This window comes from Streptomyces diastatochromogenes, from assembly GCF_002242805.1.
Classification (GTDB): Bacteria; Actinomycetota; Actinomycetes; order Streptomycetales; family Streptomycetaceae; genus Streptomyces; species Streptomyces diastatochromogenes.
In genome coordinates this window covers 56058-112693 of the sequence record NZ_MCGQ01000033.1, presented here as the reverse complement: position 1 = coordinate 112693, position 56636 = coordinate 56058, and the positions used below count along the sequence as shown (strand labels likewise).

At 72.8% G+C, this 56636-nt stretch carries 48 protein-coding genes, 1 pseudogene and 1 riboswitch (2 of these 50 cut by a window edge); of the genes and pseudogenes, 24 read left to right on the top strand and 25 right to left on the bottom strand.

All coding sequences use genetic code 11. From position 1 onward, the window contains the following. On the top strand, positions 1–137 hold the end of the coding sequence (locus tag BEK98_RS33015; protein ID WP_094220406.1) for a lipoprotein. 559 nt of this gene lie to the left of the window's left edge; the window shows 137 of its 696 coding nt (coding positions 560–696); its start codon lies beyond the left edge, outside the window; the stop codon is at positions 135–137. Positions 138–158: 21 nt separating this feature from the next. On the opposite strand, the gene BEK98_RS33010 is transcribed toward BEK98_RS33015, so the two are convergent. Further along, positions 159–815, bottom strand: coding sequence for a GNAT family N-acetyltransferase (locus BEK98_RS33010; RefSeq protein ID WP_094220405.1), 657 nt, complete (start codon positions 813–815; stop codon positions 159–161). Between the two features lie 118 nt (positions 816–933). Then, positions 934–2898, bottom strand: coding sequence for a DUF1996 domain-containing protein (locus tag BEK98_RS33005; RefSeq protein ID WP_094220428.1), 1965 nt, complete (start codon positions 2896–2898; stop codon positions 934–936). Between the two features lie 377 nt (positions 2899–3275). Continuing rightward, positions 3276–3447: riboswitch (cyclic di-AMP (ydaO/yuaA leader) on the top strand. 10 nt (positions 3448–3457) lie between these two features. Between BEK98_RS33005 and BEK98_RS51365 the strand changes: the two genes are divergently transcribed. Continuing rightward, positions 3458–5170: a C40 family peptidase gene (locus tag BEK98_RS51365; RefSeq protein WP_425276639.1), complete on the top strand. Its 1713-nt coding sequence runs from the start codon at positions 3458–3460 to the stop codon at positions 5168–5170. A gap of 22 nt (positions 5171–5192) precedes the next feature. Here BEK98_RS51365 and BEK98_RS32995 read toward each other — a convergent pair whose 3' ends face one another. Then, entirely contained in the window at positions 5193–6257 is a 1065-nt protein-coding gene (locus BEK98_RS32995; protein WP_244202092.1) for an NAD-dependent epimerase/dehydratase family protein, read from the bottom strand. A 154-nt stretch (positions 6258–6411) separates the two neighbouring features. On the opposite strand from BEK98_RS32995, the gene BEK98_RS32990 reads away from it, so the two are divergent. Continuing rightward, on the top strand, positions 6412–7776 hold the full coding sequence (locus BEK98_RS32990) for an FAD-dependent oxidoreductase (protein ID WP_094220403.1): 1365 nt from the start codon (positions 6412–6414) through the stop codon (positions 7774–7776). Positions 7777–7895: 119 nt separating this feature from the next. Next, positions 7896–8861 carry a DUF1152 domain-containing protein gene (locus BEK98_RS32985; RefSeq protein WP_094220402.1) on the top strand — a complete coding sequence of 322 codons (966 nt, stop codon included), beginning with the start codon at positions 7896–7898 and terminating at the stop codon, positions 8859–8861. A gap of 15 nt (positions 8862–8876) precedes the next feature. Here BEK98_RS32985 and BEK98_RS32980 read toward each other — a convergent pair whose 3' ends face one another. Next, positions 8877–9896, bottom strand: a complete 1020-nt coding sequence (locus tag BEK98_RS32980; RefSeq protein WP_094220401.1) for a hypothetical protein — start codon at positions 9894–9896, stop codon at positions 8877–8879. Next, the gene (locus tag BEK98_RS32975; RefSeq protein WP_094220400.1) at positions 9893–10270 is read right to left on the bottom strand and encodes a PadR family transcriptional regulator; all 378 of its coding nucleotides are present in this window, start codon (positions 10268–10270) and stop codon (positions 9893–9895) included. Before BEK98_RS32975 ends, BEK98_RS32980 begins: the two co-directional genes overlap by 4 nt. A gap of 367 nt (positions 10271–10637) precedes the next feature. Here BEK98_RS32975 and BEK98_RS32970 point away from each other — a divergent pair, with 367 nt between their 5' ends. Next, entirely contained in the window at positions 10638–11810 is a 1173-nt protein-coding gene (locus tag BEK98_RS32970) for a hypothetical protein (protein WP_094220399.1), read from the top strand. 22 nt (positions 11811–11832) lie between these two features. Beyond that, positions 11833–12120, top strand: coding sequence for a DUF1232 domain-containing protein (locus BEK98_RS32965; protein ID WP_094220398.1), 288 nt, complete (start codon positions 11833–11835; stop codon positions 12118–12120). Positions 12121–12263: 143 nt separating this feature from the next. On the opposite strand, the gene BEK98_RS32960 is transcribed toward BEK98_RS32965, so the two are convergent. Further along, positions 12264–13397, bottom strand: coding sequence for a hypothetical protein (locus BEK98_RS32960; protein ID WP_208643303.1), 1134 nt, complete (start codon positions 13395–13397; stop codon positions 12264–12266). Between the two features lie 214 nt (positions 13398–13611). Between BEK98_RS32960 and BEK98_RS32955 the strand changes: the two genes are divergently transcribed. Both BEK98_RS32955 and BEK98_RS32950 read left to right on the top strand, forming a co-directional pair. Beyond that, on the top strand, positions 13612–16131 hold the full coding sequence (locus BEK98_RS32955; RefSeq protein WP_094220397.1) for a PP2C family protein-serine/threonine phosphatase: 2520 nt from the start codon (positions 13612–13614) through the stop codon (positions 16129–16131). An 83-nt stretch (positions 16132–16214) separates the two neighbouring features. Then, positions 16215–18953 carry a SpoIIE family protein phosphatase gene (locus tag BEK98_RS32950; RefSeq protein WP_094220396.1) on the top strand — a complete coding sequence of 913 codons (2739 nt, stop codon included), beginning with the start codon at positions 16215–16217 and terminating at the stop codon, positions 18951–18953. Between the two features lie 63 nt (positions 18954–19016). Here the strand turns inward: BEK98_RS32950 and BEK98_RS32945 are convergent, their stop codons facing one another. Beyond that, the gene (locus BEK98_RS32945) at positions 19017–20513 is read right to left on the bottom strand and encodes an FG-GAP repeat protein (protein ID WP_094220395.1); all 1497 of its coding nucleotides are present in this window, start codon (positions 20511–20513) and stop codon (positions 19017–19019) included. Between the two features lie 145 nt (positions 20514–20658). Then, positions 20659–22497: a glycoside hydrolase family 15 protein gene (locus tag BEK98_RS32940; RefSeq protein ID WP_094220394.1), complete on the bottom strand. Its 1839-nt coding sequence runs from the start codon at positions 22495–22497 to the stop codon at positions 20659–20661. 216 nt (positions 22498–22713) lie between these two features. Here BEK98_RS32940 and BEK98_RS32935 point away from each other — a divergent pair, with 216 nt between their 5' ends. Both BEK98_RS32935 and BEK98_RS32930 read left to right on the top strand, forming a co-directional pair. Beyond that, entirely contained in the window at positions 22714–22920 is a 207-nt protein-coding gene (locus BEK98_RS32935; protein ID WP_094220393.1) for a hypothetical protein, read from the top strand. Between the two features lie 227 nt (positions 22921–23147). Then, a complete protein-coding gene (locus BEK98_RS32930) occupies positions 23148–23513 on the top strand; it encodes a hypothetical protein (RefSeq protein WP_094220427.1) in 366 nt (121 codons plus the stop codon). 6 nt (positions 23514–23519) lie between these two features. Here BEK98_RS32930 and BEK98_RS32925 read toward each other — a convergent pair whose 3' ends face one another. After that, positions 23520–24440, bottom strand: coding sequence for a calcium-binding protein (locus BEK98_RS32925; protein WP_094220392.1), 921 nt, complete (start codon positions 24438–24440; stop codon positions 23520–23522). Positions 24441–24571: 131 nt separating this feature from the next. Between BEK98_RS32925 and BEK98_RS32920 the strand changes: the two genes are divergently transcribed. The 4 genes from BEK98_RS32920 (at position 24572) to BEK98_RS32900 (ending at position 29262) form a co-directional block, all read left to right on the top strand. Beyond that, positions 24572–24817 (top strand): hypothetical protein, encoded by a 246-nt coding sequence (locus BEK98_RS32920; protein WP_094220391.1) that lies wholly within the window; start codon positions 24572–24574, stop codon positions 24815–24817. A 275-nt stretch (positions 24818–25092) separates the two neighbouring features. Next, positions 25093–25896, top strand: coding sequence for a hypothetical protein (locus tag BEK98_RS32915; protein WP_094220390.1), 804 nt, complete (start codon positions 25093–25095; stop codon positions 25894–25896). Positions 25897–26821: 925 nt separating this feature from the next. Continuing rightward, entirely contained in the window at positions 26822–28291 is a 1470-nt protein-coding gene (locus BEK98_RS32905; RefSeq protein WP_094220389.1) for an APC family permease, read from the top strand. 11 nt (positions 28292–28302) lie between these two features. Continuing rightward, positions 28303–29262: a hypothetical protein gene (locus BEK98_RS32900; RefSeq protein WP_094220388.1), complete on the top strand. Its 960-nt coding sequence runs from the start codon at positions 28303–28305 to the stop codon at positions 29260–29262. On the opposite strand, the gene BEK98_RS32895 is transcribed toward BEK98_RS32900, so the two are convergent. The 4 genes from BEK98_RS32895 to efeU all read right to left on the bottom strand — a co-directional run bounded on the left by BEK98_RS32895 (position 29259) and on the right by efeU (position 34808). Beyond that, complete coding sequence (locus BEK98_RS32895) at positions 29259–29798, bottom strand: hypothetical protein (RefSeq protein ID WP_094220387.1); 540 nt, start codon at positions 29796–29798, stop codon at positions 29259–29261. The two genes, BEK98_RS32900 and BEK98_RS32895, sit on opposite strands and share 4 nt — an antisense overlap. A gap of 114 nt (positions 29799–29912) precedes the next feature. Further along, a complete protein-coding gene (gene nicT / locus BEK98_RS32890) occupies positions 29913–31064 on the bottom strand; it encodes a Nickel transporter NicT (protein WP_208643302.1) in 1152 nt (383 codons plus the stop codon). A gap of 151 nt (positions 31065–31215) precedes the next feature. Next, on the bottom strand, positions 31216–32478 hold the full coding sequence (gene efeB, locus BEK98_RS32885; protein WP_094220425.1) for an iron uptake transporter deferrochelatase/peroxidase subunit: 1263 nt from the start codon (positions 32476–32478) through the stop codon (positions 31216–31218). A gap of 38 nt (positions 32479–32516) precedes the next feature. Further along, positions 32517–34808 carry an iron uptake transporter permease EfeU gene (gene efeU, locus BEK98_RS32880; RefSeq protein ID WP_094220386.1) on the bottom strand — a complete coding sequence of 764 codons (2292 nt, stop codon included), beginning with the start codon at positions 34806–34808 and terminating at the stop codon, positions 32517–32519. Between the two features lie 207 nt (positions 34809–35015). Here efeU and BEK98_RS32875 point away from each other — a divergent pair, with 207 nt between their 5' ends. Genes BEK98_RS32875 through BEK98_RS32855 form a run of 5 tightly spaced genes read left to right on the top strand, consistent with a single transcriptional unit; the run spans position 35016 to position 39060 of the window. Continuing rightward, complete coding sequence (locus tag BEK98_RS32875; protein ID WP_094220385.1) at positions 35016–35678, top strand: DedA family protein; 663 nt, start codon at positions 35016–35018, stop codon at positions 35676–35678. Continuing rightward, on the top strand, positions 35675–36277 hold the full coding sequence (locus BEK98_RS32870; RefSeq protein WP_094220384.1) for a phosphatase PAP2 family protein: 603 nt from the start codon (positions 35675–35677) through the stop codon (positions 36275–36277). The genes BEK98_RS32875 and BEK98_RS32870 overlap by 4 nt, the downstream gene beginning before the upstream one ends. Then, a complete protein-coding gene (locus BEK98_RS32865; RefSeq protein WP_094220383.1) occupies positions 36274–37041 on the top strand; it encodes a phosphatase PAP2 family protein in 768 nt (255 codons plus the stop codon). Before BEK98_RS32870 ends, BEK98_RS32865 begins: the two co-directional genes overlap by 4 nt. Then, positions 36995–37660: a response regulator transcription factor gene (locus BEK98_RS32860; protein WP_094220382.1), complete on the top strand. Its 666-nt coding sequence runs from the start codon at positions 36995–36997 to the stop codon at positions 37658–37660. The genes BEK98_RS32865 and BEK98_RS32860 overlap by 47 nt, the downstream gene beginning before the upstream one ends. Then, complete coding sequence (locus BEK98_RS32855; protein WP_094220381.1) at positions 37657–39060, top strand: sensor histidine kinase; 1404 nt, start codon at positions 37657–37659, stop codon at positions 39058–39060. Before BEK98_RS32860 ends, BEK98_RS32855 begins: the two co-directional genes overlap by 4 nt. 92 nt (positions 39061–39152) lie before the next feature. Here the strand turns inward: BEK98_RS32855 and BEK98_RS32850 are convergent. The 4 genes and pseudogenes from BEK98_RS32850 to BEK98_RS32835 all read right to left on the bottom strand — a co-directional run. Further along, positions 39153–39566, bottom strand: a pseudogene (locus BEK98_RS32850) (COG4705 family protein); the annotation flags it as partial. Between the two features lie 55 nt (positions 39567–39621). Continuing rightward, positions 39622–40476, bottom strand: a complete 855-nt coding sequence (gene prcB, locus BEK98_RS32845) for a proteasome subunit beta (RefSeq protein WP_094220380.1) — start codon at positions 40474–40476, stop codon at positions 39622–39624. 75 nt (positions 40477–40551) lie between these two features. Then, complete coding sequence (locus tag BEK98_RS32840; protein ID WP_208643301.1) at positions 40552–41556, bottom strand: lysylphosphatidylglycerol synthase transmembrane domain-containing protein; 1005 nt, start codon at positions 41554–41556, stop codon at positions 40552–40554. A 34-nt stretch (positions 41557–41590) separates the two neighbouring features. Next, positions 41591–43078: a hypothetical protein gene (locus BEK98_RS32835; protein ID WP_094220423.1), complete on the bottom strand. Its 1488-nt coding sequence runs from the start codon at positions 43076–43078 to the stop codon at positions 41591–41593. 167 nt (positions 43079–43245) lie between these two features. Here BEK98_RS32835 and BEK98_RS32830 point away from each other — a divergent pair, with 167 nt between their 5' ends. Continuing rightward, entirely contained in the window at positions 43246–43629 is a 384-nt protein-coding gene (locus BEK98_RS32830; protein ID WP_094220379.1) for a BlaI/MecI/CopY family transcriptional regulator, read from the top strand. Beyond that, positions 43626–44519, top strand: coding sequence for a M56 family metallopeptidase (locus BEK98_RS32825; protein ID WP_094220378.1), 894 nt, complete (start codon positions 43626–43628; stop codon positions 44517–44519). Before BEK98_RS32830 ends, BEK98_RS32825 begins: the two co-directional genes overlap by 4 nt. Before the next feature lie 3 nt (positions 44520–44522). Here BEK98_RS32825 and BEK98_RS32820 read toward each other — a convergent pair whose 3' ends face one another. After that, positions 44523–46865, bottom strand: a complete 2343-nt coding sequence (locus BEK98_RS32820; protein WP_094220377.1) for a glycoside hydrolase family 65 protein — start codon at positions 46863–46865, stop codon at positions 44523–44525. Then, positions 46862–47602, bottom strand: coding sequence for a beta-phosphoglucomutase family hydrolase (locus BEK98_RS32815; protein ID WP_094220376.1), 741 nt, complete (start codon positions 47600–47602; stop codon positions 46862–46864). Before BEK98_RS32815 ends, BEK98_RS32820 begins: the two co-directional genes overlap by 4 nt. 119 nt (positions 47603–47721) lie before the next feature. Here BEK98_RS32815 and BEK98_RS32810 point away from each other — a divergent pair, with 119 nt between their 5' ends. Beyond that, entirely contained in the window at positions 47722–48381 is a 660-nt protein-coding gene (locus BEK98_RS32810) for a nucleoside/nucleotide kinase family protein (RefSeq protein ID WP_094220422.1), read from the top strand. Here the strand turns inward: BEK98_RS32810 and BEK98_RS32805 are convergent. From BEK98_RS32805 to BEK98_RS32785, 6 genes are all read right to left on the bottom strand, one after another. Then, positions 48365–50194, bottom strand: a complete 1830-nt coding sequence (locus tag BEK98_RS32805; protein ID WP_094220375.1) for a hypothetical protein — start codon at positions 50192–50194, stop codon at positions 48365–48367. The two genes, BEK98_RS32810 and BEK98_RS32805, sit on opposite strands and share 17 nt — an antisense overlap. A 7-nt stretch (positions 50195–50201) precedes the next feature. Beyond that, positions 50202–50324, bottom strand: a complete 123-nt coding sequence (locus tag BEK98_RS50975) for a hypothetical protein (RefSeq protein ID WP_279635493.1) — start codon at positions 50322–50324, stop codon at positions 50202–50204. A gap of 2 nt (positions 50325–50326) precedes the next feature. Next, positions 50327–51229 carry a carbohydrate ABC transporter permease gene (locus BEK98_RS32800; RefSeq protein ID WP_094220374.1) on the bottom strand — a complete coding sequence of 301 codons (903 nt, stop codon included), beginning with the start codon at positions 51227–51229 and terminating at the stop codon, positions 50327–50329. Continuing rightward, positions 51226–52140 carry a carbohydrate ABC transporter permease gene (locus BEK98_RS32795; protein ID WP_094220373.1) on the bottom strand — a complete coding sequence of 305 codons (915 nt, stop codon included), beginning with the start codon at positions 52138–52140 and terminating at the stop codon, positions 51226–51228. Before BEK98_RS32795 ends, BEK98_RS32800 begins: the two co-directional genes overlap by 4 nt. A gap of 125 nt (positions 52141–52265) precedes the next feature. Continuing rightward, on the bottom strand, positions 52266–53591 hold the full coding sequence (locus tag BEK98_RS32790) for an extracellular solute-binding protein (protein ID WP_094220372.1): 1326 nt from the start codon (positions 53589–53591) through the stop codon (positions 52266–52268). 273 nt (positions 53592–53864) lie between these two features. Then, entirely contained in the window at positions 53865–54986 is a 1122-nt protein-coding gene (locus tag BEK98_RS32785) for an ROK family protein (protein WP_094220371.1), read from the bottom strand. A 263-nt stretch (positions 54987–55249) separates the two neighbouring features. Between BEK98_RS32785 and BEK98_RS32780 the strand changes: the two genes are divergently transcribed. Beyond that, positions 55250–56152, top strand: coding sequence for an N-acetylglucosamine kinase (locus BEK98_RS32780; protein ID WP_094220370.1), 903 nt, complete (start codon positions 55250–55252; stop codon positions 56150–56152). 219 nt (positions 56153–56371) lie between these two features. After that, positions 56372–56636, top strand: partial view of a phosphatase PAP2 family protein gene (locus BEK98_RS32775; RefSeq protein WP_094220369.1) — the start only. The gene runs 1658 nt beyond the window's last position; only the first 265 of its 1923 coding nucleotides appear in the window; the start codon lies at positions 56372–56374; its stop codon lies beyond the right edge, outside the window.

The window sequence follows — 56636 nt, the reverse complement described above, 5'->3', positions numbered from 1 at the left end:
CGAAGAAGGAGAGCGCGTTCGCGGTCTCCACGCCCGACGGCCCGGTCGTGCTGCACCTCGGCGGGATGGACACCGACGAGCACAACGCGATGCTGCCCGCGTACGAACTCGCCAAGCAGACCCTGCGCGTCCTCTGACAGGCACCTCCGGGCGGGTGCTCAGTCCGTGGTCGCGGCCCGGCCCAGATAGGTGAGCGGGCCGGGGTCCGCGACCGGGATCTCGTGGAAGCCGAGCCGGTCGTAGAACGCGCGGGCGGCCGTGTTGACGGTGACCATACCGAGGTGGACGGCCGGAACGCCCTGCGCGTGCAGGGCGTTCAGCAGCGTGTGCATCAGCCGGCGGCCGTAGCCGCGCCCTTGCCAGGGCGGCAGCAGATCGATGTGCAGGTGGGCCGGGTGGGCGGCGAGTTCGGGCACGAGCATGCGCTCCGGGCGGTGCAGGAGGCCGATCATCTCCTCGCTGAACGTGCGGGCCGGCGCGGTGGGTTCCGGGTAGCGGTCGGCCAGCCGGGGGATCCAGGTCCGCCGGAAGTCCTTGACGAACCGCCCGGTGTCCGCCGTGCCGACGACGTACCCCACCGCCCGGCCTGCGCCGTCGTCCAGGACGAACGCCAGCTCCGGGTCGAAGTGGCAGTAGGGCTCGGCGAAGATCGACGGCATCAGGCGCAGGTCCGGACAGAGGGCGCGGGAGTCGCCGCCGTTGTACGCGGTACGGACGCAGATGTCGGCGACGGCGTCGCGGTCGGTGGGGTGGTAGGGGCGGACGGCGGGGTGGGGGTCCGTTGGTGGCCTGCGGACCTCTTCATGGGGTGGCATGCGGACATCTTGATATGTGTGGGAGCGCTCCCACAAGTAGCGGACGGGCTCCGGACGACGGAACGGCGGCCGCACCGCAGGAGGGTGGGGCCGCCGTTCCGTCGTCCAAGACGTGCGCTCAGTACCGCAGGCGCCTGGCCCGGAGCAGCATGACGACCCCGGACAACGCGAGCAGCGTGCCGATGGCCGCGGGCCACAGGTGCGCTCCGGTCTCGGCGAGGCCGCCCTGGACCGCCTGGGGTTCGGTCTGTGCGGCGGGGGGCTGCGCCTGTGCGGCCGGGGACTGGGCGGCCTGACCGTCGGCAGGGGTCTGGGTGGCCTGGCCGACCTCACCGGCACCCGAGTCGGACGGTCCGGTCGAGGCGGCCTTGTCGGCCTTCGCGGGAGCGGTCTGCTTGCCCTCGCTGTCCTGCTTGGTCCGGCCGTCCTGCTTGGCGGGCTTGTCGTCCTTGGTGGTGTTCGCCGGCGAGGTCGTCGTGTAGGTCCTGGGCTCCTGCGTCGAGTCGGAGGAAGCCGGGGCAGGCTCGGCCGGGGCGCTCGTGGCGGGGTCGGCCGTGGCGCCGCCGGTGCCCGTGCCCGGGGCGTCCGTCGCACCGGTGTCGCCGCTCGGGCTCGGGGCCGTGGTGGCACCGGAGTCGTCACCGCCGCGAGGTCCGCAGGTCCGGCCCGAGTTGATGCAGTCGACCATCTCGCGCATCAGGTCCTCGTCGAAGACGTTGATGAAGTCGCCGTGGTCGGTGACCGGCTTGTGCAGCTGCTCGGGGAAGGAGTCCACCGCGAACAGCGGCACCGTTCGGCCGCCGTCGTCCAGGCTCGGCGCGGCGACGTCGTAGACGATGCGCTGGACCAGCTGCGGGATCGCCTGGAAGCCCTCGGGGCAGGAGCCGTCGGGGCCGGCGAAGGCCACATGGGTGCGGTGGTTGGCGCTGTCGATATTGCGGCCGTCCCAGCAGCTCTGGAAACGGAAGGTGCGCACCACGTCGCTGCCGGACGGACACAGCGGGTACTTGTCCTTGAGCTGCCGGTCCTCGAAACCGGTGCAGCTCCAGGAGGCGTTGGCGTTGGTGGGGCCGTTGACGAAGGCCTTGGCGTCACCGGTGATGATGCGCAGCAGGCGGGGCATCGCGGTGACCTTGCCGCGCGGGTTGCCCACGAACGTCAGCGTCACCTGCTTGGCCGTGACGATCTGGCCCGCGTTGCCCTCGGTGCCGCCGCCCGGGGCGCCCGCGTCCCGTTCCTGCTTGCCGTTCTGCAGTCGCAGCACCGGCCAGTAGTACGTGGACTTGTCGCCCTGGTCCACGCAGCTGGTCTTGGCGTCGGCCAGGTCGTCGTCGCTGGCGAAGGCGTTGTTGGACTGGTTGCCGATGTAGTCGTGGAAGTGGTGGGCGCCGTTGGAGACGCCCGGGGCGACGATCACGTTGTCCGAGTTGAACAGGCCGTTGGCGTTGACACCGCACTCGGAGGTGAAGGTGCCGCGCGAGGCGTCGGCCTGCTGGGGCTGGTTCGGCACGTTGGGCTGTACGGCGGTGATGTCCGCGTAGTCGGAGGCGACGGGGCCGTTGCCGGCCTGGCCTGCGCCGTTCTGGCCCTGACCGGCGCCCTGTTGGGCTCCGTCGGCCGGGGGCGCGCTGCTCTCGCCGGCGTTGCCGGTGTCGCCGCCCGTGTCGTCCTGGGCGGGGCGCAGGGTGCAGGCGGCCAGGGATTCCAGTCCTTCCGGCCGGTCCCCCACCTGGTCGATGGCGACCGCGATCCGTTCGATCGTGGCCGACCGCTGCTCCTTCAGCGGGTTCATGATGGGGCCGTCGGCGGCCGTGGGGTCCTGGCGGACGGACTCGGCCGACGCCTGGAGTTGCTGGTAGGCGGCCGCGATCTGCTGGTCCAGCCGGGCGAGTTCGCGGTCGACGTCCGCGCGGGCCCCGTCCGGCACCGCCGTCAGCCTGCTGCCGACGTCCGGGCAGTCGATCGTGGCCATGCCCGCGGACCTGACCTGTCCGGTCGCGTCGGGGCCGCTGTCCCCGCCCCATGTGCCGTCGGCGGCCGAGGCATAGACGTTCGCCGCGACGAGTCCGCCTCCGCCCAGCATCAGGGCGACCGCGGCGAAGGTCGCGCGTCGTGCACGGGTCGGGCGTCTGCGCGTGTTGCGTCCCACGGAAGTACCTCTGTGTGTGTCGGGCGGCTCGGCATGGAAATCCCCCGCCCCATACGGATCCGAGCGCCCGAGTGTTCAGGCGTCCCGTGAATTCATCAGAATCTCATAGGCACCGGGCTCGCGCCCTGTCGCACCGGGCTTGTGACCCGCCCCCCACACAGGGCTCCCGGAAGGCGGCTCGTCTCGAATAGCAAGACGAACATCACATATATGTATCGGACATTACGCACTTCAACCTTCACACGGGCCACACAAATTGGCTAGGTTGACGCCCAGGCCGCACGGCTATCCCTGGCGAACCGCGCCGGGCCGCGTGGCCTCCGCCGAATCCGGTGCACCCTGGGGTGCGGCCGGAGCCGGGGACCCGACCGACTTCGGGGTGAATCGGCCAACGCCCTTCAGGGCGACGGCCGTCGGGCACGCCTTCCGGAACCGACCGCCCGAACCCGACAGCTGACTCGGTAGGCGGAGGACGGAAGGAGTGCGCCCCTTCATGGCGTCGGACAGCCACGACGAGGTTCGGCAGCGGATCAACTCCCTCTACAACCAGGCCGAGGACGCGACGGGGAACTTCAACGCGACGCGGGCCATGGCCGGGGCGACGCGGTCCCGTGGTGTTCCGCTGGCCAAGCGGCCGAACCGGCGCTCGGATCCGGCCCTCGACGAGGTGGCCCGGCAGTGGTTCGACGCGGCGCGCGCCAAGCTCGGCCCGTCCGTACCCGCGGCCCTGCCGGCGGACCGGATGCCCGACCGACCGACGGCGCCGGCCCGCTCCGTGGACCGGGCGGACGGCGGTCGCCCCGGTGGCGACCGGGAGACACCGGGACGCGGTCTGCCGGAGTTGCCCGCCGGGCCTTCGGGTCGGACGGGTGCCCGTGCGCTGCCGGAGCTGCCGAGTGGTGCCGCCGCCGAGCTGACCGGTCGGTCCCTCCCCGAACTGACCAGCCGGGTCATGACAGTTCAGGCCGACCGCACCGCGCTGGAGCTGCCCGGCCGAGCCGCCGCCGAGCTGCCGGGCCGGGCCATGCTGGAACCGGCGGGCCGGGCCCCGGCGCAGACGGCCGCCCTCCCCGTCGCCGCTCTGCCCGCCACCCCGGCGGCCCCGCCGCAGGAACCCCGGGCACTGCCCGCCACCGCCACCGGGTCCCGGCGGCCCGCCCCGGCGGTGTCCAAGGCGGAGAACCGCCGCAAACTCGCCGCGGCCCGGGACCTGTTGTCCCGCGGCACCGCCCTGCGCGCCGCGCCGCTTCCGGCCACTCCCGCGCCGGACGCCCTGGGTACCGTGGCGGGGCAGGCACCGCAGCCGACCGAGGACCAGTGGCGCGCACCGCAGTGGGCGGCACCCGGCGTGTTCCCGGCGCAGGAGGCAGCCGCATCGCTCGGCGCCGCCGCGCTTCCCACGGGCACCGAGCCCTACAACCCTCCCGCAGCCACAGCCGCCCTGACGGACACGGGCTCCTTTGCCTCACCCCTGACTGCGGCCCTTCCGACCGACACGGGGGCGTTCGCCGCACCGCTCCCGACCGACACCGGAGCCTTCGCCGCACCGCTCCCGACCGACACCGGAGCCTTCGCCGCGCCACTGACCGTCGATACCGGGTCGTTCGCCGCACCTGTCATGGCCTACACCGGCACCTTCACCCCGCCTCCAGCCGCAGCCGCACCCCTCGCGGCCGACACCGGCGCCTTCGCAGCCCCCGGCACCGCCAACACCGGGTCCTTCGCCGCACCCCTCCCGACCGACACCGGGGCCTTCGCCGCGCCCATCGCCGCCGCCCTCACGACCGACACGGGCTCGTACGCGACCGTCACCCCGTCCCCCGCCCCCACCCCGGAGCCGTCCCGCGCCCTGCGTGCCGAGAAGGCCATCGCCTTCGCTCGGGCGCAGATCGGGAAGCCGTGTGTGTGGGGTGCGACCGGGCCGGACTCGTACGACTGCTCCAGCCTCACCCAGGCGGCGTGGAGGGCGGCCGGGGTCACGCTGCCGCGGGCCGCGCACCAGCAGGCGCTCGGCGGGACGCCGGTCACGCTCGCCGGTCTCGAACCCGGTGACCTCGTCCTCTTCTTCGACGACGACCGGCATGTGGGCCTGCACGTCGGCAACGGCATGATGGTCCATGCGCCGGGCCCGGGGTCGTACATCCGCGAGGAGTCGATCTACGGCGCCGGGGAGGCGGCGATCCACCGGGTGATCCGGCCGGCCTGACACGGCCGGCCACGCGCCCGCCTCACCCCTGGTCGCGGCGTCGCGCGCGCCAGCTTTCGTAGTGGTCCAGCAGGGTCTCCGAGACCGGCCGGTAGGTGAGGCCCAGTTCGTCGATGCCGCGGCGGTTGTCGACGCGGAAGCGGATGCCTAGGTGCTTGCCGATGTAGTCCTGGGTGAGGCCGAAGGCGGGGCCCAGGACGCGCACCGGCCAGTGCGGGAGCGCGGTGCGCGGCAGGCGCGGGTCGTAGGGGTGGCGGGTGCGGATGATGCGTGCCATCTGGTGGAACGACGTCATCGTCGCGGCCGCCACGATGTAGCGGCCCTTGGCGCCGGGGTTCTCGGCGGCCGCGATGTGCGCGTCGGCCACGTCCCGTACGTCGGCCGTGGTGAAGCTGAAGTCGGGGGCGCCGTAGCAGAAGTAGCCCTTGAACAGCTCGTCGAGGAGGAAGAGGCTGCCGGACTCGGACGCGGGGGTGAGGGAAGGGCCCAGGATCAGGCCGGGGTTGAGGGACACCATCCGCCAGCGGTCCTGTGTCGCCTCGGCGTCCCAGGCGGCGCGTTCCGCGACGGTCTTGGCGTAGTGGTAGGGGTTGTTCCCGGCCGTGCTGGTGGTGTTGAAGTAGCGCTCGGACAGCACCTGGCCGTCCATGTGCCGGACGTCCGCGTAGTCACCGAAGACCGCGCCCACGGTGGAGGTGAACACCAGGGTCCGGACCTCGGGGGCCCGCTCGATGCTCGCCAGTACGTTGCGGGTGCCGAGCAGCGCCGGGTCCACCACGTCCCGCCGGGCGTCCCTGATCCGCTCCGGCATGAGGAACGGTGAGGCCACGTGGAAGACGACCGGGCAGCCGCGGAACGCCTCGTCGAACGAGCCCTCCGTCAGCAGGTCCGCCTCGAACAGCGTCAGCCGACCTGGGAACGCCTCCTGCATCTCCCACAGCGGCCGCACCTTCGCCGCGTTCGCGGTGCTGCGTACGGTGGTGCGGACCCGATAGCCACGCTCCAGCAGCCGTCGTACGAGATGGCTGCCGACGAAGCCGCTGCCGCCGGTCACCACGACGGTCGTCGCGTCGCCCCGTCCCCCCACGCGCCCTCCCTTCACAAGAGACCCCATAAGGGACCCCTGGATACCTCATAAGATCCACTTATGAGGTCATAGACGGGACCCGTGTACTAACTTAGGGCTGCCTTAGTCTAGGCTTCCCACTCGAGTAACTGATCACGCTCGAAGGGAACTGATCATGCCGCGCCCCCTGCGGGTAGCCATCGTCGGAGCCGGCCCCGCCGGGATCTACGCCGCCGACGCCCTGCTCAAGTCCGAGGTGGCCGCCGAACCCGGCGTCTCCATCGACCTCTTCGAGCGGATGCCCGCCCCGTTCGGCCTGATCCGGTACGGCGTGGCGCCCGACCACCCGCGCATCAAGGGCATCATCACCGCCCTGCACCAGGTGCTCGACAAGCCGCAGATCCGCCTGTTCGGCAACGTCGACTACCCGAACGACATCAGCCTGGACGACCTGCGTTCCTTCTACGACGCGGTGATCTTCTCCACCGGCGCGACGGCCGACCGGGAGCTGCGCATCCCGGGCATCGAGCTGGACGGCTCGTACGGCGCCGCCGACTTCGTGTCCTGGTACGACGGCCACCCGGACGTGCCGCGCACCTGGCCGCTGGAGGCCGAGAAGGTCGCCGTGCTCGGCGTCGGCAACGTGGCGCTCGACGTGGCCCGGATCCTCGCCAAGACGGCGGACGAGCTGCTGCCGACCGAGATACCGCCGAACGTCTACGACGGTCTGAAGGCGAACAAGGCGCTGGAGATCCACGTCTTCGGCCGCCGTGGCCCGGCGCAGGCCAAGTTCAGCCCGATGGAGCTGCGCGAGCTGGACCACTCCCCCACCATCGAGGTCATCGTCGACCCCGAGGACATCGACTACGACGCGGGCTCGATCGAGACCCGGCGCGGCAACAAGCAGGCCGACATGGTCGCCAAGACCCTGGAGAACTGGGCGATCCGGGACGTCGGCGACCGGCCGCACAAGCTGTTCCTGCACTTCTTCGAGTCGCCCTCGGAGGTCCTCGGCGAGGACGGCAACGTGGTCGGCCTGCGCACCGAGCGCACCGCCCTCGACGGCACCGGCAACGTCAAGGGCACCGGCGAGTTCAAGGACTGGGACGTCACCGCGGTCTACCGCGCCGTCGGCTACCTCTCCGACAAGCTGCCCAAGCTGCCGTGGGACATCGAGTCCGGCACGGTTCCGGACCAGGGCGGCCGGGTCATCGAGGAGAGCGGCAACCACCTCCGGTCGACGTACGTCACCGGCTGGATCCGGCGCGGCCCGGTCGGCCTGATCGGCCACACCAAGGGCGACGCCAACGAGACCGTGGCCAACCTGCTGGACGACTACGCGAACGGCCGTCTGCAGACACCGGACTCCCCCGCGCCGGAGGCCGTGGACTCCTTCCTGGCCGAGCGCGAGATCCGCTTCACCACCTGGGACGGCTGGTACAAGCTGGACGCCGCCGAGCGGGCACTGGGCGAGCCGCAGGGCCGCGAGCGCGTGAAGCTCGTCGAGCGCGAGGACATGCTGCGGGAGAGCGGGGCCTGATTCCCGCGAGCGCCCTGGGAGACTTCGGGAACGAGTGCGAGGAGTCCGACGAGTCCCATGACTCGAACGACTCCGGAGACTCCAACGAAGGCTCCCAGGGCCCCTGTTAGGGTCCTGCGGTGTTCTCTCTGCGTGAGCCCCTCTTCTTCACCCGCCTGCGCGAGGCGCGCCGGGTGCTCGTCGCCGGTGCGGGCGGCGGTTTCGACGTCTACGCCGGACTGCCCCTGGCGTTCGCCCTGCGGTCGGCCGGTGCGGAGGTCCATCTGGCCAACCTGTCCTTCTCCGACCTCTACGGCCTGGACCTGGACACCTGGGTGGCGGAGGACGTCGCCGCCGTCCGCCCCGACACCCCGCTGCGCGGCGACTACTTCCCCGAGCGCGCGCTCGCCCGGTGGCTCGGGGAGCAGGGGCTGCCCGACACCGTGTACGCCTTTCCCCGCACGGGTGTCGAACCGCTGCGCGCCGCCTACCGGGCGCTCCTCGACCATCTGGGCGGCGTGGACGCCGTCGTGCTGGTGGACGGCGGTACCGACATCCTCATGCGCGGGGACGAGCACGGGCTCGGCACGCCGGAGGAGGACATGGCGAGCCTGGCCGCCGTCGCCGGTCTCGACGAGGTCCCGCACCGGCTGGTGGCCTGCCTGGGCTTCGGGGTGGACGCCTATCACGGCGTCAACCACTCCCTGTTCCTGGAGAACCTGGCCGCTCTGGACCGCGAGGGCGCCTACCTGGGGGCGTTCTCGCTCCCCCGGGAAAGCCGGGAGGGCGCCCTCTATCTCGACGCGGTGGCGCACGCTCAGCAGTCCCACGAGAGCTACCCCAGCATCGTCCACGGCTCGGTCGCGGCCGCCGTGCGCGGGGACTTCGGCGACGTGCGGTTCACCGAGCGCACCCGGGACAGCGAGCTGTTCGTCAACCCACTGATGGCCATGTACTTCTGTGTGGACCTGCCCGCGCTGGCCCGCGCGAACCTCTACCTCGACCGGCTGGCGGGCACGATGCTGATGCGGCAGATCAGCTCGGTGATCGCCGGGTTCCGTGAGGAGCTGCCGCGTCAGCGGGCGCCCCGGGCGTTCCCGCACTGAGCCGGGGCGCGCCGGTCACGACAGGCCCGGCTCGGCCGCGACCAGGTCCCGGCGGCCCACCACCGCCACCGCCACGGTCAGCAGAGCGAGCGCCCCTGTCTGCGCGAGTCCGCCGCCGAGGTAGGCGGCGGGCACCTCGGGCACGTGCAGCCAAGGGTAGAGGGCCGCGACCCGCACTGTCAGGATCAGCAGACCGAGGGCGGCCAGGGCGAGTGCGCCGCCGGGCGTCGCACCGTCACCGCCCCGGGCCTCCCACAGGAGCCAGCCGAGCGCGCCCACGACGAAGCAGCTCGCGGGCGCCCAGGCCAGGTCCGCGGCGGCGGGCAGCACCACGATGGACACGCCCATCACCACACACGCGGTCATGAAGACCAGCCCGGGTGTACCCGCGGGCAGCCGGGCCGGGGGCGCGTCCCGGTGGTGGGCGGCGCAGAGCGCGAGGGCGGGCAGCCAGGCCAGGAGCCCGAAGGCGGTGGCGAACGTCGGGTCCCCCGCGCCCATCGCGCCCGTGAGCGTGCCGAGCAGCGGCCAGAGGGTGGGCAGCGCGGCGAGCAGCGCGGACGCCCGGGCGAGGCGGCGCCGGTTGTGGAGGAGGGCGAAGTACGCCACCGTCCACAGCAGCGGAAGCGTCCACTGGGCGGCGGTGACCACTCCGTCGAGCAGTCCCTGGTCGGTGAACTGCGACAGGAACAGGTGCTGCCCCGGGCCGCCCCGGCCGATGGCCCAGCCCAGTTCGAGGACCAGGTTGGCGACCGCGGCGGCCGCCTGGACCAGCACGGCGAACAGTGCGAAGAGCCGGACGGTCGAGCCGAGGAGGACGTAGCGGCGCGGCGCCCCGGGCGCTCCCAGCCGGCTGCGCACGGCGAGGGCGGCGATGCTCGCCACCTCGCCCAGGGTGGGCCGGCTCTGGTCCTGTGTGTCGGGGTCGACGTCCCACAGGTACGTCTCGACCATCTCCTCCTCCCGTTCGCGCCGGTAGTAGGCGGGGAGCAGGCGCAGAACGGTGCGGTAGCGGGATTCCAGGAGCGTGGTCATGCGAAGCCTCCCGCGAGTCCGGGTGCCGTGGGGGGTTGGGGAGTGGTGTCAGCCGGGGCGGTGGCCCGGCGGCCCTCGGCGATGCGCCGTTTGGCGGCCCCGGCGCCGGCGGCCATGCGCTCCGCCTCCGCGTCGAGGGCCGCCACTCCGTCCTCGGTGAGCCGGTAGTAGCGCCGCAGGCGGCCCTGCTGCACTTCCTCCCGGTCCAGCACGATCAGCCCGTCGGCGGCCAGCCGGTCGAGTACCCCGTAGAGGGTGCCGACCCTCAACTGCACCTCCCCGTCGGACAGTTCCTCGACCTCGCGCAGGATGCCGTAGCCGTGCCGCGGCTGGTCGGCGAGCGCCGTGAGGACGAAGAACGCCGCTCGGGTCATGTTCCTCGATGCCATGGAAGCAGAATATCTCGGCTGCCGATATATATCGAGCCGAATGGAGAGCGGGTGTGGCCGTCCTGGGCGAGACCTCTTCGGTGTGCCGCGGATGGCGAACGGGGCCTGCCCCTAAGCGGATGGGAGGGCGGGCCCCGTTCGACGGACCATTCTGGGCACCGTGCGACGGTCCGGGGACGGGTGAACAGCGGTCGCGTGATGCGTGCGGCGCGTACCCCGGGTGCGGGGCGCACACCCCGTGCGCGGGGCGCGAGCCCGCAGCGGCGCGCCGCTCCGGGGGCCCCGGCCGACCGGTACCGTCCCCGGGCGGTGATACTGGAAGGCACACCCGCCCCCATCAGCAGATTGGCCCATGTCGAACTCCGCCACCGACCGCGCCACCGTCCCGCAGACCCTCTGGGCGGCCCGCGGCCGCCACACCGGTCCCTCCGCCGAGGACGTCGTCCGCCGCACGTTGCGCCGGCACAAGGAGAGCGGGGACATCGACGACTTCGCCGAACCTCCCGTACCCGAGGACTCCCCCGCACGGATCTTCGAGGCGCGCTGGCGGGCCGGGGGCACGGTGACCGTGCGGGCCCGGCTCACCCTCGTACCGCGTGACGACCGGCCGGAGGAGCAGGAGTGGACGCTCGTCGCGGAGGCGGAGCGCCCCTGGGACGAGGCCTGGCCCTCGCCGGCGACGCTGTTCTGGCCCGAGGCGGGACCGGCGGAGGGCGCCGACGGCGCCTGGGACCACCACCCCACCGTCGCCGGCCCACGCTTCCGGCAGGTGAACGCGCTCCCCGAGGACGACAAGGAGATGCGGCGGCTGCTGCGGGACGCGGCCCGCGAGGCCTGGTGCGTGAACCTCGTCGTGCACGAGGCGATGACCCCGGACGAGCGCGGCCGGCTGCCGCTGGCCCGGCTGCTGCCGCCCGGGCTGCGGCACCGCGTACTGGAACACCGGGCCGCGCCGCAGCAGCTGCGCGCCGTCAACTGGGCGCTGAAGGACCTCGGTGTCCAGGTGCCGCGCGGCGGCGCCGTGCTGCTGCCCCCGGAGCCCGCGCCGGAGGGCTACGACAGCGGCGAGCACAGCGTGCGCACCGTCTTCCTGGACGGCTCCGAGCCCGCCGAACTCGTGGCGGCCGTACGGCACTTCGCCGCCCTGCCGCGGCCCCTGCCCGAGGGCGCTGCGGAGGCGCTGGCTGACCTGCGGGACAACTGGACCCTGCTGACCCTCCAGGAGGAGCTGGAGCGCCAGCGGCGGCTGGTCGCCATGTACGCCGAGGCGCTGGAGGCGATGACGAAGTCCCGGGACCTGTACCGGGACGCCGCCGAGCAGGCCCACCAGGCCCTGGCCTCCTACCGCGACGCGCCCGCCCCGCACGCCCTGCCCCGCCGGCAGGAGCGGGACGGCGCCCGGACACCCTCCGCGCTGCAGCAGTTGACACGGACCTTCGAACGGCTGAAGTTCAGCACGAAGGGTTCACGCCCGGACGCCTCCCCCGGCGACGACGGCACGGACACCCGCACCGACCCGGCGTGAGCCCGGAGGGACAGGAGGCCGCATGGATTCCACGACGACCCTGCTGGTGATCGCCGCCGTCGTAGCGGGGCTCCTGCTCGCCGTGGCCGTCGCCCTGCTGGTACGGCTGGTGCGCGCCCGGCGGACCCTGCGGCGGGCCGGGCTGCCCACGGGACCGCGCTGGGTGTTCTGGGGCGCGGTCCTGTATCTGGTGCTGCCCACCGACCTGCTGCCCGACCCGGTCTACCTGGACGACATCGCCGTCCTGCTCCTCGCCCTGCGCAGCCTCCGCGCCGGCCGCGCCCTGCCACCCGGTCCCTCGGAGTCCTGACCCCCCCTTGCGCGCGGGCCGGTTGCCACACCCTGGAGCGACGCAGCCCACCTTCACCGACGGCCACTGACGTCGCCGTGGTCCTGCGGCCGGCTGTCGCCTGTGCACCCCTACGGCTCGGCCCCACCCTCGACCAGGCGAACCTACCCGAGCCCGTCACCGCAGCCACGACGCTCCGGTTCGACCCCCTCCGCCCGGCGGGCGTTCGCCATCCCGACGGTGGCGAGCAGCACCGCCAGCGCGGCCAGTGCGGCCGCCGCTGCCGCCGTGCCGGCGAGCCACGGCGGGGCCAGGAGCGCGGACTGGAGCCAGGCCGGGTCCGGGAGGCCGAAGCGGCCGCCGTCGAGCACCTGCACCGCGGCGAGCGTGGCCGTGACCAGCAGCGTCACGGTCGCCGCGGCCAGCCGGGCCGGTACGGTCCGGGCCGGCAGCGCGAGGGCCAGGAGGAGGCAGAGCCCCGAGGCGACCAGGGTCGTCCGCAGGGCGGGTTGGGACAGGTCCGACCAGTAGCGCGGCGCGTGGGCCGCGCCGCAGAGGAACACCAGCACGGCGGCGGTGCGGGCGAGCCGCAGCGGCGCCTTGGGGGATCCGCTGTCCGGGCTGCGCGAGTCCGACTGCTGGGGACTCGGGGCGGCCGCCTCCGGTGCCGGAACGACGGAGGCCAGCAGCGTGTCGGCGGGCTCCAGGACCGTCGGCTCGGGCAGCGCCGCCTCGTGCGCGGACTCCTCGGAGGCGAGGCGGGCGATCAGCTCGGCGAGTTCCTCGACGGGGCGGCCGACGGCCACCGCCTCGACCGCCGCACGCACGCAGTGGGGCTCCGCGGAAGTATGGCGCAGCAGTTCCATCAGCCGGGTGACCTCCTCCAGCGGACGGCACTCGGCGGCGGCGCGGATCGCCTCGTCGGCACCGCCGCTGGTGCGGGGCGGCCGGGTCAGGAGGGAGACCAGGCGGGTGACGTCCTCCACGGGCCGGTCGATACCCGCCGCGCGCAGCGCTTCGGCCGTGGTCCGGGCGTGCTCGGGCCTGCGTTCCAGCAGGGTGATGAGCCGGACGACGTCCTCCAGGGGGCGGTCGGCCACGGCCGAGCGGAGCAGACCGTGCAGCGGATCGGCGTAGGGGTCGTCGTCGCGCGGGGGCTCGGGGATCTGCTCCGGAGGCGCCGCAGGCCCGGTTCCGGGGTCGGGGGACGGTGTGGCGACCCCGATGGCGCCCGGTTCGGGCGGCGCGGCGGGTATCGCGGAGTGGTCGTCGGGACCGGGGCACGAAGAGCTGGTCATCTGGGCTCCAGAAGAAGGGTGCGGTCGCACCGGCGCCCCCCGCGTGCGGCGCGCGGAATCCACGCCAGTTCATTACTAGGAGCCCGTACGGGTTCCCGCCACCCGGGCGAGGCAGAGGTGTGAGGCGGCGTCTTCGTCCGCCCAGGTGCATTACGCGACCGACGTGGCGCATTCTTGTGTCATCCACCCGGCGGTACGGGACGAGGTAGGGCCCATGGCTGGGAGCGGAGAGCCGGCGGTCCGGACGCGGGCCCGGCTGACCACGCTGCTGGTCGACGCCTCGACCGGCGCGCTCGGCGCCGCCGGAGCGCGTGTGGCGGGCGTGTACCTGCGCTCCAGCACCCCGGGGCTGCTGCGCCTCGCGGTGCTCGTCGGGCTGCCCGGCCAGCTGTTCCGGCCCTGGTGGCGGCTGCACGTCGGCCGGCCCTTCCCGGTGGCCGACGCCTACCGGCTCGGCGTCCAGGTGGTGCTGCCCAACGCCACGGAGACGGTGCGCCGGTATCCCCAGTTCGCGGCGGGTCTGCCCTTCCCGTTCGGGTCGGTGCACATGCCCGTGCCGGGCGGCACCGAGCCCTTCGGGGTGCTCACCGTGCTGCGCCCCGCCGCGTCGGACACCGTGGACGAGCTGCCGGACCGGGAGCTGCTCGCGCGGCTGGCCGAGGGGCTGGGCGCCGAGCTGCTGGCGCTCGCCGACGGGGACGAGGCGACCATCGCCTGGGACGGGGAACCCCTGTGCGTACGACCGCCCGCCGCCCGGCCCGCACAGGCCCGCGTGGGGCGGTTCACCTGGGATCCGGGGACCTCGGCGGTGCACCCGGACGACCGGCTGTACGCGCTGCTCGGGCTGGACCCGGCCGAGTTCGCGGGGACCGGCCCGGCGCTCGCGGACGCCGTGTCCCCGGCCGAGGCACACCGGATCCTGGCCGCGCTGCGCGCGGCGGGCGCCGGGAAACCGCCGGCCGCGCCCCTGAGCCTGTGGTCGCGGGAAGGGACCCCGCGGCTGCTGGACCTGTCCCCCGCCACGGAAGCCGGCGAGGCCTCCCTGGTCGCCGGAACCGTCTTCGAGCCCGGCCCTGGCGCCTCCGCGGACGGCGCGGCCGACCTGCTGCCGCAGGGGGTGTTCTGCCTGGACCGGCTCGGGCTGCTCGTGTACGTCAACCCGGCCGCGGCACGCATGGCGGGCCAGGAGCGGGCCTGGCTGCTCGGCCGTCCGCTGTGGGAGGCGATGCCGTGGCTGACCGGGCCGCCGTACGACGACCATCTGCGCAGCGTGCTGCTGTCCCATGAAGCGGTGCACGTGCACGTCCGGCGTCCGGCCGCCGGGCGGGCGGCAGCCGGTGAGGGCGACTGGCTCGCCCTCACCGTGCATCCCGGCCCCGACATCCTCACCTGCACGCTCGTCCCGACCAGCCGCGTGGACGCCGCTGCGGAGCCCGCCCTCGACGCCCCGGCCGCGGCCGAGCCGCACACCCCGGAGGACGCGGTGGCCGGCGACCACGCGATGACGCCGCTGTACCGGCCCATCGCCCTGGCCATCGCGCTGACGGACGCCGTGACCGCCCGGCAGGTGTCGGCGGTCGTGATGCAGGAGCTGCTGCCCGCGTTCGGCGGCCGCCGCCTGGCCATCTACCTGCTCCAGGACCGGCACCTGTTCCTGGCCTGGGAGACCGGCTTCCCGCAGGGCTTCCTCGCCCCCTTCGACGGCGTCGGCCTCGACGCGCACCTGCCCGGCGTGGAGACCCTCACCACCGGCCGCCCGATCTTCTTCGAGTCCATGCACCAGCTGGCGACCACCTACCCGGGCATCCCCCTGGACGCGGAGGAGGGCGCCCGCGCCTTCCTGCCGCTGATCGCCTCCGGCCGGCCGGTCGGCTCGTGCATCCTCGGCTTCGACCGGTCGCGCAGCTTCAGCACGGAGGAGCAGACGGTCCTCACCGCGCTCGCCGGGCTGATCGCGCACGCGATGGAGAAGGCGCAGCGCTACGACACCGAGGCCGCGCTCGCCCGCGGTCTGCAGCAGGCCCTGCTGCCCCGGCGGCTGTCGGCGCACCCGCAGGTGGAGACGGCGGGCCGCTATCTGCCGGGCACCCAGGGCATGGACGTGGGCGGGGACTGGTACGACGTCGTCGAGGCGGGGGACGGGCTGGCGCTGGTCATCGGCGATGTGCAGGGGCACGGGGTGCAGGCGGCGGCCACCATGGGCCAGCTGCGCAGCGCCGTACGCGCCTTCGCGCTCGGCGACCGGCCGCCCGACGAGGTGCTGAGCGGCACGAACCACCTGCTCATCGACCTCGACCCGGGCCAGTTCGCCAGCTGCTGCTACGTCCGTCTCGACCCGGCCACCGGGCAGGCCCGGGCCGCCCGGGCGGGACATCCGCCGCCGCTGCTGCGCAGCCCCGACGGACGTACCCGGGTGCTGGACATCCCGGGCGGTGTCGTCCTCGGGGTGGATCCGCAGGCCCAGTACCCGGTGGCCGAGCTGCAGTTGGAGCCGGACGCGATCCTCGCCCTGTACACGGACGGCCTGGTGGAGCGGCCCGGCGCCGACATCGACGAGGGCATCACCGCGCTGCGCCTCGCGCTGGCGAGGGCCGGCGCGGCCGCGGGACGGCGCGGCGGCCGGTCCCTGGCCGGGGTCGCCGACCGGGTCACCGCCGGCGCCCGGCACGCCACCGACCGCCCCGACGACGTGGCACTGCTCCTCGCCACCCGCCGCCCCGCACACCGCCGGTGACCGGAGCCCGCCGCCGCAAGAGACGGCTGTCACCTCGGGCAACAGCCTCGCCTGGCGGGGCCGGGCAGTGTAGACATGGGCACATGGTGCGTCTGCCCGGCCGGCCCGAGACCCGGCCGCCCCGTCCTTTCGGGCAACCGCGCGCACCGCAGGGCCCGCGGCAGGACACATCGGGCGCGAACGGCGGCCGTCCGGGGGCGCTGCGGTCGGCGGTGACCGGACGCAGCGTCGCCGGGCAGGTGTTCCTCCTCCAAGTGGTGATCGTGCTGCTGCTGGTCGTGTCGGCCGTGGTGGCGCAGGTGCTGCAGGTGCAGCACGACAGCGACAGGGAGGCCCGTAACCGCTCCCTGGCGGTCGCCGAGACGTTCGCCAACGCGCCCGGTACGGCGGCCGCGCTGCGCGCCCCGGATCCGACGGCCATCCTGCAGCCGAAGGCCGAGGCCGCCCGCAAGGCGTCCGACGTCGACTTCATCGTCGTGATGAACACCGACGGCATCCGCTACACCCACCCCAAGCCGGACCGCATCGGCAAGAAGTTCGTCGGGACCACAGCGCCGGCCCTGGCCGGGGGCACGGTGGTCGAGGAGATCCACGGGACGATCGGCGAACTAGTGCAGGTCGTCGTGCCGGTGAAGGACTCCGGCGGCAAGGTGGTGGGCCTGGTGTCGTCGGGCATCACCACCGCGCACGTGGGCGGGGCCGCCGACCAGCAACTGCCCCTGCTGCTCGCGGCGGCCGCGGCGGCCCTCGCGCTCGCCACCGGGGGCACGGCCCTGGTCAGCAGGCGGCTGCTGCGCCAGACCCACGGCCTCGGCCCGTACGAGATGACGCGGATGTACGAGCACCACGACGCGGTGCTGCACGCCGTCCGGGAGGGCGTGCTCATCGTCGGCGGCGACGGCCGGCTGCTGCTCGCCAACGACGAGGCGCAGCGGCTGCTGGACCTGCCCGAGGACGCCGAGCAGCGTCATGTGCTGGAGCTGGGCCTGGACGACGAGACGGCCGGGCTGCTCTCCTCCGGGCGGGTCGCCACGGACGAGGTGCATCTGGTCAAGGACCGGCTGCTGGCCGTCAACCAGCGCCCCACCGACCTGCGCGGCGGCCCGGCCGGCAGCGTCACCACGCTGCGCGACTCCACGGAGCTGCGGGCCCTGTCGGGCCGCGCGGAGGTGGCGCGTGAGCGGCTGAACATGCTGTACGACGCCGGGGTGGGCATCGGCACCAGCCTGGACGTGGCCCGCACGGCGCAGGAGCTGGCGGAGCTGGCCGTGCCCCGGCTCGCGGACTTCGTCACCGTGGACCTGTTCGACGCGGTACTGGGCGGGGAGGAGCCGAGGCCCGGGACCGCGCTGCGCCGGGCGGCCTGGAACGGCATCCGCAAGGACGCCCCGCTGTACCCGGTGGGCGAGCGCATCCGGTTCGTGGCGACCTCGCCGCAGGCCCGGAGCCTGACGACCGGGCAGTCCGTGGTCGAGCCGGTGCTGCGCGAGGCGCCCGGCTGGCTGGCCCAGGACCTGGAGCGCACCGAGCAGGTCGTGGCCTACGGCATCCACTCGCTGGTCACCGTGCCACTGCGGGCGGGCACCCTGGTCCTCGGTCTGGCCAACTTCTGGCGTTCGGAGAAGCCGCAGCCGTTCGACGCCGAGGAGGTGGCCCTCGCCGAGGAACTGGTCGCGCGGGCCGCCGTGTCCATCGACAACGCCCGCCGGTACACCCGTGAGCACAACATGGCGGTGACCCTCCAGCGCAGCCTGCTGCCGCGCTCCCTGCCCGAGCAGGGCGCCCTGGAGATCGCCTACCGTTATCTGCCGGCGCAGGCGGGGGTGGGCGGCGACTGGTTCGACGTGCTGCCGCTGTCCGGCACCCGGGTGGCCATGGTGGTGGGCGACGTCGTGGGCCACGGACTCCACGCGGCGGCGACGATGGGCCGGCTGCGCACGGCGGTGCACAACTTCTCCTCGCTCGATCTGCCGCCCGACGAACTCCTCGGCCTGCTGGACGAGTTGGTGGGGCGGATCGACCAGGACGAGACCCCGGCCGACGGCGCCGCCGCGGTCATCGGGGCGACCTGTCTGTACGCGGTGTACGACCCGGTGTCCCGGGTCTGCACGGTGGCCCGGGCCGGTCATCCGCCGCCCGCGCTGGTGCACCCGGACGGGCGCGTGGAGTTCCCGGACGTGCCCGCGGGTCCCCCGCTGGGCCTCGGCGGGCTGCCGTTCGAGACGGCCGACCTGGAACTCGCCGAGGGCAGCCGCCTGGTCCTGTACACCGACGGTCTGGTGGAGGACCGGGACCGGGACATCGACGAGGGTCTCGACATGCTGCGCGACGCCCTCGGCCGGGCGCCCGGCGCCTCGCCCGAGGACACCTGCCGCACGGTGCTCGACCGCCTGCCGAACCGGCCCAGCGACGATGTCGCGCTGATCGTGGCCCGCACCCGCGTCCTCGGCGCCGACCGGGTCGCCGAGTGGCAGGTGCCGTCGGATCCGGCGGCCGTCTCGGAGGTACGGGCCTCGGTCACCCGGCAGCTGGCCGAATGGGACCTGGACGAGCTGTCGTTCACGACGGAGCTGATCCTGAGCGAGCTGGTCACCAACGCCATCCGCTACGGGCGCGGCCCGATCGGCGTACGGCTGCTGCGCGACCGGACCCTGATCTGCGAGGTCTCCGACCGGAGCACGACCTCGCCCCATCTGCGGTACGCGGCGACCACCGACGAGGGCGGCCGGGGCCTGTTCCTGGTGGCCCAGCTCGCCGACCGCTGGGGCACCCGCTACACCCACAACGGCAAGATCATCTGGGCGGAGCAGCCGCTGCCCTGAACCGGACGCCCTCGGGTGGTGGGTGGGCGAAGGCGGGGGTGTGAGGGCGGAGCCTCCAGGGGGCTACTCGTCGATCACCGCGCCGAAGCGGGCGGCGTGGGCAGGGGCGCCGAGGGCTGCCGCGCCGTAGGACCAGGAACCGTCGGCGAGCAGGCCGCGGCCGCTCGCGGGCAGGAGCCAGACCGCCCCGTCCCCCGCGTTCTCGCCCGGCGCGGCCGCCAGCAGCTCGGCGCGGCCGTCGCCGTCGGTGTCCGCCAGGCGCACCTGGGCGCCCCAGGCATCGTCGGCCTCGGCCGTGCCGGGGATGCCCCGGGTGTTCTGGTCGAAGGACTGGGCGCCGGTCCCGGTCAGGCCCGTGCGGGAGCCGCGCAGCAGCCACACCGCGCCGGCGTCGGCGACGCTGCCGACGTCCTCGCCGGGCGCCCCGACGGCCAGGTCGGCGTACCCGTCGCCGTTCACGTCGGCGACGGACAGGTCGGCGCCCCAGGCGTCGCCCTGCTCGGCGGTACCGGGCACGCCCGGCGAGTTCTGCGACCACCACTGGGATGCGCTGCCGGGTCCGTGCTGGCCGCCGTAGTAGACACCGACCAACCCGCCGGGCGCGTCCGCGTCGCCGGTGGCGTAGTCGGCGGCGCTGAGCTGGCCGAGGACGAGGTCGTCGTAGCCGTCGCCGTTGATGTCGCCGGAGGCCGAGCCCAGGCCGCCGTGCAGGTCGCGCCGGTACGTCAGGCCCTCGGCGCCGCCCGAGTAGTACGCGGACCAGCCCTTGGTGTAGTCGTCCTCGGGGCTGTAACCGGAGACGACGAGGTCGGCGAAGCCGTCGCGGTCGTAGTCGCCGGTGGTCACATAGGCGGGCTGGAGCCGGTGGCCGGTGGAGTGCGGGGCGCCGACCGGGCGCAGGACGCCCGCGTGGTAGGTGAAGACGCGCAGGCCCACCTTCTGGTCGACGACGACGAGCTGGTCGGCGTCGGTGTCCCCGGAGAACCGCGCGGCGGCGACCGCGAGCCCGAACCGGGCGCCCGCGGCGGGCTTGGCGGCGGTGACGGAGGCGGTGCGCTCGGCGCCGAGGCCGGCCTTGGAGCCGTACAGGACGGTCACCCGGCCCGCATCGGCCACGCTGCCCTCGTCCTCGCCGGGCGCGCCGACGACCGCGTCGTCGTAGCCGTCGCCGTCCAGGTCGCCGGTGGCCACGGCCTCCCCGAAGTCGTCCCAGGCCTCGGAGGTGCCGGGCACGCCCTTGGTGGACTGGCTGATCACCTGGACCCGGCCCTTGGGGACGGTGGTGCGGGTACCGATGCCGTTCGGGGCGCCGTACTGGACGGTGACGTATCCGGCGCCCTCCTTGCCGTCGACGGTGCCCTCCGGGACGCCGGTGAGCAGGTCGGTGTAGCCGTCGCCGTTGAAGTCGCTGTTGCGGTCGGCGGCGGAGGTGCCGCCCGGGACGCCCGCGAACGCGGACGGCGCGGCGAGGATGCCCGCCCCGGCCAGCAGCAGGAAGGAGGCCGCGGCGACGGCGGCGGAGCCCGCGGTACGGCGGGTGGTGCGTGCGGTGATGCTCATGTCCGGTTCCCCCATGGGATGTTGACGATGCGTCAGTCAGCTGGTCGGTGGCCGACGCAGGGTTCGACACGGGGGGTGCGGACGGAGTTGTGGTGCCCGCGCGTGCTGTTACAGGGCGGTGACAACCGGTATGCGCCAGGGCGGGTCAGCCCAGGGCGCGGTCCAGGTTGAACGCGGCGCTGATGAGGGACAGATGGGTGAACGCCTGTGGGAAGTTGCCCTGTTGCTCACCGGTACGGCCGATCTCCTCGGCGTACAGGCCGAGATGGTTGGCGTAGGTGAGCATCTTCTCGAAGGCCAGCCGGGCCTCGTCGAGCCGGCCGGCCCGGACCAGTGCCTCGACGTACCAGAAGGAGCAGATGGAGAAGGTGCCCTCGTCGCCGCGCAGCCCGTCGGGGCTGGCCTGGGGGTCGTAGCGGTAGACGAGGGAGTCGGAGACCAGGTCCTCGGTGAGGGCGTCCAGGGTGGACAGCCACTTGGGGTCGGTCGGCGCGATGAACTTGGCCAGCGGCATCATCAGCAACGAGGCGTCCAGCACGTCGGCGCCCTCGTACTGCACGAAGGCGTGACGGCGCTCCGACCAGCCGCGCTCCATGATCCGCCGGTAGATGGCGTCCCGGGCCTGGCGCCAGCGGCGATGGTCGGCGGGCAGCCCGCGGTGGGTGGCGAGGCGGATGGCCCGCTCGATGGCGACCCAGCACATCAGCCGCGAGTACAGGAAGTTCTTGCGGCCGCCGCGGGTCTCCCACACGCCCTCGTCGGGCTGGTCCCAGTGGTCGCACACCCAGTCGACGAGGTGGCACACGTCGTCCCACTGGCCGCTGGAGATGGGCTCGGCCCACTTGTCGTAGAGGTAGATCGAGTCGATCAGGGCGCCGTAGATGTCCAGCTGGAGCTGGTCGGCGGCGGCGTTGCCGACCCTGACCGGGGCGGAGCCGAGGTGTCCTTCCAGGTGGGGCAGTTCGCGTTCGGGCAGGTCGGCACGGCCGTCGATGCCGTACATGATCTGCAGCGGGCCGGAGCCGTCGCCGCAGCCGGGGCTGATGTGCGTGGTCAGGAACTTCATGAAGGCGGCGGCCTCGCCGCTGAAGCCGAGCCTGAGCAGCGCGTAGACGGCGAAGGCAGCGTCGCGGACCCACACGTAGCGGTAGTCCCAGTTGCGCTCGCCGCCGAGTTGCTCGGGCAGGCTGGTGGTGGGCGCGGCAACGATGGCGCCGGTGGGGGCGTAGGTGAGGAGCTTGAGGGTGAGGGCGGAGCGGTGCACCATCTCGCGCCAGCGGCCCCGGTAGCGGGACTGGTGCAGCCAGCGCCGCCAGTAGGCGACGGTGGCGTTGAACTCGTGCTCGGCCTCGGCGTGGGCGCAGCCGCGGGGGGTCACCTCGACGCCGACCTGGTCCAGGGCGAACACCGCCGTCTCGCCCTCGCTCAGCTTGAAGTCGGCCCGCGCGTCCCGGCCGTCGCACTCCACGATGACGGTGGACGTGAGGGCGAGGGACAGCTTGGGGGACTCGAAGAGGACCAGGCCGTCCTGGACGCGCAGGGTGTGCGCGTCGGAGCCGTAGTCGAAGCGCGGGGCGATCAGGGCCCGGAAGGGCACGGTGCCGCGGACGCACACCACACGCCGGATCAGCCGGTGCCGGCCCTCCACGTGTGACTCCTCTCCGCTGACCGGCATGAAGTCCTGGACCTCGCCCACGCCGTCCTCGGTGAAGAACCGGGTGATCAGCACGTTGGTGTCAGGGAAGTAGAACTGCTTGGTGCGCGCCGGTACGGCGGCGGCCAGCTCGAAGCGGCCGCCGCGCTCGGCGTCGAGGATGGCCGCGAAGACGCTGGGTGCGTCGAAGGACGGGGAGCAGTACCAGTCGATCGTGCCGTTGGTGCCGACCAGGGCGACACTGCGCAGATCACCGATGAGACCGTGCTCGGCGATCGGCAGGTAGCGGGGGCTCCCGGCCAGGTCCTGCGGGAAGGGGATCTCGGCCATCGCTCAGGCCTCCCGGTGTGGTGTGCGGGCTGCATTCCAGCTCGGGCTGCATTCCAGAATAGGGCGAGTGCATCCCCGCCGGGCGGGCAGACGCTTCTCACCCGACGCCGCGGCGCCTTCCGGATGCAGGGTGCGCCGAGGCGCGGAATGGTGAGAGTGTGCCCCGTTCGGCGGCACCGGCACGGATGCGGTCATCCGGACCGAGGAGGAGGCAACATGTCGACATCCACACCCGAAGGGTCCCGGTCGCCCGACGACTACTGCACCCCGGACGCCCTGCTCCACTCCGCTCCGTCGAGGGACGTCACCCCGGAGGACCTGGTGATGGCGGCAGGCAGGGACGTCACTCCGGCGAACCTCGACTGGGCGCGCCGCAAGCTGGAGACCGAGGGCCAGGCAGCCGTGGAGAAGCTGCTGCCCTAGGGCGGTCCGGGAAACCTCAGGAAACCGAACGGGGAGGCGCCGGGCAGGGGCACGCCGGTCGCACGGGTGCGTGCCGCCCGGCGCCCGGTGCTGCCCGCACAGCGCTGACGCGGGCCTTCCTGGCGGCACCCTGCGGCTGTGAGACTCCGGAAGGTGCCCGACTTCGACATGCTCGTCAGGAGTGAGCCGCTGGTGTGGCTGTCAGTCGCGCCAAGCACAATGCGGCCATGAGCTACGACTTGGCAGTTTGGGAAGGCGTCCGCCCCACCGACGACGCGTCCGCGACGGCAGCCTTCGAAGGCCTCCACCGCGAGCACATGGGGGGCGAGAGGACACCGCCGACCCCCTTGATCAGGCAGTACGTCGAGGCACTGGTGGCGCGCTGGCCCGACCTGAGCCCTGATGACCACGAAGAGGACGAGGACGCCAGCCCCTGGTCCGACGGGCCGTTGATCAACAACGCCAGCGGTCCGCTGTTCTACTTCGGCATGGTCTTCAGCAAGTACCAGGAAGCCACATCGTTTGCGGCAGACCTCGCCCGGACTCACGGTCTCATCTGTTTCGACCTCCAGGACGAGCGCCTGATCGCCTGAGGCTTTCTACGGAATGCCGTGGACGCTCTCGCAGCGAATGGCGATGTCGATGCCGGTTTCGCCGTCGCAGGTGTCCGGAGCACCGGAGCCGCCGTCGAGGAAGTCGTTGCGAGGGCCGGCCTTCAGTGTGTCGGCGCCGTCCCCGCCGAAGAGGAGGTCGTCGCCGCCGGCCGTGCCCACGCTCGTGGTCAGGTCGAAGTCGGCGTTGTCGCCGAACAGGGTGTCGTCGCCACCGCGGCCGGTCAGCACATCGCTCCGGGCAGAGGTCGGGGACGCGTCCGCGACGGAGCTCTCGCCCACGAGCATGTCCGCGTCGCTGCCGCCGGTGATCCGGTCACGGCCGGCGCCGACCGCCGTGCCGCCCTGGGGGTCGAAGATGTTGTGGTCGCCGAGGGCGAACCCGCCGCCGGGGCCGAGGTCGATCAGGTCGTCCCCGCCGTCTCCGACGGCACTGCCCGAGGCGGCGCTGTCACCGATGAGCGCGTCACGGTCGGGGCCGCCCCCGATGACGTCGTCGCCGGCCCCCGTGACATCGCCGCCGATCGCGACGCTGTCTCCGGAGACCAGGTCGCCGCCGGGGCCGCCGTCGATGTGGTCCCGGCCCCCGCCGCTCGCGTTGCCGTCGGAGGCGAAGCTGTCGCCGGCGATCTGGTCGTCGCCGTCGAGCAGCCAGTCGTTCCCGCCGCCCTTGGCGACTCCGGTTTCGGTGAAGACGTCACCGATGAGGCGGTCGTTGCCCGCGCCACCGTCGATCTTGTCGTTTCCGATGCCGTCGGAGACCGTGTCGTCTCCACCCAGGCCACAGATCAGGTCGTTGCCGCCGCGGCTGTCGATCGTGTCGGCGCCGACGGACCCGACGATGACGTCGTCGCCCGGGTCCCGTTGACGGTGCCCGCACCGGTGATCGTTACCGGCCGTCCGAAGCACGTGGGCTGCACCTGGCCCGTGGCGACCGAGGGAAGACCCAGTGCGAGGAGCGCTGCCGCCCCAAGCGCACCCGTGAGGACTCTCCGGCGACAAGCCGGTCTGCACGTGGCCTGACCTGGCATGATGCCCCCATGGAAGCAGGGTTCCCATGGGGTTCCACGCCGACCGTCGATCTCCGCCTGTGGCGCTCCGACGCCATCGTGCTGTTCGACTGGCTGATGACCACCGACCTGAACACCGTGCCGATCACACACCCGGCTCAGAAGCAGGCTCTCGCAGACTTGCTGGCGCGCTTGGAAGAGGAAGACGTCATCGAGTCCACCGAGGAAGAGATCGCCGCAGCTCAGGAGGAGGTGGCCAAGGACATGGGCTGGTAGGGCAACGGCAGCTCAGCTCCTTGCGTAGTCGTCTGCCACCGAATGGGCGACGATTAATCAGATAATCATTATCCGGATCGACTTTGGTGTAACTCCCCTTCTTTTCAGGGAGTTTGATCTGCATGCAACTGGGCGGGCGGGTGTGTTCTGGTCCCTCGTTCGGCCCCTTGGGCGCATTCTTCCGATATGTGCGACAGGGCGGCCATGGAGATAGTGAGTGCGTTCAGCCCCGTGCCGACTGCCCCGGCCGACCCCTCTCAGACGGGAGACGTTGCATGCGCAAGACCCGGTCCACCGCTGTCACCGCGGCCGCCGTGGCCCTGGCCGCGGGCGGCATCACCTATGCCTCGGCCTCTTCCAGGCCAGCGGCCCACGCGCCGGCAGCCCACGCACCGACCGTCGAGGCACCGGCCGCCCAGCAGCCGGATGCCCCCAGCGACTCTTTCCACGGCACCGGCACCGGCACCGACGCCGGCATCGACGCCGGCACCGACCCAGACACCGGCGCCGGCGGCAGCCCTGGCACCGGCGCCGGAGGCGGCACTGGTACCGGCGCCGGTGGCGGCTCCGGCACCGGCGGCATCTCCGGCTCCGGCACCGGCGGCATCTCCGGCACGGGCATCGGCGGCATCGGCGGCGTCGGTGGCATCTCCGGCACCGGCATCGGCGGCATCGGCGGCATCTCCGGTACCGGTGCCGGAAAGGGCAACGAGGGCGTCATCGGCATCGGGGGGATTTCCGGCAATGTAGGTGTCCCAGGCCGCAACAACGTGCACGAAAGGGACCACGAGCACGAGGAGGAGGAAGGGCGGATCCAGATCAACGAGCGGACGTACAGCAGCAACCCGGGCGACTGCATCTCCGTGGTCCTCGTGAACGCCACGTCCCTGAACATCCGCAACAACAGCCGCCGTGCCGTCGACGTGTTCGACGGACCCGTCTGCGACAGCGGCGCTCCCCTCGCCACGGTCGGGCCCCATGACGACGCCTTCGGCGTGACGCCCACCGGCACCTTGGCCAGCTTTTCGGTGATCGACCAGCGTCGCGGCCGGGACAACGATCGGGACAACAAGTGGTGAGTCGGCGGAGGAGGCCGAACGGGCTCGGTGCGCGCTGTCCGCTGCGGAAGGGAGCCCGTTCGCAGGCGACCGCCACCGGGTGAGCCGGATCGCGCTGCGTGCACGCCACCGCTGCCAGGCTTTGCGGCCGCCCCGACCCGGCCCGGCTGCCGCAGCTCGTCCTCGTACCGGCGGAGCGCGGCCGTACGGCTCTGCGGTGTGCGTCCGTCACAGGACCTGCTGCGCCGACCGCCCGTCCCGCACTCAGCCGGACGCTGTCCCACGCGTGCGTGCGACAAGCTTCGCGGACGATTACGCCACCCTCTCGGCTGTCCCCCACGCCGCCGGCCTCGTCGAGAACGAGCCCGGCGGCCTGCTTACGGTGCATGCCCCGAGGAGGTCGTCCTCCGGGGTGCGGCGGGGCCACCCCCAGCCGATCAGGATCTGCACCATCCCGGAGATCAGCCTCGTCGGCCGCACCGAGGACCAACTCATCGAGGACCGCCTGCCGTTCGAGGGGGGCGTCGCCCGCGACCGGGAGCAGGCCCGGGGCCAGATCATCGCGACTCGCACAGCGTGCCGAAGCTCAACTACCCGACGCCGGCGGAGTCGTACAAGGCGGCCGCCCCGGACGCGCCGAAGCGGCTGCGGCGACCGGCCGCGCCAGATCGAGCACCTGTCCGACTGAACGGTATCCGAACAGGTCAGCGCACATTACCGGTTGGTCATCTTGAAAGGTCAATGAGTGCCGCTATCATCGCACCCACACACGGTGACCGTCCGCCGACGCTCGGCAGCACGGTGTGTCCACCCACCCCCGTTCTTCCTGACCGGCTCCTGACCCGAGGCCATCCCCTTTCGGGTCCCGAGGCGGGTCCACACCCCCCACCCGTACGCGTCGGGCCAGGCGCCCGTGCGCCGTGCACGACCGGAAAGCGGCACGACCATGAGCAACAACAGGGGCAGAGGGCTGCAGGCCAATGTCCTCGGCACGTTCGACACCGTGGTGATGGCGGTGGCCGGCAGCGCGCCGGCGTACTCGCTCGCCGCGACCACCGCCGTCCTCGTCGGCGCGGTGGGACTGGCCAGCCCGGCCGCCCTGCTGTACTGCGCGATACCCATGCTGGGCATCGCCCTGGCGTTCAGCTACCTCAGCCGGATCGACGTCAACGCGGGCGCCAGCTACTCCTGGGTGGGCCGTACGCTCCACCCGTTCCTGGGCTTCATCAGCGGCTGGGCGCTGGTCATCTCGGCGACCATCTTCATGGTGGCCGGTTCACTGCCCGCCGGTTCGATGACGCTGGCCCTCTTCGACGAGAAGCTCGCTGACAACACCGCGCTGTCCACGGTGGTCGGCGCGCTGTGGTTCCTCGTCATGCTGGGCGTGGTGCTCGGCGGGGCCCGGCTCACCGTCCGCGCCCAGCTGGTCATGTCCGGTGTGGAGCTGGGCATTCTGGCGCTGTTCGCGGTGCTCGCCGTCTTCCACACGCACAACGCCCGTGCCTTCGACTGGTCGTGGCTGGGCTTCTCCCACTTCGACGGCATGGGCGGGTTCGCGTCCGGCGCGCTGCTCGCCGCGTTCTACTACTGGGGCTGGGACGTCACCAGCAACCTCAGCGAGGAGACCCGCAACAGCCGTCGTACGACGGGACTCGCGGGCCTGATCGGGGTCGGCATCGTATTCCTGCTGTTCGAGGTGTTCACCATCGCGGTGAACGTCATCCTGAGCTCGAAGCAGATCCAGGAGAACGACGCCAACGTGCTCGCGGTGCTGGGCGAGGAGATCTGGCCGGGCTGGGGCGGCAAGCTGCTCATCGTGTCCGTGATGCTGTCCACCATCGCCACGCTGGAGACCACGCTCATCCAGGTCACGCGCTCGCTGTTCGCGATGGGCCGGGACCGTACGATGCCGTCCGCGCTGGGCCGGGTGCACCGCACCTGGAACACGCCGTGGGTGGCGATCGTGGTGGTCGGCGGGGTGGCGCTGGCGATGTTCATCGCCTCCAACGCGCTCGGCTCGGTGGGCGAGATCCTCTCCGACGCGATCTCGGCGATCGGCCTGCAGATCGCCGTCTACTACGGCCTCGCCGGCCTCGCGGTGGTCGTCGCCTACCGCAAGATGCTGCTGAAGTCGCCGGCCAACTTCCTCCTCGGCGGACTGTGGCCGCTGTTCGGCGCGGTGTTCATGTTCTGGATCTTCGTCGAGTCGCTGGGCGAGCTGAGCGGCGCCGCGATCGCGATCGGCATCGGCGGACTCGCCGTCGGGCTCGTCCCGATGCTCTGGTACTGGCGACAGGGCAGCGACTACTACCGGCCCGCGAAGCTGGACGCGACCCGCACCGTGGAGACGGAGTACGTTCCCGACGGCGCCGGTGTGCCGTCCCGGCTGCACGAGGGTCTCCCCACCGACTTCTGAGGGAGATCCCGATGGCGCGAGACCGTTTCACGCCCGATTTCGACCCCGACTGCGGGGACGCGCCGCTCACCTCCGCCCGGCAGGACATCGTCATCGGCCGCTGGCAGGGCCTCAGGGACCTGCTGTGGGTCACCGGCGACGACTGGACGCTGCGCGGCCACCGGGTACGGCAGCTGGCGCAGGCCTGCGCGGGCAGTTCGACGGTGGAGTCGTGGCTGGCCGCCGAGCCCGGCAACGCGGACGCCCAGGTGCTGCGCGCGGCGACGGAGACGGCCCGGGCGTTCCACCTGGCCATCTCGGCCGGGCGGGGTGTGCCGATCGACCGGGACCGCATCGACACCGCGGTCCTGGCCTCTCTGCGCGCCGCCGAGGCCTGCCCCGAGGACCCGACACCGTGGGTGTCGCTGATCTCCGTCGCACGGCTGTATCCGACGGGGGTACGGCGGCAGGAACTGGCCCGCTGGTGGGACGAGTTGCACCGGCGGGACCCGTACAGCGTGGAGGGCCACCTGCAGGTCCTGCACTACTACTCGGCCCGCTGGCACGGCACGCACGGCCTCATGTACGACTTCGCCCGGGACGCGGCCGGAGTGGCACCGCCGGGCTGCCCGCTGCCGGTGCTGGTCCAGTACGCCCGGGTCGAGGAGTACCGCTACGTCCTCGACGGAGCCCACGGCCAGCGGGGCTCGGTCAGCCTCGGCCAGCACTGGGACCACGACGGTGCGGTCAACGACGTACGGCGCACCTGGGAGCGCTGGGTGCGGGGCCGTCCGGACAGCAATCCGGCCCCGACCGAGCTGCGGGACCTCAACCACCTGGCGCACGCGGCCTGTCTGGCCGGCACGGCGGACGTCGCCGGGTCCCTGCTGCGCCTGCTCGGCCGGCGCGCCACCCGCACCCCGTGGTCGTACACGGGTGATCCGGTCCAGCAACTGACGAAGTGGCGGAAGGAGTTGGGGCTGCGGGCCTAGACACGGTTCCGGAGCAGGACGAGTCCGGCTGCGGCCGCTCCGGTCAGGGCACAGCAGAGCATGCCTGCCGCCATGTAGCCGAAGACGGTGAAGGTGACGAACGACAGGGCCGCCAGGGTGGCCAGGACGGCGCAGGCGCGGGGCAGGCCGCCGGCCGTCCAGGCCTCCTGGAGGAAGGTGTTGGTGCGCCAGGCATGAACGGCGGCGAGCACCACGGCCATGATCACGACGCCGCCGAGGACCGGGGAGAAGCCGAGTGTCCGGTGGAACACCGTGGGGCGCTCCGACCCCTTCAACGCCAGCAGATGGCGGATCCCCTTGATCGCCATCACCGGGCCCACCACCGCGAACACGCCACCGGCCAGGCGGCCTGGCCACACCTTCCCGCCGTTGCCCCGCCGCAGCGCGATCCACTCGAGGATGCCGCGCGGATTGATCAGTGCCACCCAGCCCATCGCCGTGGCGCCCAGCCCCCAGGTCAGGTCGAACAGAGCCGAGTCCGGCGCCGACATCTGCTGCGATGCGAGTGTGTACATCCCTGGTCCCTCCCGAAGCGCCGGCAACGGAACTCGCCGGCAGCGCAGTGTGCCGCCGCGCGGGGGCCGTGCACCACAGGTGACGTGGGGATTTGATGCGATCTTGACGGGGCGCTAGTCCGCGGACCCCTCCGCCAGGCCCGCCGTCCACTTCTCCTCGATGCGGCCCGCCTTCCACACCAGCAGGGCGATGGCCCAGGTGGCGAAGAACAGGCCGACGATGACGAAGCCGACCGTGTTGAGGTCGAGGCCGGAGACCCAGTCCCAGAACGCGCCGTGCAGGTCCAGCTCGTCGGCGAGCAGGCCGAGGAGTTCGACGGTGCCGATGATGAGGGCGACGGCGACGGACAGGCCGGTGATGGTGAGGTTGTAGTAGACCTTGCGGACCGGCTTGGAGAACGCCCAGCCGTAGGCGAAGTTCATGAACGAGCCGTCGATGGTGTCCAGCAGGGACATGCCCGCCGCGAACAGCACGGGCAGGCACAGGATGGCGTACCAGGGCAGGCCGGAGGCAGCGCCCGAACCGGCGAGGACCAGTAGGGCGATCTCCGTCGCGGTGTCGAAGCCGAGGCCGAACAGCAGGCCCAGCGGGTACATCTGCCACGGCTTGGTGATCGACCCCGTGACCCGGCCGAGGAGGCGGTTCATGAAGCCGCGGTTGTTCAGCTGCACTTCCAGGGCGGCCTCGTCGAAGCGGCCGGAGCGCATCTGCCGGAAGACCTTCCAGATGCCGGCCAGGATGACGAGGTTGATCCCGGCGATGAGGTAGAGGAAGGTGCCGGAGACCGTCGTACCGATCAGGCCGGTGACCTGGTGCAGCCGGGAGTTGTCGTCGCGGACGGGTCCGGCCAGGGCCTTCATGCCGAGGGAGAGCAGCAGGGTCAGGCCGAAGACGATGCTGGAGTGGCCGAGCGAGAACCAGAAGCCGACCGACAGCGGCCGCTGTCCCTCCCCCATCAGCTTGCGGGTGGTGTTGTCGATCGCCGCGATGTGGTCGGCGTCGAAAGCGTGCCGCATGCCGAGCGTGTAGGCGGTCACGCCGATGCCGATGCCGAAAGTGTCGGCACCGACGCTGTAATGCTCCGGGGCGACGATCCCGACCAGCGTGCCCCAGCCGATCACGTGCAGCGCGAGGACGAAGGCGGCCATCCCGCCGACCCTGGTCCACTCCTGCCGCGTCATGGAGCCGCGGACGCGGTGCCAGGCCGAACGCGGGGCGTCGCCCTGGGCGGGGAGGGACGGAGCGGAACCAGGGGCGGCCGTCATCGGGAGGGTGTTTCCTTTGCTGGTGGCACGAGTACGGCTGCGCTGCACAGCCTTGTGCCATCCTCCCGTACTTGCAACTCATGTGCAGTAAAGGCCGCGGCAGACCTTCCCCATGGGGAGGGAAAGGCCGCGGTCCAGCGGGCGGTGCGGGTCAGGCGGAGAGCAGGCCCCGGCCGAGCCAGTCCCGCGCGTCGCGCACGCCGGGCAGGGCGAAGAAGTAGCCGCCGCCCGTCGGGGAGATGTAGTCGACCAGGGGCTCGTCGATCAGCCGGGTCTGTACGGCCTCGAACTGGCGCTTGACGTCCTGCTGGTAGCAGCAGAAGGCCAGGCCCATGTCCAGGTTGCCGACCTTGTCCACGCCCCGGTCGTAGTTGTAGCCCCGGCGCAGGATGCGGGAGCTGTCGGTGCGCGCCTGGCGCGGGTTGGCGAGGCGGATGTGGGCGTCGAGGGGGATCGCGGTGCCGTGCGGGTCCTTGGTGTAGTCGGGGATGTCGGTCTCCTTGGCGCCGTCGAGCGGGGCGCCGGTGTCCTTGCGGCGGCCGAACATCTTCTCCTGCTCGGTCAGCGAGACCCGGTCCCAGAACTCCACCAGCATCCGGATGATCCGGATCACCTGGTAGCTGCCACCCCTGGCCCAGTCCGGCTCGCCCTGCCCGTCGCCGACCCAGATCAGCCGGTCGGTCTCGCGGGCGGAGGTGACGTCCGGGTTGGCGATGCCGTCCTTGAAGCCGAGCAGGTTGCGCTGGGCGCCGGTGGGGCGCGGGGCGTTCTGGAAGCCGTCGATGCGCCACTTGATCTGCAGGGCGCCGCGGGTGTGCCGGGCGATGTCGCGCAGGGCGTGCAGCACGGTGTCCTGGCTGTTCGCGCACAGCTGGAGGGAGAGGTCGCCGTGGCACTCGGCCGCGTTCAGGTTGTCGTTCGGGAAGGTCCGCATCGGGGTCAGCCGGGCGGGCCTGGCCTTGGCGAGGCCGTAGCGGTCGTCGAAGAGGGAGGCGCCGACGCCGACCGTGACGGTCAGGGCGTCCGAGGGGACCTCGGGGCCGAGGATGCCGTTGTCGGAGGGCGGCGCGCCGACACCGAGGTCGGCGGGGGCGCCGCCGGAGGTGAGGAAACGGGCCCGCTCGGTGAGGGTGCGCAGCAGGTCGGCGAGACCCTTGCGGTCGTCGGCGATGACGTCGAAGGAGACGAAGGTGGCCGCGGCCGGCGCCGGGGTGAGGATCCCGGCCTGGTGGACGCCGTGGAAGGGGACCTTCGCGCCGCTGTCCGCGCCCGTGTCCTGCGCCTGGGCCGTGCCGCCGCTCTCGGCGAGCGCGAAGCCGCCGCCGGCCAGGACCGCGCCGGCAGCTCCGGCACCCAGCGCGGTCCGCACGAAGGAACGGCGGGCCGGGCAGGCGGGGGTGTCGGCAGAGGACATCGGGGGGTTCCCTTCGGGGTGCGGGTGCTCGGTGGTCATCAGGCGGACTTCCGGATCTCGAGGAGGTCCGGTACCGGGGCGAGGTCTTCCAGCAGCTGGCCGGTGGCCCCGTTGAGGCGCTGCCGGTCGGTCGCGGCGAGCTGGTCGACGGGGGTCCAGTGGGTGCCGTCGTGGGCCGCGTCCAGGAGCTTCTGGAGCCGGGCGATGTCCGCGTCGACCGTCGGGAGCAGCTTGGGTGCGCGGCCGGTCAGCAGCGGCTGCAGGACGGTGAGCAGCTCGCGGGTGCCGGCGAGGTTGGCGTCGGCGGTGGCGAGGTTCGTGCCGCTGCCCTGGTCCGTGTCGCCGGTCAGCTCGAACTGGAGGGTGTTCTCCAGGATCTCGTGGGCGCGCAGCGGCAGGTCGCCGGGGTCGAAGTCCTGGGCCGGGAAGGCCTTCCGCAGCCCCGCGGCCGCGTCGGCGAGCTGCCCGGCGGGCGCGCGCAGGTCCTTGGCCGACTCCCCGTGCCACAGGCCGCGCTCCAGGCGCAGGAAGCCCGTGAAGTCCTTGTCCTGGACGCCGTTCGGCAGTCCGTCGGGCCGCCCGTCGATCGTCTGGTCGAAGTCCTCGAAGGTGCCGTAGGCGGCGCCGAGGGAGGCGTAGGTGCGGTGGGCGGTCAGCCAGTCGGTGCGGGCCCGGTCGAGGTGGCCGCCCTCGATGTCGTCGTCGAGGGCGCGGGTCTGGGTGACGAGCGTGGCCAGGCCCTGTTCGACGTACGTCTTGTACGCCTTCAGGGGTGCGGCGAGGTCCTGTTCGGAGACGGGGACGACCGGCTTGGCCGCTCCGCCGCCGCTGACCCGTACCGCCTTGGACGTGACGGCCTTGCCGTCGGTGGGGACGCAGCGCCAGGCGTAGGTGCCGCCGGCGACCGTGGCGACCAGGTCGCGGGTGGTACCGGGGGCCAGGCCTTCGATCTCGCCGTAGACCGCGCCGGTCGACGGGTCGATCAGGTACACCTCGGAGGTCTTGCCGCCGGTGTTGTGCATCTGGAAGGTCTGCCGGCCGGGCTCGGGGGCGGTGAAGCCCTTGCCGCACTCGGTCTCGGAGACGGCGACGGTCTGGTCGCCGGCGGGCTTGGGGCGGGCGAGGGCGACGACGAGGCCCGCCAGGACCGCGGGCACCGCGACGACGGCAACAGGAATGACCCAGCCAGGTCGACGCCGCACCACCGGGGCCGCGTCGGATTCCCGACCGGCCGCCGACACGTCGACGACGGGCTGGGCAGGGGCGGCGGACGCGTCCGGCCCTGCCTCGGCAGCGGCGGACGCGGCCACCAGGGCAGGGCTGACGGGCACCGGCTCGACCGTGTCCGACTCGCCGGTCGTCGCCGACTCAGCCGCCGTGACAGCGGAATCCACCCCGCTCACGGCCGGCTCGGCGGTCATCGCTGCAGGCTCGGAGGCCGACACCGCCGGCTCAGCGGTCTCCGCATCGGACACGCCAGCGGTCGCGGCGGGCTTGGCCGCCGGGGCAGCGGGCGCTGTGGCGCGGACCCCGCGGACGAACAGGGTCATCACCACGACGAGGTAGGCGGCGTAGGCCACGACCTGCAGCCAGCTCATGGCCGGAGTCAGGTTGAACACGCCCTGGACCAGCGTGCTGTACCAGGAACCGGCGTCGACGCTGCCGGTCAGGTCGACCGCGTAGGCGGTGCCGCCCGGCAGCACCCCGCCCTCCTGGAGGTCGCGCAGGCCGTAGCCGAGGACTCCGGCCGCGATGACGATGAGGACCGCGCCGGTGGCGGTGAAGAACCTCGTCAGGTTGATCTTCAGGACCCGGCGGTACAGGCCCCAGCACAGGCCGCCCGCGAGGACCAGGCCGATAGCGGCGCCGGTCAGCGGGCCGGCCGACTCGCCGGCCGCCCGGGCGGTGGTCCACAGGAACAGGGCCGTCTCCAGGCCCTCGCGGCCGACCGCGAGGAAGGAGGTGAGGACCAGCATCCCGGAGCCCATCGCGAGCGCGCCGGTGACCTTCTCCCGCAGCTCACCGGAGAGGCTGCGGGCCGAGCGGCGCATCCAGAACACCATCGCGGTGACGAACGCGACGGCGATCACACTGAGGGTGCCGCCGAACGCCTCCTGGGCGGTCGCCGACAGGGACGCGGCGGTGAAGGTGAGGACCGCGCCGAAGCTCATCGCCACGGCGATCGCGGCCAGGACACCCGTCCACACCTGCGGCAGCCGCGAGCGGGCCTCGGCCCGCACGAGGGTGGCGATGAGGATGGAGACGATGAGTCCGCCTTCGAGTCCCTCCCTCAGCCCGATCAGGAAACTCGGAAACGCGTCGTCCCACATGCCCTGCGGCCCTCCCACTTAGTGAAGGCATGCCTTACCTTCGCGGACCATCATGACTACACAGATGTAGTCAGTCAGTCATGAAGCGGCAATAGGGAGGCAAAGCCCGGGAAGCTTGCACCCCCTCAAGTCGTCTACAGTTCAGTAGACGGTCTACAAATGTGTAGTCAGAAGTTTCAGAAGCAGCCGAGGAAAGGGCGTGCGGCGATGGCCACTCCCTCAGACCTGTCGTCGCAGCTCGCGGTCAACGTGCTCGACGCCCACTCCCTGCTGGCCGCCTTCGGGGTGATCGGCGTCGGGGTGGTGCTGTTCGCCGAGACGGGCCTGCTGATCGGCTTCTTCCTGCCCGGTGACTCCCTGCTGTTCACGGCGGGGCTGCTGTGCACGGGCGCGTCAGACCGGGGTGTGCACCTCTCGCTCGGGCCGCTGCTGGCCGCCGCGGCCGTCGGCGCGCTCGCGGGTTCGCAGTGCGGGTATCTGCTCGGCCGCAAGGCGGGCGGCGCCCTGCTGGCCCGCAGCCGGTCGGCCCGGCTGCACGAGGGCGCGCAGCGCGCCGAGGAGCTGCTGGAGCGCTACGGGTACGCGAAGGCGATCGTGCTGGCCCGCTTCGTGCCGGTGGTGCGGACGGTGCTGAACCCGATGGCGGGCGCCCTGGGCGTCCCGGCCCGCACGTTCACCCTCTGGCAGGTGGCGGGCGGGCTCGTGTGGAGCCTCGGTCTCACCCTCGCCGGATACGCGCTCGGCTCCTCGATCCCGAACGTCGACAAGTACCTGCTGCCGGTGATCGCGCTGATCGTCGTCCTGTCGCTCCTCCCGCTCGCCGCCGAGGTGCTGCGCTCCCGCAGGGCTGCCAAGGAGGCGCGCGGATGATCCTGGCGCTCACGGGCTCGTCGGTCGACGGGCCGCTCTACCGGGACGTGGTGGATCTCGCCCGCCACTCCCCCGGCCGGCTGGACGGCATCGTCACGCTGTGGTCGACGTACGGCCTGGCGGTGTTCGCGCTGCTCATGGTCGTGGGCTGGTGGCGGGCCCGCCGGGTCGACGCCACGGCGGGCATGACGGCGCTGACCGTTCCGGTGGCCGTGCTGGTGGCCTTCGGCGCGGACGCCGGGCTCAAGCTGCTGGTCCGGGAGGACCGGCCCTGCCGGGGTCTGCCCTTCCGCACACTGGAGGCGTGTCCGGCGCCGGGTGACTGGTCGTTCCCCAGCAATCACACCGCCATAGCGGCCGCGGCGGCGGTCGCCCTGTTCTTCGTCTCCCGCCGACTGGGTCTCCTCGCCTGCGGGTTCGCGGTGGCCATGGCGGCCTCCCGGGTCTGGGTGGGCGTCCACTATCCGCACGACGTCCTCGTGGGCGCCCTCGTCGGCGGCCTGGTCGCCTTCCTCGTGATGACCGTGCTCCAGCGCTGGCCACGCGGCTTGGCCGGACGGCTGGCGGCGACGCGGCTGCGCCCGCTGCTGATGTCATGAGCCGCAAGGGCATCGCGGAACTGGCGGGCAGCGCAGCGCTCGGCGCCTGGGCGGCGTTCGGGGTGCTGGCGCTGGTCGTCTCCGGCCGGCACGGCGGCCCGCTGTTCCTGGACCACGGCCTGCTGACCTGGTCCGTCGGCCACCGGCCGGAGATGGCCGTCGCCGTCGCCCGCGGGCTGACCGCCACCGGCACCGGCGTCGTCCCGTACGCGCTGGTCGTCCTCGCCGGGCTGCTGGCGGGCCACGGTCGGCGGCAGCGGCTGGTCCTCGCACTGCTGATGGCGACCTGCCTCGCCACCGGCCAGGCTGTGCGCTACGGCGTCATGGAGCTGGTCGGTCGGGCCCGCCCGCCCGCCTTCGACTGGCAGACCCACGCCTCCGGCTGGTCGTTCCCGTCGGGGCACACCACCACGGCGGCCCTGACGGCGGGTCTGGTGATCCTCGCGCTGTGGCTGCGTGCCCCGCACGGCCGTGTCCCGCTGTGCCTGGCCGTGGCCTGCTGGGGCGCCGGGGTGGGCCTGACCCGGGTCTTCCTCGGCGTGCACTGGTTCACCGACGTGCTCGGCGGCTGGCTGTTCGCCGTCGGCTGGCTCGGCCTCTGGCTGTGCGCGGCGGCCCGGTGGCTGCCGCAGCGCCCGATCACCGGTGGCGGCACCCGCACCGGCCGGCCGGACCCCCCACCCACCCCCGACCCGGCCGATGCGCCGTTGGAGAGGCATGCGCCCCAAGATCCTGGTCGTCGAGGACGATCACGCCCTGCGTGACGTGCTGCGGCGCGGACTGCACGACGAGGACTTCGACACGGTGGCCGCCGCCGACGGAGCCACCGCCCTGCGGCTCGCGGCACCCGACGTGGCCGGCGCGGTACTGGACGTCGGGCTGCCCGACGCGGACGGCCGGGACGTGTGCCAGGCGATGCGTGCCAACGGCTTCCTCGGCCCCGTCGTCTTCCTGACCGCGCGCCACGGGCTGGCCGACCGGCTCTCGGGCTTCTCGGCCGGCGGCGACGACTACCTGCCCAAACCCTTCCACCTGGCCGAGCTGGCCGCCCGGCTGCGGGCCGCCCTGAGACGGGCCGCCCCCGCGCCGACGCCCGCCGCCACGGGCGGGCTCGTCCTGGACGCCGTACGGCACAGCGCCACCGTGGGCAGCACCCGCATCGAGCTGACACCGACCGAGTTCCGGCTGCTCGCGGCGCTCACGGCGGCGGGCGGCGGTCTGGTGCGCCGCCGCGAACTGGTGCGGGCCGGCTGGCCGGAGGGCGCGCGGGTCAGCGAGAACACGCTGGACCAGTACCTGACCCGGTTGCGGCGCAAGCTGCGGGCGGCTGGCAGCGAGCTGACCATAGGCACCGCGCGCGGGATCGGCCACCGGCTCGTATGAAAGCCCCCGACCGGATCGGCTTCCCTGCCCGTACATGGCTGCCCGCGCTCGCCGCCCGGCTCGCGCCGCGCACCCTGCGGGGCCGGCTCTCGCTGGTCGCGCTGACCACGGCCGCCCTGCTCATGGTGATCCTCACGGTGGTCTTCAACACCGTGGTCGGTCACCGGCTCCAGCGGGAGGCGGACGACGAACTGCGCACCCGGGCCGCGGCCGTCGCCACCACCGTGGACACGCGCGGCGGAAAGGTGCGGGTCCTGGAGACGGTCAACGACCGTCTCCTCGACACGAACGTGTGGATCTACGCCGGTCCCCGGCTCCTCGAACAGCCGCCGTCCGCGGCCCGCACCGGCACCCTCGCCCGTGCCGCCGGGGCCCTCGCCGCCGCGGGCGGACGACGTTGCGCCACCGTCGGCGGCCACGACCCCCTGCGCCTGTGCGCCGAGCCGGTGCCCGGGCACGGGACGAGGGCCACCGTGGTCACCGCCCTGGACCTGTCGCCGTACCGGAGTTCGGCGAAGACCCTGCTGCTGGGTTCGTTCGCGCTGGACGCGGTGATGCTCGCGTGCACCTACGGACTGACCCGGCTGGCCGTCGGCCGGGCGCTGCGGCCGGTGCGCACGATGACGGACCAGGCGACCCAGTGGAGCGCCGTGGCCTCCGAGGAGCGCTTCGGCGGCCGGGGCCGGCCCGCCGAACTGGCCGCGCTCGGCACCTCGTTGGACGCGCTGCTCGACCGGATCCGGGCGGTGCTGCGGCACGAGCGGCAGCTGACCGGCGAGCTGTCGCACGAACTGCGCACTCCGCTGAGCCGGATCGTCGCCGAACTGGACTGGTGGCGCTCGCGGCCCCGCTCGGAGACGGAGACCCGGGCGACCCACGAGGTCATCGCCGACGCGGCCCGCTCGATGCGCACCATCTGCGACACGCTGCTGGACGAGGCCCGCGAAGGCGTGCCCACCGCCCCCGGCACGGCCGAAGTGCTGCCCGCCCTGCGGCAGGTGGCCGCCTCCCTGGACGTCCCCGGCCCGGTGCGGGTCACCGTCACCGTCGACGAGAGCGCGTTGCGCGCGGGGGTGCAGTCCGCTCTGCTGGAGCGGATCGTCAGCCCGCTCGTCGCCAACGCCGTGCGTCACGCCCGTACGACCGTGACACTGGCCGCCCGCCGGACGGCCGACGGGGTCCGGGTGGAGGTCACGGACGACGGGCCGGGCGTGCCCGAGTCGTTCCGGGACCTGTTGTTCCAGCCGGGCCGGCGGGCCGATCCCGGCGACGGACATGCCGGAGCGGGCCTCGGGCTGCCGCTCGCACGGCGCCTGGCCCGCTCCGCCGGAGGCGAGGTGTCCCACGATCCCGGGCACGCTCGGGGCGCCCGGTTCGTGGTCACGCTGCCCGCCGGATGACCGCGGTCAGGCGGCCGGCCCCACGCCGCCGTCAGACGGACTGCCCCACGGCAGGCTCCTCGGTGACGTCCTTGCGGGTGACCGACAGGAAGACGACGAGGCCGAGGATGGGCGGCGAAGACGACGACCAGCGCGAGCCCGAAGACGGTGGTGGTGGTCTCCAGCGCCACGCCCATGTTGTCGGCGAGGTTGTCGCTGACCAGGGTGCCGACCACGCTGATCAGGGCGACGGCGAGCCAGTACACGCCGGGGCGGTAGGCCTTGGTGCGGAACTGCACCACGAGGACGAGTGCGAGCAGCGCGCTCATGAGCAGCGACACACCGATCAGGCCGAGGCCGGCCTTCTCGTTGAGCCGGTCGGCGGCGGTCTCACCGACCGTCGTGCACAGCACCTTGATCACCCAGAAGTAGACGGTGACTTCGGGCACCTTGTTCCAGCGCACGCGGCGGCCCGGCGCGAGGGTGCCGGTCTCCGCCACCGTGGTCCGTGAGGTCTCTGATGTCATGGGACCCGACGGTGCACAGCGGAAACCCGAAGCATCCTGAGTGCGCGGGCCGGGCTCAGGCGCGGGCGTGCGGTCCGTCCGGGCGGCCGCTGCGCTGCCGGACCGTCTCGCGGCTCAGCTCCTCCGTCTCGGCCTCGGGCAGCCGCTCGAAGCCGTCCTCGGTGATGGCCGAGACCACCGGGAAGATACGGCGGTTCAGGTCGGGGCCGCCGGTGGCCGAGTCGTCGTCGGCGGCGTCCCACAGGGCCTGGAGCGCGGCCAGGGCGGCCTCGCGGCGGCTGAGGTCCGGCCGGAACAGCTTCTTCAGGGCGCCTCGGGCGTACGGGGAACCGGAGCCCTCGGCGTGGAAGTGCCGTTTCTCGTACAGGCCACCGGCCGCGTCGAAGGAGAAGATGCGGCCGCGGCCGCCCTCGGGTGCGGTGGTGTCATAACCGGCGAGCAGCGGAACGACGGCGAGGCCCTGCATGGCCTGGGCGAGGTTCTGCCGGATCATGGCCGCGAGGCGGGTCGCCTTGGCGGCCAGGGACATCGGGGTGCCCTCGATCTTCTCGAAGTGCGTGAGTTCGACCTGGTAGAGCCGCACCATGTCGAGCGCGAGCCCGACGGTTCCGGCGAAGGCGACGGCCGTGTGGTCGTCGGCGGGGTGCACCTTCTCCAGGTCGCGCTGGGCGATGAGGTTGCCCATGGTGGCCCGGCGGTCGCCGGCGATCAGCACGCCGTCGCGGAAGGTGAGGGCGAGCACCGTGGTGCCGTGCGGGACGCTGCCGGGCGCGACGCGGACACCGTCCGGGAGCGGCGGCGTGGTGGGCAGCAGGGCGGGGCGGTGTGCGGCGAGGAACTCGGTGAAGGACGAGCTCCCGGGCGTGAAGAACTCCTGCGCCGGCCGCCCCGCGATGTACTGCTCCGTCATGCCGTTCCCCCTCCGGTGTCGCCTGGCCCCGTTCGTCTCCTACCTGGCCCGGGCGTCCGGGAAACTCCCGCCCGGTCACAGGGCCTTGCGCCGGACGAGCACCGCCAGCACCAGGAGGCCCGGGAGCAGCGGCAGCCAGACGGTCAGCAGCCGGTAGCCGAGTACGGCGGAGGCGGCGGTCGCGGCGGGCGCGCCGGACACGGTCAGCGCGAGGCCGAGGGCGGCGTCCAGGGAGCCGAGCCCGCCCGGGGTGGGCAGCAGGGCGGCCGCGCAGCTGGCGGCGAGGTACAGCAGGGCCACCTGGAGCGGGGCCAGGGGCAGTTGGACGGCCTGGGCGACGGCGATGAGCACCAGGGAGTGCAGGGCGGCGAAGGCCAGCGAGCCGCCCCAGAGGGCGGCGGCACGGGCCGGGTGGGCGTGCACGGTACGGATGTCGGCCAGCACGCTCGCCAGCGCGCGGCGGCAGCGCGGGCGCAGCGGACCGGCGAGGAGCGCCACGAGCAGGACGGCGGCGCCGAGCACGGCGGCGACCGCGGCCGGGGAGACGTGCGGGAGGCGCAGCAGGCCCGGGCAGAGCGGGGCGAGCACGGCGATCAGGGCGAGGCGGACGACGGCGCCGGCGGTGGCCTTGACGGCGAGGGCGCCGGCCGAGCGGCCCGCCGGCAGCCCGCAGCGCATCAGGAAGCGCAGGTTCACCGCGCCGGCGCCGAGCCCGGCGGGGAGCAGGTGGTTGGCGGCGCAGGCGGCGAACTGGGCGGCGAGCAGCCGCGGTCCGGGCAGCCGCTGGGCGACCGCGCCCTGCTGGGCGAGCGCCGAGGCCGCCCAGGTGCCGACGGCCGCCACCGCGCCGAGCAGCAGCCACCCCTGGTCGGCGACGGCCAGCCGTAGCGCCCCGGTCTCCACCGTCGGCCAGTGCCGCCGGGCCACGTAGGCGGCGCCCAGCAGGACGGCGAGGCAGACCAGTGTGTGCCAGTAGGCCCGGCGGCGGCCGAGGGCGAAGTCGGCGGGAGCGGTCAGGAGCGGGCCGGCGGCAGGGTGGAGGGCGTCCGGGGGCGCCTCCGGTACCGCGTGCTGGGTCATCGACCGCCTCCCCCGTGTCTGCCACGGCGCCAGGTCATGAACCGGCCTCCGGTACGGCGTAGTAGAGGCGCAGTCCGTCGAGCGGCACGGAGGGCCAGGAGCGGGCGTACCGGGGTGGCCGGGAGCCCGCGGGCACCAGGGTGGCGACCGGGGTGTGGCGCGCGGTGCCGGTGATGGCCTGGGCCGTGCTGTTGGCGTTGTGCCCGGTCGTCGCCGCCGAGGAACAGCCCGCGTAGAACGCCACCGGGATGGCCTCGTGCCCGGTGAGCAGACAGGGTGACCGGACCCCGAGCCGGTGCAGGGTGTCGGCGGTGCGGGACCAGTCGCGGTGGGCGGCGGTGGTGCGGTCCACGGTGTGCAGCAGGACCGTGAGTTGCACCGCGAGGTGGGCGGCGAGCCCGAGCGCCAGCAGGGCGACGGCCACCGGCCGCCGTACACGCGAGGGTGCGGTCACCAGATGGACGAGTGCGACGGCGACCGGGATCGACAGCAGGGCGTAGGCGGGGAGCAGGAAGCGGGGCGCCGCGTAGCCGATCATGAACAGGTAGGGGACGGCGGCCGTGGCCGCGCAGGCGAGCGGAAGCAGCGTGGTCGCCGTACGCCGGGCGCGGACCGCGACCGTGAGGCCGAGCGCGGCGAGCAGGGGCAGCGCGAACCACCAGACGGTGACCACCGGGTTGGGCAGCGCTCCGGTGCACGGCCGGCACAGCGCCCGCCCGCCGAGGCTGCGCAGTTGGTCGACGACGGCGAAGTGGAGGCCGAGTCCGCCCTGGATCGCGGAGCCGTCGTCGAGGCGCTGGGCGAGGCCGCCGTAGCTGACGTACGCCTCGATCACCCATTCGAGCGCCCCGGCGGCGAGCCCGGTGAGGAGGACGAGGAGGGGACGCCAGTGACGGCGCATCAGGCCGAGGGCGAGGAGCGGCAAGGTGACCCAGACGGCGTCCACGGGGCGCATCCAGGCCATCAGCGCCGCGCTCGCGCCCAGCCCCCACAGCGCGGCCCGGTCGGCCCGGTCGGTGCGAGCGCGCAGGAAGCAGGCCACGGCGGCCAGGGCGCCGACGGCCACCCAGTAGTTGGGCATGGCCTGGGGGCCGTAGAAGAGGGTCACCCACAGGGAGGCGAACAGGGCGCCGGCGAGGGCGAGTACGCGGACGGGGAACAGGCCCCGCCAGGCGCGCAGGGCCAGGAAGAGGGCGAGGCCGGAGAGGACCGCGAGGTAGACCCGTAGCAGCGCCGTCGAGGAGGACCAGGCGGCGACGGGTGCGACCAGCAGGGAGACGCCCCGCGCGCGGGGTGCGCTGAAGAAGGCCGCGGGAGCGTGTCCGCTGACCTGGCTGACGTACACCGTCTCGTCCCAGCCGAGGCCCATGCCGGGCCGGACCAGGAGCAGTTGGGCCAGGGTGAAGGCGGCCGCGACGGCGGCGAGCGGCCAGATGACGCGGGCCCGCCCGGTTCCGGCGGACGCGCGGCGCGCACGCTCGCGCCGGGCCGCGTCGACTCTGACGTGCACACTGCCGATCATGATCACCCCTTCACCCCTACAGCTCGTAGGGTCGACGTTCACCCTACAGCCTGTAGTACTGAGACTGGGATCGGGGGAAAACACGGCCAAACTAACGCGTCTCAGCGGCCCGTGCCGGGCGAAGAGGGCCATCCGGCCCACGGCCCTACGCGCTGTAAGGTTGGGGCATGGCTGGCACAGGGTCCCGCAGCAGGGCGGAGCGGCGCAGCGCCGGGGAGCTGGAGAGCGAGGTCCTGGCCACGCTCTGGGCCACCGAGCGGCCGCTCACCCCGGCGGAGATCCAGGCCGACATCGGCGGCGGGCTCGCCTACAACACCGTGCACACCATCCTCAAACGCCTGTACGACAAGGGGTTGGTGCTCCGGGACGCCGACGGGCGGCGCGGCGCGTACCGTCCGGCGAAGAACGCGGCGGAGCTGACCGCCGAGGCGATGCACGAGGCCCTGGACCGGGGCCCGGATCCGATCGCGGCACTCCAGCAGTTCGTGACCGGCCTGAGCCCCGAGGAGGAGCGGGCGCTGCGGGAGCTGCTCGCCGGAGGCGGCGCATGAGGTTCGACGTGTACACCCCGCTGCTGCTGTCGCTGCTGCTGTCCGTCGTCGCCCCGGTGATCGGCGGCCGGGTGGCGCCGGCGCTCGCCGCGCGCGTGCTGACGTCGGCGGCCGTGCTGACCGCCGCGGCCACGACCTGGACGCTGGTGCTGCTGGCGGCCGCACTGCTCGGGGACGCGCCGCCGGTGGTGCGGGAGGCCCGCGAGGACGGGCGACGGCTGGTGGATCCGGTGCCGGAGGTGATCGGCGTCGCCGCGGGTGTGGCGCTGGCCGTGGTCGTGTGGCGGGTGCACCGGGCGGTGCGCGCCGAGCGGAGCACCCGGCGGGCGCTGCGGCGGCTGTGCGCGGGGCAGCCCGCGGACACGGAGCTGATCGTCGCCGCCTCCGACGTGCCGCAGGCGTTCGCGATCCCGGGCCGGCCGGGCCGGATCCTGGTCACCTCGGCGATGCTGGGCGCGCTGGCGCCGGACGAGCGGCGGGTGCTGCTCGCCCACGAGCGCGCGCATCTGGCGCACAGGCACGGGCCGCTGGTGACCGCGGCCACCCTGGCCCAGGCGGCCAACCCGCTGCTCGCACCGGTCCGTTCGGCCGTGGTCTTCCTCGTGGAACGCTGGGCTGACGAGCAGGCGGCGACCGCCGTCGGGGACCGGCGGACCACCGCCCGCGCCCTGGCCCGTGCCGCCCTCACCGCCGGACGGGCCCGCCCGGCGTGCACCCTGCACTTCACCGACCGCGCGGTCACCCGCCGGATCGCGGCGCTCCAGACGAGCCCGCCCCCGCACCTGTGGCCCGCCGCGCTCGCCGTCCTCGCCCTGGGCGCCCTCCCCGCCCTGCTCGCCGCCGATGCGACGGGTGACCTGCTCGGCCTGCTGTCCGGGGTGCTGAACTGACGCTCAGCCCCCGTTCGGCGCCCGGTGCGGGGGCTGCTCGGGGGCCGGGCGGGGGCTGACCGGGGGTACGGAGCGGACGGCGGGCTCGTCGGTGCTCACCCGCAGCGCCTCCCCGTGGTGGTGGAGCGTGAGCGGCTCCCCGTCCAGCAGCGTGTACGTCGCCTTGTCCGCACCGATCTCCACCCTGAGGCGGCGGCCGCGGAACTGGAGGCTGAAGGCCAGGCGGCGCAGCCGCTCCGGGAGGCGTGGCGCGAAGCGGATTCCCTCGCCGTCGCGGCGCAGCCCGCCGAAGCCCGCGACCAGCGCCATCCAGGTCCCGGCCAGCGAGGCGATGTGCAGCCCGTCCCGGGTGTTGTGCTCCAGGTCCTGCAGGTCCATCAGGGCCGCCTCGGCCGTGTAGTCGTAGGCGAGGCGCAGATGGCCCGCCTGGGCGGCGACGACGGCCTGGCAGCAGGCGGACAGGGACGAGTCGCGTACGGTCAGCGGCTCGTAGTAGGCGAAGTTGCGGGCCACCTGCTCGTCGTCGAAGCGGTCCCCGCAGGTGTACATGGCCAGCACCAGGTCGGCCTGCTTGACGACCTGCTTGCGGTAGAGGTCGAAGTAGGGGAAGTTCAGCAGCAGCGGGTACTGGTCGGGGCGGGTGCTCGCGAAGTCCCAGCGCTGGTAGCGGGTGAATCCGGCGTGCTGCTCGTGCACACCGAGTGCGTCGTTGTACGGGATGTGCACGGACTCGGCGGCGTCCCGCCAGACCGCGCTCTCCTCCGCGTCCACGCCCAGGCGTTCCGCCTCGCGCGGGTGCCGTTCGGCGGCGTCGGCGGCGGCGAGCAGGTTCTGCCGGGCCATCAGGTTGGTGTACGTGTTGTCGTCGGCAACCGCGCTGTACTCGTCGGGGCCGGTGACGCCGTCGATGTGGAAGACCCCGCGGTGGTCGTGGTGGCCCAGCGAGCGCCACAGGCGGGCGGTCTCCACCAGCAGTTCGACGCCCGTCTCCCGTTCGAAGGCGGTGTCGCCGGTGGCCTCGACGTAGCGGACGACCGCGTCGGCGATGTCGGCGTTGACGTGGAAGGCCGCGGTGCCGGCCGGCCAGTACGCCGAGCCTTCTGCGCCCTGGATGGTCCGCCAGGGGAACGCGGCCCCGCCGAGCCCCAGTTGGGCCGCGCGCTCGCGTGCCTCGTCGAGGGTGTTGTACCGCCAGCGCAGCGCCTCGGCGACGGCCTCGGGGGCGGTGTGGGTGAGGACGGGCAGCACGAACATCTCGGTGTCCCAGAAGGCGTGCCCGTCGTAGCCGGAGCCGGTCAGGCCCTTGGCGGGTATCGCCCGCTGCTCGGCGCGGGCGCCGGCCTGCAGGACGTGGAAGAGGGCGAACCGTACGGCCTGCTGGATCTCCTCGTCGCCGTCCACCTCGACGTCCGCGCGGGACCAGAAGTCGTCCAGGTAGGTGCGCTGGTCGTCCAGGAGTCCCTGCCAGCCGTCGTGGGCGGCGGCCGCGAGGGCGGCGTCGACCTGGTCGGCCATCGCGGGCAGCGAGCGGGTGCCGGACCAGCCGTGGGCGACCAGCTTCTCCACCCGCAGCGTCTGGCCCGGCTCCAGTACGGAGGTGACGGTGAGCCGGGCGACGTCGTTGCCGCTCTCGCTGCGGGTCGAGGTGCGCTCGGGACCGGTGACCACGTGGTCGGCGGCGACGGCCACCCGGAGGCCGCTGCGCCGGGTGCGGTGCACCAGCCGCAGCCGGTTGCCGGAGGCGAACTCGTCCTCGTGCTCCAGCGTCGACTGCAGCGCCATCGCGGCGCGCGGGTCGCCGTTCGAGCCGGGCAGCTGCTCGTTGGCGACCAGCTCCGACTGGATCACCACCCGGCTGCGGCGGCCGACGGCCTCCACCTCGTAGGCCACCGCGGCCACCGCCCGCTGGGTCAGCGACACCAGCCGCGTGGAGCGGACCCGGACGGTGGAGCCGGCCGGGGACGTCCACTCGCAGGTCCGCTCCAGCACGCCGCGGCGCAGGTCCAGGACGCGCTCGTGGGCGACGAGGCGGCCGTAGCGCAGGTCGAACGGCTCGTCGTCCACCAGGAGCCTGAGGATCTTGCCGTTGGTGACGTTGATGACCGTCTGCCCGGACTCCGGATAGCCGTAGCCGGCCTCCGCGTACGGCAGCGGATGGACCTCGTGCACCCCGTTGAGGTAGCTGCCGGGAAGGCCGTGCGGTTCGCCCTCGTCCAGGTTGCCGCGCCAGCCGACATGGCCGTTGGACAGCGCGAACACCGACTCGCTCTGGGCGAGGACGTCGAGGTTCAGGTCCGTCTCGCGCACGGCCCACGGCTCGACCGTGTACGACCGGTGGGTGATCACTGCTTGCCTCCCAGCTCGGCGAGATCCTTGACGACGATGCTCGCGCCGTGTGCGTACAGGGCGTCGGTCTGTCCGACCCGGTCGACGCCGACGACGTATCCGAAGCCGCCCGCGCGGCCGGCGTCCATGCCGGCCAGCGCGTCCTCGAAGACGGCGGCCCGCGTCGCCTCGACGCCCAGCTCGTGGGCGGCTGCCAGGAAGGTGTCGGGGTGCGGTTTGCCGGGCAGGTTCCGCTCGGCGGCGACCACGCCGTCGATGCGGACGTCGAAGAAGTGCTCGGCGCCGACGGCCCGCAGCACGTCACGGCAGTTGGCGCTGGAGGAGACGATCGCGGTGCGCAGACCCCGCGCGCGGACGGCCTCCAGATAGCGCAGGGTGCCCTCGTAGGCCTCCACGCCGCCGGTGCGGATCCGCTCCAGCAGCAGGTCGTTCTTGCGGTTGCCGAGGCCGTGCACGGTCCGGGCGTCGGGCGGGTCGTCGGGGGTGCCCTCGGGCAGGTGGATGCCGCGCGAGTCGAGGAAGGAGCGGACGCCGTCGGCGCGCGGGCGTCCGTCGACGTACTCGTCGTAGTCGGCGATCTCGTCGAACGGCCGGGCCTCGGGGCCCTCGTACTCGCGCAGGAACGCGTCGAACGTCTCCTTCCAGGCGGCCGCGTGCACGACGGCCGTCTTGGTGACGACCCCGTCGAGGTCGAAGAGACAGGCCAGGATGGTGTCGGGCAGACCGAGCTGAGTCATACCCAGCACCTTTCCCCATGGAGCGCACTCCAGTGGGTGGCGAGCACCACATGAGCCATACTTTCGAACGTTCAGACCTGACTCTCACCGTCGTCGCCGCCGGTGACACACTCTGCTGTGTGCCGCTGACCTTCGACGACCTGCTCACCCGCGCCCGTGCCCTCGCCGGGGGCGGGCGGCGCGCGATCCTCGGGATCGCGGGCGGCCCGGGCGCGGGCAAGACGACGCTCGCCGAGCACCTGGTGGGCGCCCTGAACGCCGACGGCCCGCCCTGGGTGGCGCACGTCCCCATGGACGGCTTCCATCTGGCCGACGCCGAACTGGACCGGCTGGGCCGCCGGGACCGCAAGGGCGCCCCCGACACCTTCGACGCGGCCGGGTACGCGGCGCTGCTGCGGCGGCTGCGCGAGGAGACCGACGAGGTGGTGTACGCGCCCGGGTTCGAGCGGGTCCTGGAACAGCCGCTCGCGGGCGCGATCCCGGTGCCGCCGACGGCACGGCTGGTGGTGACGGAGGGCAACTACCTGCTGCTGGAGCAGGGTTCGTGGGCGCGGGTGCGGCCGTGCCTGGACGAGGTGTGGTTCTGCGAGATCGACGAGCAGGAGCGGATCCGGCGGCTGGTCGCCCGGCACGAGGAGTTCGGCAAGGACCGTGAGGCGGCCGTGGCCTGGGTGCTGGGGACGGACCAGCGCAACGCCGACCTGATCGCGACGACGCGGGACCGGGCGGACCTGGTGGTGCCGCCCGGTGCGCTGCCCTGGCTCAGGCGCTCAGCGTGAGAACGGGTTCGCCGGCGGCATCGCCCGCCGGATCCCCGAGCACGGCGGTGAACGCCTCGGTGCGTACCGTCAGCCCCTGCTCGTCGGTCTCGAAGGTGGGCGCGAAGGCCCCGCCCGGCCCGTACCGTACGGCGAACACGTGCAGCCCCTCCGGAGCGCCGGGCGCCGGGTCGGCCTCCAGCGCGGTGGAGCCGACCAGGTGGCGCCAGCCCTCGTCGGGGTTGCCGTAGCCGCGCGGGTCGGCCGCGAGCGCGAACGCCGCCTGTTCCTGGGTGAGTTCGCCGCGGGCGTCGAAGTGGTCGGGGCCCTGGTCCGCGGGATGCGTGAGGCGCAGCCCGCCCGCTGAGGCGACCTCGCCCTCGGCGACGCGGCGCACCCGGTCGCCGTCGTCGGCTGCGTACGGCAGCCCGGACAGCAGGTACGGCGCCCCGTCGAGCCGCTCCACGGCGACCGTCACCCACAGACTGGTGCCGTCGGTGACGTACAGCGACCGCACATGGCGCAGCACATGGTCGCGGCCGACCACCGGCTTGGTGACCAGCTTGGCCGCGAGCCCGTCGGCGCGGACGTCGCGGACGCGCACCTCTCCCATGGGACGGCACAGCAGGAAGCCGTCCATGACCGGGCCGAACCCGTGCTGGCGGCGTACGGCCGCGGGCAGGTAGTAGGTGCCGGCCGCTTCGACGAGCGCGGGGGTCATACGGCTGTCGAAGGCGACGGAGACCGTGCCGGAACGCAGTTGGTGGCGGACGGGGGCGGCCGACGGGGTGCGGTGCCAGCGGGTGGTGTCCTGGATCTGCCAGACCAGCATGAAGGCGAAGTGCCCGTCGATTCGGCCGTCGCGCTGGACCGCGTGCCGCCCCCAGCGGGAGTCGCCCCGGTAGCGGCCCAGGTCCGAGCCGATGCGTGCGCCGAAGTAGCGCAGGCCCAGGACGGACTCGAACCCGGAGTGCTGTTCGCTGTAGCGGGGGCCTCCGTTGTCGAAGCCGCCGCTCGTGAGGCGGGCGTCGATGTAGCGGCCGAGCGCGTCTCCGTCCTCGGCGAACACCTCCTCGCCGCTGACCCGGTGGGCCTGGGCGAGGAAGGACAGGGAGATCGGGCCGTAGTTGTTGTCGTACGCCCCGCCGTGCTCGGGCGGCAGCAGGGCGCCCCGGTCGCGGACCCGGTGGGCGCGGATCTCGTCGGTGTACAGCTCCAGTGCCCGGGAGCGGACCCGTGCTCCTTCGGAAGCGGGCAGATGACGGGCCAGCATGAGACCGCCGACCACACAGCCGATGGCCTGGTTGCCCGCCTCCTGCGGGTTGAAGAAGGTCGCCTCGGTCAGCCAGCGCCAGTAGCCGTGCGCCACCTCGGTGAGCGCGGTGCGCTGTCCGTCGTCCAGGAGGCCGTCGGCCGCGTCGAGGACGTTGACCGCCTGGAGCAGCGCCCACACCGTGCTCGGCCAGTCGCCGATGGGGTGTGCGCCCGCTTCCAGTACGTAACGGGCGTACGGCAGCCCGGAGTCGGTGCTGCGCAGGTTCGGATAGCCGGGGTTGTCCTCGCTGTAGACGCGCTCGCGCAGATGGAAGGCGAGGCTGCGGCGCACCGCTTCCGGCAGCCGGGGGTCCCGGCCGCGCTGCCAGGCTAGGGCGAGCAGGGAGGTGATGCCGAGGGAGGTGTCGCCGATGTCGTCGCCGGCGTCGGGGTGCTCCAGGTTGCCCTCGGGGGTGAGCCGGGCCAGGGCCTGCTCGGTGACGTCGGCGAGGACGGCGTCGTACGCCTCGGGGGTGTCCGGGAGGTCGTGCAGCGGGCAGCGCTGGTGAGGGAGATGCACGGGTGGATCAGCCCTTCTTGCCTGAGGTGGCCATGCCGTGGGATGCCGGGATCGCACGACGGGTGCGGGCCTGGCCGCCGACGGGGCGGGCCGCCGCGCGGACGAACTCGTGGTCGAGCGGGGTGGGCACGGTCAGTCCTTCAGTCCGGCATTGATGTCGGCGCCCATGACGTAGCGCTGGAAGACCAGGAAGATCACGATCAGCGGGATCATGGAGATGACCGACGCGCCGAGCAGTACCGACCAGTTGATGTTCTGCGCGCCGACGATGCTCTGGATGCCGATCTGCACGGTGAACTTGTCGGGGTCGTTGAGCATCAGAAGCGGCCAGATGTAGTCGTTCCACCGCCACTGGAAGGACAGGATGGCGAGGGTCAGCATGATGGGCCGGGAGAGCGGCACCATGATCCGCAGGAAGATCGACAGTTCGCGGGCGCCGTCGATGCGCGCGGCTTCCACGAGTTCGTCGGGAACCGTCAGAAAGAACTGGCGGAACATGAAGCATCCGGTCGCGGTGAGCACGGCCGGGAGGATGATGCCGCTGAAGGAGTTGTAGAGGCCGAGGTTACGGACCACCAGGAACTCCGGGGCGAGCATGACCTCGGACGGCAGCATCGTGGTGGCCAGGATGCAGATGAAGAACACCTTGAGCCACTTGTTGTCGTACTTGGCCAGCGCGTACCCGGTGCAGCAGCTGGCTCCCACCGTGAGGATCGTCGTGATCACGCACACGATGGTCGTGTTGATGAAGTACTGGGAGAAGTTGGCACTGCGCCACGCCGTGAGGTAACCCGACAGGGTGGGGTGGTGCGGGACCAGCGTCAGCGGATAGGAGAACAGATCCCCGGCCGGTTTGAGGGAGCTGAGGATGAACCACAGCACCGGCAGACCGTAGAGGCACGCCAGGATCCACAGCAGTGTCGTCGCGGGCACCGCCCGCCGCAGCCCACCGCCGGCCGCACCGCGGGGTCGCTTCTTGGAGACGGCCCGTCCGGAACCGGCGTCGACCGGGCGTGCCGTGTCTGTGGTTGTCATCGGTTCTCCACCCGTCGGTTGACGATCAGCTGGATGATCGCGACGGCCATCAGGATGAGCATGAGCACGAACGACGCGGCGCTCGCGTAGCCGATCTGGCCCCGCTGGAAGCCGGTCTGATAGATGTACTGGACAAGCAGGTTGTTCGACGTTCCGGGTCCGCCGTTGTTGAGGGAGGCGAACAGCGGGTATTCCTTCATCGCGTTGATCGTGTTGAGCAGGATGACGATGAACGAGGTGGGCGCGATGCTCGGCAGCGTGATGCTGATGAACTGGCGCCATGGACCGGCACCGTCGAGTGCGGCCGCTTCGTAGTACGACACCGGTACGTTCTTGATCGCCGCGATGAACAGCAGCATCGAGAAGCCCGTCCAGGCCCAGGATGCCGCCATCACCACCACCAGCAGCGACAGGTCCGCGTTCGACTGCCACGGGATCGCATGCCCGCCGAGCTTCTCGACGACGTAGTTGACCAGCCCGAAGTTCTCGCCGAACAGCCACCGCCACAGGACACCCACGACGATGGGCGACAGCAGCCACGGGATGAAGAAGATGACGCGGGCGACCGACGTGCCCTTGGCGTGCTTGCTGACCAGCACATTGGCGATGAGCAGCGAGAGCGCGAAGTTCAGCGGAACGAAGAGCACGGTGTACAGCAGCGTCCGGCCCAGCGCGTCGTAGAAGGTGGAGTCCCCGAACAGGTTGTGGTAGTTGTCCAGTCCGACGAACTGGAACGCCCCCACGCCCGTGTAGTTCGTGAAGGAGTAGACGAGCCCGATCACCGCGGGCCAGACGAAGAACAGCGCGAAGAGCACGACATTGGCCGCGATGAGGACGAGCGGCGCGATGGTGTAGCTGCTGCGGCGTCTCCTGGGCGGGCTCGCGGACACGTCCGAGGCGCGTTTTGTCATCTTCCCTGACTCCGTGCTGGTGGAATGGATTCCTGTGGGCTCACGCCATGAGCCCGGCATCACGTGGGCGACCGAGGCCGGGCGGCGGTGTCTCGACCCCGCCGCCCGGGCCTGCCGGCCTGCGATCAGCCGCCGACCTGCTGGTTGTAGCCGGCCACGATGTTGTCCAACGCCTTGCCGACCGACTGCTGGCCGTTGATCGCCTTGCCGAGCTCCGTCTTGGTCGGGTCGGTGGTGAGGCTCTTGCCCTTCAGCACCCAGTTCGTCTGCGCGGTGTTGAAGTACCCGGAGATCGGCGCGTAGAGCGGGATCTCCTTGTTGTACAGCTTGAACGCCGCCTGCGCCGCGTCGGAGGTGAAGGGGTACTTCGGGGTCAGACCGCTCTCGACGGGCAGGAACCCGGACGTCTCACACAGCTCCTGGTAGTGCTCCGGCTCGTAGATCCAGGACAGGAACTTCTGCGCGGCGGTGGAGGCGGCGCCGTTGTTGTTGAACCCCACCATCATGCCGCCGCTGTTGACGTCGCTCGCCTGCACCGGCTCGGCGGGAGTCGGGACGCTCGCCCAGTCGAACTTCTTGATGCTGTCCGCGAAGGCGGGAACCTGCCACACCCCGGACCAGTAGGCGACCACGTCACCGCTCTGGAACATGGCCGACGGGTCGGCGCCACTGGTCCACACCGACTTCGGCATGGTCTTGTCGTCGTTCAGCCCGACGAAGTACTTCACGGCCTTCTCGGTCGCCGCGTCCACCGAGAACTTGCCGGAGGAGTCCGCGTGGACGTACTTCCCGCCCAGCTCGTACACCATGGCGCGCAGCCGGGACGGCGACTGGTCGAACGTCAGGGAGTACTTGGCGCCGGTCTTCTCCCGGACCTTGTCCGCCGCCTTGATGAAGTCCGTCCAGGTCCAGGTCTTCTCGGGCGAGGTCGGGAAGGAGACGCCCGCCTTCTTGAACAGCGTCTCGTTGATGAACAGGCCGGAGGCGGTGACGTCCGAGGGGATGGACAGCACCTTCCCGGACGAGTCCTTGGCGAGGAAGTTGGCGTTGATGTTGTTGCTCTTGTTGTTGGCGATGGAGCTGAGGTCGATCAGCTTGCTCGACCAGATCGGGTCCAGCGCCGGCACGTCCGCCACGTCGGGCAGAGAGTTCGCCTGCGCGGCGTTGTGCAGCTTCGTCGGGTAGCCGTCGTAGGGGATGTTGACGAGCTTGACGGAGACGCCGGCTTCCTTCTTGTACTGCGCCACCAGCTTCTTCCAGCCCGCGTCCTGCCCCGGAACCGTGGAGATCCAGAACGTCAGCGACTTGGAGGTGCCGCCCGAGCCGGACCCCGACCCGCCACAGGCGGAGAGCAGAAGGGCACCTGCCGTGGCCACGGCAGCGAGGGGAACCACACGGCGTATGCCGCCGCGGCCGAGTCGGCGGGAGCGCCGCACACCCACACTGGTCATCTTCGATCCCTTTTCGTCGTAGGGGACGGAGCACGGCGCCGACGTAGGCGGCACGGGTGCATTTTCCAGGAAATTTCGCTTTCCGGGCGCGGCCTCGCCCGGCCGCATCGCCTTGACGGGTGGGGTCCCCGGCCATGAGGGCCGTCGTCGCACAAGCGCGCCCTCGTGCGGCTGCCGTACGTCGCGTACGGCCGGGACGCTCACCTCGAGCCGGGGTTCCCGCCCGGCTTAGAAAGCGCTTGTCCGGACATTGGCAGACCAAGTCGGAGGCCGTCAATCCTTCACGCGCACGGCCTCGGTCACGGTTTGGACTCCTCGTGCGACCGCGAGCCGGGCCGCACCGGTGACGGTACCGAGATCCCCGACGGTGCTGCTGACGACCTCGGTGGGCCAGCTCAGCCGCTCCAGCTCGGACCGCACACCGGGCAGGAGCTGCGGGTCCGCGCCGGTGCTGCCGCCGAGCACGATCAGTCCGGGGTCCAGCACGGCGGCCACGGCGGCGGCGAGCCGGCCCACGTCGGCGGCGTGGCGGTCCACGACGGCGCGGGCCGTGGCCCGGCCCTGCCCGGCGAGGGCGAACAGCTCCTCGGTGGTGCGGGGGCAGGGGCCGTCGGCGGGCTGCCAGGCGGCGACGGCCCGCCGCAGCAGGGCGCGCGCGCCGACGTACTCCTCCAGGGCCTCGCGGCGCGGCGCGCGGTCGTCGTCCCAGGGGTAGGGCAGCCGGGCCAGCTCGCCCGCGGCGCCGTTCGCGCCGCGCAGCACCCGGTCGCCGACGACGATGCCGAGGCCGACGCCCACGCCGATCCGCAGGTAGCCGAAGGTGTGGCGGCCGCGGGCGGCGCCCTCGTGCAGCTCCGCGAGCGCGGCGCAGTTCACGTTGTTCTCGAGGTGGACGGGGACACCGGGCGGCAGCGCGACGGCCATGGCGTCGAAGGCGGGGCCGGCCTTGGCGGTCGCGGGCCGCATGCCGGCGCCCTGCCGGTCCTGTGCGGTGACGTCGCCGACGGCGACGACGATGGTGCGCAGCGGGGCGCCGGCGGGCAGCGCGACGAGGGTCCCCCGCACGGCCTCGGCGGCGTCCGCGCGGGAGGTGGTGGCCTGGGCGAGCAGGCTGCCGTCGAGAGCGCAGCCGCGTACCCGGGTGTGGGCGGGGCCGAGATCCACGGCGAGCACGGTCCCGGCGGCCGGGCCGAGCCGGTAGACGGCGGCGGTGCGGCCTATGCCGCCGGTAGCCGTACCGGAGTGGGCGGCGAGCCCCGCGGCCTCCAGCTCGGCCACGGCACCGGAGACCGTCGGCTTCGACAGGCCCGCGTCGGCCGCCAGCCGGGGGCGGGTGGCGGAGCCGGCCGCGGCCAGGACGGCGAACACCGCGCGGGCGCTCTCGCTCAGGTTCATGCTCTCCCCCAGGTTCGAACCGCAGGAATCGGCTGGTGAGGGCACGGGTGACGCGCGCCTCTTGACGCACTCTACTTCGTTAGTTAATTTCCTAACGAACTCACGGTACTCGCCTGCCGTGGCCGCCGCCGAAGCCCGTCCCGGGGCTTCCCGACCTCTTCCACAGCCGTTCATCCAGGCACGGTTCGCCCGCCGTCGCAGCACAGCACCAGGCAGCACAGCTCCCCGCAGCGCAGCTCCCTGCAGACGACGAAAGAGGAACCGTGCAGGACGTTCCGTACCCCCTCGTGGTCGGGATCGACGTGGGCGGCACCAAGACCCATCTCCGGGCACTGGCCGGGGGCGAGCTGGTCGCCGACCGTGTCCGTTCCAGCAGTGGCTGGCGGCCGCACGTCCCGGCCGCCGCCGCGGCCTGGCTGGCCGCGCTCCTCGACGACGCCCTTCCGGCGGGCCTGCGCCCGGCCGCCCTCGCCGTGGGCGGGCACGCCTGCGAGACCCCGCGCCAGTGCGCCGCGATCCGGGCCGCCCTGGGCGATGTCCTGGACGCGCCCGCGCTGATCGTCGGCGACGCCGAACTCCTCGTACCCGCCGCCGGGCTGGAGAAGGGGGTCGGTCTGGTCGCGGGCACCGGCTCGGTCGCCGTGGGCCACGCGGCCGACGGCACGCCGGTGCAGGTCGGCGGCTGGGGCGCGGTCCTCGGTGACGAGGGCGGCGCGGCCGGACTCGTCCGGGAGGCCGCCCGGGCCTGCTGGGCGGCCCATGACCGCGGCGAGGCACCCGACGCGCTGGCGGCCGGACTGCTCGCCGCGTTCGACGTGCCCGAAGTGCCCGCGCTCGGCGCGGCGCTGGAGGGCGCGACGGACGTCTCCGCCGAGTGGGGACAGCACGCCCCGGTCCTCTTCGCGGCCGCCGAGGCGGGTTCCCGGCTCGCCCACGAGGTGATCGCCGCCGGGGGCCGCTCCCTCGCCGCGCTCGTCCTGCGGCTCGCCGACCGCGGCCTCGTCGTGGACGACGTGGTGGTCGCGGGTAGCACCGTCCTCGCCCAGCCGCTCCTGTACGACGCCTTCACCGCCGCGCTCGCCGACGCCCTGCCCGGGGCACGGCGGCACCCGCTGCGGGTGCCGCCGGTCAACGGGGCGGTGGCGCTGGCGCGTTCGATCCTGTGAACCGCGCTCCCCGCGTTCACCTGCCGCACACGCCCGCGTCGCCGGGGACACCCCGGCGGGACACGACCTCGCCCTAGATATTCACTCGTTCAACTTCTTTCCCACGGGATCGCACATTCCGGCACATCGCGGCCGGGCGTCACGGCAGTGCGCGCCGGGCGGTCCCGCGGGCCACTCCCCGGCCGCCGTCCGGCCGAAGAACTCAAGAGAGGCACACGCATGCCGTCACCCGCCGGGCTCCGCTCCTCCTCGCCGGCCCGTGGAACCGCCCTGGGCCGACGCGGTTTCCTCAAGACCTCGCTGGGCGCGTCGGCGGGTGTGCTCGCCGCCCCGACCTTCGCCACGTGGCTGTCCGCCGCCGACGCCAAGGCCGCGACCGCCGCCGCGTTCGTGGACGACTACCGGACCAACGTCCTCGCCAACCTCACCCCCGAGACCAACGCGGTGGTCCGGATCCTCGGCGGCTTCGCCCAGGTGTGGAAGA

Coding starts and splice junctions, on each gene's coding strand:
- BEK98_RS33010 (WP_094220405.1), bottom strand. CDS start 815: ATGCCACCCCATGAAGAGGTCCGCAGGCCACCAACGGACCCCCACCCC.
- BEK98_RS33005 (WP_094220428.1), bottom strand. CDS start 2,898: ATGCTGGGCGGAGGCGGACTCGTCGCGGCGAACGTCTATGCCTCGGCC.
- BEK98_RS51365 (WP_425276639.1), top strand. CDS start 3,458: ATGGCGTCGGACAGCCACGACGAGGTTCGGCAGCGGATCAACTCCCTC.
- BEK98_RS32990 (WP_094220403.1), top strand. CDS start 6,412: ATGCCGCGCCCCCTGCGGGTAGCCATCGTCGGAGCCGGCCCCGCCGGG.
- BEK98_RS32980 (WP_094220401.1), bottom strand. CDS start 9,896: ATGACCACGCTCCTGGAATCCCGCTACCGCACCGTTCTGCGCCTGCTC.
- BEK98_RS32975 (WP_094220400.1), bottom strand. CDS start 10,270: ATGACCCGAGCGGCGTTCTTCGTCCTCACGGCGCTCGCCGACCAGCCG.
- BEK98_RS32970 (WP_094220399.1), top strand. CDS start 10,638: ATGTCGAACTCCGCCACCGACCGCGCCACCGTCCCGCAGACCCTCTGG.
- BEK98_RS32965 (WP_094220398.1), top strand. CDS start 11,833: ATGGATTCCACGACGACCCTGCTGGTGATCGCCGCCGTCGTAGCGGGG.
- BEK98_RS32960 (WP_208643303.1), bottom strand. CDS start 13,397: ATGACCAGCTCTTCGTGCCCCGGTCCCGACGACCACTCCGCGATACCC.
- BEK98_RS32955 (WP_094220397.1), top strand. CDS start 13,612: ATGGCTGGGAGCGGAGAGCCGGCGGTCCGGACGCGGGCCCGGCTGACC.
- BEK98_RS32950 (WP_094220396.1), top strand. CDS start 16,215: ATGGTGCGTCTGCCCGGCCGGCCCGAGACCCGGCCGCCCCGTCCTTTC.
- BEK98_RS32945 (WP_094220395.1), bottom strand. CDS start 20,513: ATGAGCATCACCGCACGCACCACCCGCCGTACCGCGGGCTCCGCCGCC.
- BEK98_RS32940 (WP_094220394.1), bottom strand. CDS start 22,497: ATGGCCGAGATCCCCTTCCCGCAGGACCTGGCCGGGAGCCCCCGCTAC.
- BEK98_RS32935 (WP_094220393.1), top strand. CDS start 22,714: ATGTCGACATCCACACCCGAAGGGTCCCGGTCGCCCGACGACTACTGC.
- BEK98_RS32930 (WP_094220427.1), top strand. CDS start 23,148: ATGAGCTACGACTTGGCAGTTTGGGAAGGCGTCCGCCCCACCGACGAC.
- BEK98_RS32920 (WP_094220391.1), top strand. CDS start 24,572: ATGGAAGCAGGGTTCCCATGGGGTTCCACGCCGACCGTCGATCTCCGC.
- BEK98_RS32915 (WP_094220390.1), top strand. CDS start 25,093: ATGCGCAAGACCCGGTCCACCGCTGTCACCGCGGCCGCCGTGGCCCTG.
- BEK98_RS32905 (WP_094220389.1), top strand. CDS start 26,822: ATGAGCAACAACAGGGGCAGAGGGCTGCAGGCCAATGTCCTCGGCACG.
- BEK98_RS32900 (WP_094220388.1), top strand. CDS start 28,303: ATGGCGCGAGACCGTTTCACGCCCGATTTCGACCCCGACTGCGGGGAC.
- BEK98_RS32895 (WP_094220387.1), bottom strand. CDS start 29,798: ATGTACACACTCGCATCGCAGCAGATGTCGGCGCCGGACTCGGCTCTG.
- nicT (WP_208643302.1), bottom strand. CDS start 31,064: ATGACGGCCGCCCCTGGTTCCGCTCCGTCCCTCCCCGCCCAGGGCGAC.
- efeB (WP_094220425.1), bottom strand. CDS start 32,478: ATGTCCTCTGCCGACACCCCCGCCTGCCCGGCCCGCCGTTCCTTCGTG.
- efeU (WP_094220386.1), bottom strand. CDS start 34,808: ATGTGGGACGACGCGTTTCCGAGTTTCCTGATCGGGCTGAGGGAGGGA.
- BEK98_RS32875 (WP_094220385.1), top strand. CDS start 35,016: ATGGCCACTCCCTCAGACCTGTCGTCGCAGCTCGCGGTCAACGTGCTC.
- BEK98_RS32870 (WP_094220384.1), top strand. CDS start 35,675: ATGATCCTGGCGCTCACGGGCTCGTCGGTCGACGGGCCGCTCTACCGG.
- BEK98_RS32865 (WP_094220383.1), top strand. CDS start 36,274: ATGAGCCGCAAGGGCATCGCGGAACTGGCGGGCAGCGCAGCGCTCGGC.
- BEK98_RS32860 (WP_094220382.1), top strand. CDS start 36,995: ATGCGCCCCAAGATCCTGGTCGTCGAGGACGATCACGCCCTGCGTGAC.
- BEK98_RS32855 (WP_094220381.1), top strand. CDS start 37,657: ATGAAAGCCCCCGACCGGATCGGCTTCCCTGCCCGTACATGGCTGCCC.
- prcB (WP_094220380.1), bottom strand. CDS start 40,476: ATGACGGAGCAGTACATCGCGGGGCGGCCGGCGCAGGAGTTCTTCACG.
- BEK98_RS32840 (WP_208643301.1), bottom strand. CDS start 41,556: ATGACCCAGCACGCGGTACCGGAGGCGCCCCCGGACGCCCTCCACCCT.
- BEK98_RS32835 (WP_094220423.1), bottom strand. CDS start 43,078: ATGATCGGCAGTGTGCACGTCAGAGTCGACGCGGCCCGGCGCGAGCGT.
- BEK98_RS32830 (WP_094220379.1), top strand. CDS start 43,246: ATGGCTGGCACAGGGTCCCGCAGCAGGGCGGAGCGGCGCAGCGCCGGG.
- BEK98_RS32825 (WP_094220378.1), top strand. CDS start 43,626: ATGAGGTTCGACGTGTACACCCCGCTGCTGCTGTCGCTGCTGCTGTCC.
- BEK98_RS32815 (WP_094220376.1), bottom strand. CDS start 47,602: ATGACTCAGCTCGGTCTGCCCGACACCATCCTGGCCTGTCTCTTCGAC.
- BEK98_RS32800 (WP_094220374.1), bottom strand. CDS start 51,229: ATGACAACCACAGACACGGCACGCCCGGTCGACGCCGGTTCCGGACGG.
- BEK98_RS32795 (WP_094220373.1), bottom strand. CDS start 52,140: ATGACAAAACGCGCCTCGGACGTGTCCGCGAGCCCGCCCAGGAGACGC.
- BEK98_RS32790 (WP_094220372.1), bottom strand. CDS start 53,591: ATGACCAGTGTGGGTGTGCGGCGCTCCCGCCGACTCGGCCGCGGCGGC.
- BEK98_RS32785 (WP_094220371.1), bottom strand. CDS start 54,986: ATGAACCTGAGCGAGAGCGCCCGCGCGGTGTTCGCCGTCCTGGCCGCG.